General features: G+C 64.5%; 57 protein-coding genes (2 of these 57 cut by a window edge). 17 read left to right on the forward strand and 40 right to left on the reverse strand.

Annotated elements, in window-relative coordinates; genetic code table 11:
• The 16 genes from KUW62_RS02120 to KUW62_RS02195 all read right to left on the reverse strand — a co-directional run.
• Positions 1-1,271 carry the 5' portion of a ligase-associated DNA damage response DEXH box helicase gene (locus KUW62_RS02120; RefSeq protein WP_224813864.1) on the reverse strand. It extends 1,168 nt beyond the left edge of the window, so the window shows 1,271 of its 2,439 coding nt (coding positions 1-1,271); the start codon lies at positions 1,269-1,271; the stop codon falls past the left edge of the window.
• A 103-nt stretch (positions 1,272-1,374) separates the two neighbouring features.
• Complete coding sequence (locus KUW62_RS02125) at positions 1,375-1,803, reverse strand: hypothetical protein (RefSeq protein WP_224813865.1); 429 nt, start codon at positions 1,801-1,803, stop codon at positions 1,375-1,377.
• The gene (locus KUW62_RS02130; protein ID WP_224813866.1) at positions 1,803-3,119 is read right to left on the reverse strand and encodes an ATPase; all 1,317 of its coding nucleotides are present in this window, start codon (positions 3,117-3,119) and stop codon (positions 1,803-1,805) included. The genes KUW62_RS02125 and KUW62_RS02130 overlap by 1 nt, the downstream gene beginning before the upstream one ends.
• A gap of 74 nt (positions 3,120-3,193) precedes the next feature.
• Positions 3,194-3,703: a prepilin peptidase gene (locus tag KUW62_RS02135; RefSeq protein ID WP_224813867.1), complete on the reverse strand. Its 510-nt coding sequence runs from the start codon at positions 3,701-3,703 to the stop codon at positions 3,194-3,196.
• 11 nt (positions 3,704-3,714) lie between these two features.
• The gene (locus tag KUW62_RS02140; protein ID WP_224813868.1) at positions 3,715-4,560 is read right to left on the reverse strand and encodes a lipopolysaccharide assembly protein LapB; all 846 of its coding nucleotides are present in this window, start codon (positions 4,558-4,560) and stop codon (positions 3,715-3,717) included.
• A 63-nt stretch (positions 4,561-4,623) separates the two neighbouring features.
• Positions 4,624-5,190, reverse strand: coding sequence for a tetratricopeptide repeat protein (locus KUW62_RS02145; RefSeq protein ID WP_370632828.1), 567 nt, complete (start codon positions 5,188-5,190; stop codon positions 4,624-4,626).
• 96 nt (positions 5,191-5,286) lie between these two features.
• Positions 5,287-6,267, reverse strand: coding sequence for a type II secretion system F family protein (locus KUW62_RS02150; protein WP_224813870.1), 981 nt, complete (start codon positions 6,265-6,267; stop codon positions 5,287-5,289).
• 65 nt (positions 6,268-6,332) lie between these two features.
• Positions 6,333-7,301 carry a type II secretion system F family protein gene (locus tag KUW62_RS02155; RefSeq protein WP_224813871.1) on the reverse strand — a complete coding sequence of 323 codons (969 nt, stop codon included), beginning with the start codon at positions 7,299-7,301 and terminating at the stop codon, positions 6,333-6,335.
• Between the two features lie 12 nt (positions 7,302-7,313).
• Positions 7,314-8,780, reverse strand: coding sequence for a CpaF family protein (locus KUW62_RS02160; RefSeq protein WP_224813872.1), 1,467 nt, complete (start codon positions 8,778-8,780; stop codon positions 7,314-7,316).
• A gap of 4 nt (positions 8,781-8,784) precedes the next feature.
• Positions 8,785-10,047, reverse strand: coding sequence for an AAA family ATPase (locus tag KUW62_RS02165; protein WP_224813873.1), 1,263 nt, complete (start codon positions 10,045-10,047; stop codon positions 8,785-8,787).
• Between the two features lie 292 nt (positions 10,048-10,339).
• Complete coding sequence (locus tag KUW62_RS02170) at positions 10,340-10,987, reverse strand: OmpA family protein (protein ID WP_224813874.1); 648 nt, start codon at positions 10,985-10,987, stop codon at positions 10,340-10,342.
• 11 nt (positions 10,988-10,998) lie between these two features.
• Entirely contained in the window at positions 10,999-12,402 is a 1,404-nt protein-coding gene (locus KUW62_RS02175; protein WP_224813875.1) for a type II and III secretion system protein family protein, read from the reverse strand.
• A gap of 234 nt (positions 12,403-12,636) precedes the next feature.
• Positions 12,637-13,455, reverse strand: a complete 819-nt coding sequence (cpaB, locus tag KUW62_RS02180) for a Flp pilus assembly protein CpaB (protein WP_224813876.1) — start codon at positions 13,453-13,455, stop codon at positions 12,637-12,639.
• A gap of 204 nt (positions 13,456-13,659) precedes the next feature.
• Positions 13,660-13,896, reverse strand: coding sequence for a hypothetical protein (locus tag KUW62_RS02185; protein ID WP_224813877.1), 237 nt, complete (start codon positions 13,894-13,896; stop codon positions 13,660-13,662).
• A 281-nt stretch (positions 13,897-14,177) separates the two neighbouring features.
• Positions 14,178-14,405, reverse strand: coding sequence for a Flp family type IVb pilin (locus KUW62_RS02190; protein WP_224813878.1), 228 nt, complete (start codon positions 14,403-14,405; stop codon positions 14,178-14,180).
• Between the two features lie 435 nt (positions 14,406-14,840).
• Positions 14,841-15,068, reverse strand: coding sequence for a Flp family type IVb pilin (locus tag KUW62_RS02195; RefSeq protein WP_224813878.1), 228 nt, complete (start codon positions 15,066-15,068; stop codon positions 14,841-14,843).
• Between the two features lie 261 nt (positions 15,069-15,329).
• Between KUW62_RS02195 and KUW62_RS02200 the strand changes: the two genes are divergently transcribed.
• Positions 15,330-16,157 (forward strand): lytic transglycosylase domain-containing protein, encoded by an 828-nt coding sequence (locus KUW62_RS02200; RefSeq protein WP_224813879.1) that lies wholly within the window; start codon positions 15,330-15,332, stop codon positions 16,155-16,157.
• Between the two features lie 8 nt (positions 16,158-16,165).
• Here KUW62_RS02200 and KUW62_RS02205 read toward each other — a convergent pair whose 3' ends face one another.
• The 7 genes from KUW62_RS02205 to KUW62_RS02235 are packed head-to-tail and all read right to left on the reverse strand — an operon-like array spanning position 16,166 to position 20,651.
• Positions 16,166-16,450 carry a GNAT family N-acetyltransferase gene (locus tag KUW62_RS02205; RefSeq protein ID WP_224813880.1) on the reverse strand — a complete coding sequence of 95 codons (285 nt, stop codon included), beginning with the start codon at positions 16,448-16,450 and terminating at the stop codon, positions 16,166-16,168.
• Entirely contained in the window at positions 16,443-16,790 is a 348-nt protein-coding gene (locus KUW62_RS02210; RefSeq protein WP_224813881.1) for an acyl-CoA thioesterase, read from the reverse strand. Before KUW62_RS02210 ends, KUW62_RS02205 begins: the two co-directional genes overlap by 8 nt.
• Before the next feature lie 52 nt (positions 16,791-16,842).
• Positions 16,843-17,466 carry a 3-oxoacid CoA-transferase subunit B gene (locus KUW62_RS02215; RefSeq protein ID WP_224813882.1) on the reverse strand — a complete coding sequence of 208 codons (624 nt, stop codon included), beginning with the start codon at positions 17,464-17,466 and terminating at the stop codon, positions 16,843-16,845.
• Between the two features lie 11 nt (positions 17,467-17,477).
• Positions 17,478-18,248 carry a hypothetical protein gene (locus tag KUW62_RS02220; RefSeq protein WP_224813883.1) on the reverse strand — a complete coding sequence of 257 codons (771 nt, stop codon included), beginning with the start codon at positions 18,246-18,248 and terminating at the stop codon, positions 17,478-17,480.
• Positions 18,245-19,300, reverse strand: a complete 1,056-nt coding sequence (locus KUW62_RS02225) for a GSCFA domain-containing protein (protein ID WP_224813884.1) — start codon at positions 19,298-19,300, stop codon at positions 18,245-18,247. Before KUW62_RS02225 ends, KUW62_RS02220 begins: the two co-directional genes overlap by 4 nt.
• A gap of 10 nt (positions 19,301-19,310) precedes the next feature.
• Positions 19,311-20,006 (reverse strand): CoA transferase subunit A, encoded by a 696-nt coding sequence (locus KUW62_RS02230; RefSeq protein ID WP_224813885.1) that lies wholly within the window; start codon positions 20,004-20,006, stop codon positions 19,311-19,313.
• Positions 20,007-20,063: 57 nt separating this feature from the next.
• Entirely contained in the window at positions 20,064-20,651 is a 588-nt protein-coding gene (locus KUW62_RS02235) for an SRPBCC family protein (protein ID WP_224813886.1), read from the reverse strand.
• 102 nt (positions 20,652-20,753) lie between these two features.
• Here KUW62_RS02235 and KUW62_RS02240 point away from each other — a divergent pair, with 102 nt between their 5' ends.
• A complete protein-coding gene (locus KUW62_RS02240; RefSeq protein ID WP_224813887.1) occupies positions 20,754-21,203 on the forward strand; it encodes a MarR family winged helix-turn-helix transcriptional regulator in 450 nt (149 codons plus the stop codon).
• A gap of 4 nt (positions 21,204-21,207) precedes the next feature.
• Here KUW62_RS02240 and KUW62_RS02245 read toward each other — a convergent pair whose 3' ends face one another.
• Together KUW62_RS02245 and KUW62_RS02250 are read right to left on the reverse strand one after the other, a co-directional pair.
• Positions 21,208-22,308: a class II histone deacetylase gene (locus KUW62_RS02245; RefSeq protein ID WP_224813888.1), complete on the reverse strand. Its 1,101-nt coding sequence runs from the start codon at positions 22,306-22,308 to the stop codon at positions 21,208-21,210.
• Positions 22,309-22,372: 64 nt separating this feature from the next.
• Entirely contained in the window at positions 22,373-22,606 is a 234-nt protein-coding gene (locus tag KUW62_RS02250) for a hypothetical protein (protein ID WP_224813889.1), read from the reverse strand.
• 137 nt (positions 22,607-22,743) lie between these two features.
• Here KUW62_RS02250 and KUW62_RS02255 point away from each other — a divergent pair, with 137 nt between their 5' ends.
• Both KUW62_RS02255 and KUW62_RS02260 read left to right on the forward strand, forming a co-directional pair.
• Positions 22,744-23,442: a M48 family metalloprotease gene (locus tag KUW62_RS02255; protein WP_224813890.1), complete on the forward strand. Its 699-nt coding sequence runs from the start codon at positions 22,744-22,746 to the stop codon at positions 23,440-23,442.
• A 354-nt stretch (positions 23,443-23,796) separates the two neighbouring features.
• Positions 23,797-24,144 (forward strand): hypothetical protein, encoded by a 348-nt coding sequence (locus KUW62_RS02260; RefSeq protein WP_224813891.1) that lies wholly within the window; start codon positions 23,797-23,799, stop codon positions 24,142-24,144.
• On the opposite strand, the gene rimO is transcribed toward KUW62_RS02260, so the two are convergent.
• A complete protein-coding gene (gene rimO / locus KUW62_RS02265; RefSeq protein ID WP_224813892.1) occupies positions 24,141-25,508 on the reverse strand; it encodes a 30S ribosomal protein S12 methylthiotransferase RimO in 1,368 nt (455 codons plus the stop codon). The genes KUW62_RS02260 and rimO overlap by 4 nt on opposite strands.
• 52 nt (positions 25,509-25,560) lie before the next feature.
• Entirely contained in the window at positions 25,561-26,652 is a 1,092-nt protein-coding gene (locus KUW62_RS02270; protein WP_224813893.1) for a class I SAM-dependent methyltransferase, read from the reverse strand.
• A gap of 155 nt (positions 26,653-26,807) precedes the next feature.
• Between KUW62_RS02270 and KUW62_RS02275 the strand changes: the two genes are divergently transcribed.
• Positions 26,808-28,619: an AsmA-like C-terminal region-containing protein gene (locus KUW62_RS02275; RefSeq protein ID WP_224813894.1), complete on the forward strand. Its 1,812-nt coding sequence runs from the start codon at positions 26,808-26,810 to the stop codon at positions 28,617-28,619.
• The gene (locus KUW62_RS02280) at positions 28,619-29,143 is read left to right on the forward strand and encodes a transglycosylase SLT domain-containing protein (RefSeq protein WP_224813895.1); all 525 of its coding nucleotides are present in this window, start codon (positions 28,619-28,621) and stop codon (positions 29,141-29,143) included. The genes KUW62_RS02275 and KUW62_RS02280 overlap by 1 nt, the downstream gene beginning before the upstream one ends.
• 150 nt (positions 29,144-29,293) lie before the next feature.
• Here the strand turns inward: KUW62_RS02280 and KUW62_RS02285 are convergent, their stop codons facing one another.
• The 6 genes from KUW62_RS02285 to metF form a co-directional block, all read right to left on the reverse strand.
• A complete protein-coding gene (locus KUW62_RS02285; protein ID WP_224813896.1) occupies positions 29,294-29,890 on the reverse strand; it encodes a GcrA family cell cycle regulator in 597 nt (198 codons plus the stop codon).
• A 151-nt stretch (positions 29,891-30,041) separates the two neighbouring features.
• Complete coding sequence (locus KUW62_RS02290; RefSeq protein ID WP_224813897.1) at positions 30,042-30,935, reverse strand: DMT family transporter; 894 nt, start codon at positions 30,933-30,935, stop codon at positions 30,042-30,044.
• A 63-nt stretch (positions 30,936-30,998) separates the two neighbouring features.
• Positions 30,999-31,925, reverse strand: a complete 927-nt coding sequence (argF, locus tag KUW62_RS02295) for an ornithine carbamoyltransferase (protein WP_224813898.1) — start codon at positions 31,923-31,925, stop codon at positions 30,999-31,001.
• Positions 31,926-32,012: 87 nt separating this feature from the next.
• Entirely contained in the window at positions 32,013-33,203 is a 1,191-nt protein-coding gene (locus KUW62_RS02300; RefSeq protein WP_224813899.1) for an aspartate aminotransferase family protein, read from the reverse strand.
• A gap of 82 nt (positions 33,204-33,285) precedes the next feature.
• A complete protein-coding gene (locus KUW62_RS02305) occupies positions 33,286-33,774 on the reverse strand; it encodes a PaaI family thioesterase (protein ID WP_224813900.1) in 489 nt (162 codons plus the stop codon).
• A 361-nt stretch (positions 33,775-34,135) separates the two neighbouring features.
• Complete coding sequence (gene metF / locus KUW62_RS02310) at positions 34,136-35,002, reverse strand: methylenetetrahydrofolate reductase [NAD(P)H] (RefSeq protein ID WP_224813901.1); 867 nt, start codon at positions 35,000-35,002, stop codon at positions 34,136-34,138.
• A gap of 93 nt (positions 35,003-35,095) precedes the next feature.
• On the opposite strand from metF, the gene KUW62_RS02315 reads away from it, so the two are divergent.
• From KUW62_RS02315 to KUW62_RS02325, 3 genes are all read left to right on the forward strand, one after another.
• A complete protein-coding gene (locus KUW62_RS02315) occupies positions 35,096-36,004 on the forward strand; it encodes a LysR family transcriptional regulator (protein WP_224813902.1) in 909 nt (302 codons plus the stop codon).
• Complete coding sequence (locus KUW62_RS02320; RefSeq protein ID WP_224813903.1) at positions 36,001-36,771, forward strand: glycerophosphodiester phosphodiesterase; 771 nt, start codon at positions 36,001-36,003, stop codon at positions 36,769-36,771. Before KUW62_RS02315 ends, KUW62_RS02320 begins: the two co-directional genes overlap by 4 nt.
• 65 nt (positions 36,772-36,836) lie before the next feature.
• A complete protein-coding gene (locus tag KUW62_RS02325; RefSeq protein ID WP_224813904.1) occupies positions 36,837-37,631 on the forward strand; it encodes an inositol monophosphatase family protein in 795 nt (264 codons plus the stop codon).
• Between the two features lie 3 nt (positions 37,632-37,634).
• Here KUW62_RS02325 and KUW62_RS02330 read toward each other — a convergent pair whose 3' ends face one another.
• Complete coding sequence (locus tag KUW62_RS02330; RefSeq protein ID WP_224813905.1) at positions 37,635-38,330, reverse strand: phosphatidylcholine/phosphatidylserine synthase; 696 nt, start codon at positions 38,328-38,330, stop codon at positions 37,635-37,637.
• A gap of 181 nt (positions 38,331-38,511) precedes the next feature.
• Here KUW62_RS02330 and KUW62_RS02335 point away from each other — a divergent pair, with 181 nt between their 5' ends.
• Positions 38,512-39,033, forward strand: a complete 522-nt coding sequence (locus KUW62_RS02335) for a GNAT family N-acetyltransferase (RefSeq protein WP_224813906.1) — start codon at positions 38,512-38,514, stop codon at positions 39,031-39,033.
• A gap of 39 nt (positions 39,034-39,072) precedes the next feature.
• On the opposite strand, the gene KUW62_RS02340 is transcribed toward KUW62_RS02335, so the two are convergent.
• From KUW62_RS02340 to fsa, 3 genes are all read right to left on the reverse strand, one after another.
• Entirely contained in the window at positions 39,073-39,996 is a 924-nt protein-coding gene (locus KUW62_RS02340; protein WP_224813907.1) for a tyrosine recombinase XerC, read from the reverse strand.
• A gap of 4 nt (positions 39,997-40,000) precedes the next feature.
• Positions 40,001-40,729: a DUF484 family protein gene (locus tag KUW62_RS02345; RefSeq protein WP_224813908.1), complete on the reverse strand. Its 729-nt coding sequence runs from the start codon at positions 40,727-40,729 to the stop codon at positions 40,001-40,003.
• Positions 40,730-40,837: 108 nt separating this feature from the next.
• A complete protein-coding gene (fsa, locus tag KUW62_RS02350; RefSeq protein WP_224813909.1) occupies positions 40,838-41,491 on the reverse strand; it encodes a fructose-6-phosphate aldolase in 654 nt (217 codons plus the stop codon).
• A gap of 75 nt (positions 41,492-41,566) precedes the next feature.
• Between fsa and KUW62_RS02355 the strand changes: the two genes are divergently transcribed.
• From KUW62_RS02355 to KUW62_RS02370, 4 genes are all read left to right on the forward strand, one after another.
• On the forward strand, positions 41,567-43,756 hold the full coding sequence (locus tag KUW62_RS02355; protein ID WP_224813910.1) for a primosomal protein N': 2,190 nt from the start codon (positions 41,567-41,569) through the stop codon (positions 43,754-43,756).
• 65 nt (positions 43,757-43,821) lie between these two features.
• On the forward strand, positions 43,822-44,907 hold the full coding sequence (gene hisC / locus KUW62_RS02360) for a histidinol-phosphate transaminase (protein ID WP_224813911.1): 1,086 nt from the start codon (positions 43,822-43,824) through the stop codon (positions 44,905-44,907).
• On the forward strand, positions 44,904-45,836 hold the full coding sequence (locus tag KUW62_RS02365) for a prephenate/arogenate dehydrogenase family protein (RefSeq protein ID WP_224813912.1): 933 nt from the start codon (positions 44,904-44,906) through the stop codon (positions 45,834-45,836). The genes hisC and KUW62_RS02365 overlap by 4 nt, the downstream gene beginning before the upstream one ends.
• The gene (locus tag KUW62_RS02370) at positions 45,833-46,789 is read left to right on the forward strand and encodes an extensin family protein (RefSeq protein ID WP_224813913.1); all 957 of its coding nucleotides are present in this window, start codon (positions 45,833-45,835) and stop codon (positions 46,787-46,789) included. Before KUW62_RS02365 ends, KUW62_RS02370 begins: the two co-directional genes overlap by 4 nt.
• On the opposite strand, the gene KUW62_RS02375 is transcribed toward KUW62_RS02370, so the two are convergent.
• Entirely contained in the window at positions 46,786-47,787 is a 1,002-nt protein-coding gene (locus KUW62_RS02375; protein WP_224813914.1) for a DUF2125 domain-containing protein, read from the reverse strand. The genes KUW62_RS02370 and KUW62_RS02375 overlap by 4 nt on opposite strands.
• Positions 47,788-47,846: 59 nt before the next feature.
• Here KUW62_RS02375 and KUW62_RS02380 point away from each other — a divergent pair, with 59 nt between their 5' ends.
• From KUW62_RS02380 to KUW62_RS02390, 3 genes are all read left to right on the forward strand, one after another.
• Entirely contained in the window at positions 47,847-48,392 is a 546-nt protein-coding gene (locus KUW62_RS02380; RefSeq protein WP_224813915.1) for a gamma-glutamylcyclotransferase, read from the forward strand.
• Between the two features lie 75 nt (positions 48,393-48,467).
• Complete coding sequence (locus tag KUW62_RS02385) at positions 48,468-49,670, forward strand: biopolymer transporter ExbB (RefSeq protein ID WP_224813916.1); 1,203 nt, start codon at positions 48,468-48,470, stop codon at positions 49,668-49,670.
• Positions 49,671-49,672: 2 nt separating this feature from the next.
• Positions 49,673-52,021, forward strand: coding sequence for a peptidoglycan -binding protein (locus KUW62_RS02390; RefSeq protein WP_224813917.1), 2,349 nt, complete (start codon positions 49,673-49,675; stop codon positions 52,019-52,021).
• Here KUW62_RS02390 and KUW62_RS02395 read toward each other — a convergent pair.
• Both KUW62_RS02395 and clpA read right to left on the reverse strand, forming a co-directional pair.
• A complete protein-coding gene (locus KUW62_RS02395) occupies positions 52,018-52,986 on the reverse strand; it encodes a M23 family metallopeptidase (protein ID WP_224813918.1) in 969 nt (322 codons plus the stop codon). The two genes, KUW62_RS02390 and KUW62_RS02395, sit on opposite strands and share 4 nt — an antisense overlap.
• Positions 52,987-53,048: 62 nt before the next feature.
• Positions 53,049-55,074 carry the 3' portion of an ATP-dependent Clp protease ATP-binding subunit ClpA gene (gene clpA / locus KUW62_RS02400; RefSeq protein ID WP_224813919.1) on the reverse strand. It continues 311 nt past the right edge of the window, so only the last 2,026 of its 2,337 coding nucleotides appear in the window; the start codon falls outside the window, past its right edge — the gene reads right to left on this strand; the stop codon is at positions 53,049-53,051.

A 55,074-nucleotide genomic window follows, 5' to 3' on the forward strand; every position in this document is an offset into this window, starting at 1 on the left:
AGGTCGGCATAGGCGCCCGCCGTGATGACCTCGGCGTAGAGATCGTCGGCGGTGAAGGGCCCGGCACAGGCGCGGATCAGGATGTGCTGGCAGAGCACGTCAAGGGGGCCGGTATGGTCCGTGTCCCCGTCAAGCGTCTGCTCCCGCACCGCTTGCAGGGCCGCGACACATTCAATGACCTCGAACCGGTTTGCAGGCACGATCAGGGCCTTGGACGGCGCGTTGTAGCGGTGATTTGCGCGCCCAATCCGCTGTACCAGCCGCTTGACGTTCTTCGGCGCGCCCACCTGGATCACCAGATCCACATCCCCCCAGTCAATGCCGAGGTCGAGCGAACCGGTGCATACAATGGCCTTCAGATCGCCGTTCACCATGGCCTGTTCCACCTTTTCCCGCTGTTCGCGGGCGAGGGCGCCGTGGTGGATGCCGATGGGGATTTGATCCTCGTTGGCGAGCCAGAGGTGGTGGAAATACAGCTCCGCCTGGGCCCGGGTGTTGTGGAAGATCAGGGTCGTATTGTGGGCCTTCACCTGCTCCAGTACGGCCGGGATGGAATACTTGCCGCCGCCGCCAGACCACGGCGGCGGAGTGTCGATCCGCAGCATGGAGATGTCGGGATCGGGGCCGGGATCGGCCTGCAGGATCGTGCAGGGATCGGGGTTCTTGGCGAGGATGCGGGCAATCGCCTCCGGGTCTTCCACCGTGGCGCTCAACCCCACGCGTCGCAGGTCGGGGGCCAGGGTGCTGAGCCGGGAGAGTGCCAGCATCAACTGGTCGCCGCGCTTGCTTTCGCTGAGCGCATGAATCTCGTCGACGATCACCCGCTGCAGGCCTGCGAAGGTGCGATGCGCATCCTCGTAACTTGTTAATAATGCGAGGCTTTCCGGCGTGGTCAACAGGATGTGGGGCGGGTCGGCGCGCTGCCGTTTCTTGCGGCTCGATGGCGTGTCGCCGGTCCGATCCTCGACCCGGATCGGCAGCCCCATCTCCTCCAACGGGCCGGTGAGGTTGCGCTTGATGTCGGCGGCGAGCGCCTTGAGCGGACTGATATAAAGCGTGTGAATGCCCTCGTGATTTCCGTCCGCAAGCTCCGCCAATGTGGGTAGAAATCCGGCCATCGTCTTGCCGCCTCCGGTCGGTGCGATGAGGAGTTGGCAAGGCTGGTCCGCCAGCGCCAGCATCTCGCGCTGATGGGGGTGAATGGACCAGCCGCGGGCGGCAAACCAGCCTTCGATCTGAGGCGGGAGGGCAGGGGGGGCGAGCGTGTCCATGCCCGGAAGATAGGGCGAAAATCGGGATATAGAACCGGTATAGGTGCGGTATAGGTCTGGTATATATTCTCGATATGACCCTGATCGCACGTTTGGACCGGTGTCAAACGGGGATAGCGTTCGACTTAGTCATTATCTCTACCAGCGTGGATAGCATCCGGTTGGATTGCGAAAGCGTCTGCCGCTGATCTGGTGCGTACCGCACGACCAGATATTCGCGATTGTCCGACATCCACTTCAGGTGCTCCGACGTCTTCTTTCGCAAACGCAAGACGTCCGCGAAACCGGTGTGCCATAGCTCATGGTGTCGGCCACGAATTTTGGCGGCGGGTTCGCCGCGGAACCTGAGATAAGCGTTCAGGTAAAGTTCGATCGAGTGGATGGCGCAAAGCCGGGCTGGCAATTGCCATTCCCCGCCGACCATGTGCTGCGCTTGACCGAAAAGATGAGACGCCGCGTTGTAGTAAATGCCAGCGAGCTCGTAAATTTCGTACGGGGACGCATCCGCACCCGGATACGGTGCGCCGTCCATCAATGCACGATTTTCTCTTCCTTGACGTAGAGATTTTCCCATGCGCGGTCGATGAATTCGGGGCGCATCTGGTAGTCGATCCCCTCGAAATCGCAGATCGCTCGGATTTGATCGCACAGGAACACCGGGTGGTAGTTGGCGTAGATATTGTCGATCGTGGGGTATTTCGTCTTGAGCATGTGGATCAGCGATGCCTCGTCCAGCGGGATGCCCTTCTTCTTCGCGACCATGGCGAAGATTTTCAGGAACTGCTCCTGGTTCGGGCCGTCGATCTTCACCTTGAAGAAGATACGGCGCAGGGCGGCCTGGTCGAAGATCTCGTTGGGATGGAAGTTGGTCGAGAACACGACGAGCGTATCGAACGGCACCTCGAACTTCTCGCCCGATTGCAGGGCGAGGATGTCGTAATTGACCTCCATCGGGACAATCCAGCGGTTGATCAACGCCTGGGGCGGTTCTTCCTGTCGGCCAAGGTCATCCACGATGAAGACGCCGCCGGTGGATTTCAGTTGCAGTGACGCCTGATAGGTGCGGCTGACCGCGTTGTAGTTGAGGTCCAGCATCGCCAGGGACAATTCACCACCGGTCATCACCGTGGGGCGCGTACACAGCAGGTAGCGCGTGTCGAACCGCGCGGCGTTCTTGCGAAGCGGGCTTTGTTCGGCGCTGTCTTCCTGTTTGACCGGCGTGTGGACGATCGGGTCGAAGACGGTGATGACCTGACCGGCATAGGCCAACGCGTGGGGGACATAGATGTTGTCGCCCATCGCGGCACGGATGCCTTCGGCGATGGAGGATTTACCGTTGCCGGGGGGGCCGTACATCAGAACCGAGCGGCCCGACCCCACGGCTGGCCCAAGCTGGTCGATCAGACCGTCGGGCAGGATCAGGTGGCCCATGGAGGCTTCCAGCATGTCACGGGTCAGCTTGATGTCGCGGATCGACTGGCGCTTGACCTGGATCTTGTAATCCTCAAGCGGGATCGGCATCGGGCCGTAATATTCGGACTGAGACAGGGCATCGAGGGCGCGGGCCTTGCCGCCATCGGTCAGCTGAAAGCCCATCTCGCTTGACGAGGTCGCGTGAAGCGTGCCGGTGGCTTGTAACAGGTTCATTTCCCGCAGCATGTCGATCAACTGCGTGGTCAGCGGAATGGGCAGGCAGATCGCCTTGGCGATTTCGGAGGCCTGTTCGACATTCTTGCGGAAGATCGTCTTGAGCAGGATGTCCCGCATCATCACGATTGTCAGCCCGGTGTCTTCCAGTTTGCGCAGCGCGGGCGGGGCGAAACCGGGATCAGTGACCTGCATGTTCATGCGCGTAATCTCCGCTCAATAAAACCTGGCGCAGTCTGCCCCCGGAATGGGGCAGAGATTTGTCGGTTTCGGGCTTAAAGCCCGGTGCTCAGCCCCATTGCGAGATAAATCGCCAGCGCGCCACCCAGGGCCACGCCCATCGGGAACAATTTGCCCTGTTCCCACGATGTCCAGTGGGGCGTTGCCCGGCGCACGGCCGGCACGCGGCGCGCGCCTTGGTGCATCGCGTAGGTGCCGATGAGGACAAGGCTGAAGAGGGCGAGGAACAGCAGGTAATCGGCGGGCACGATAAAGGGTGCCATGGCGGCGGCGAATTTCGCGTCCCCCGCACCGATCAGGCCGAGCGACGTGATGATGAAGCCCGCAACAAGCACGATGGCCAACGCGGCCAACCGCCAGAGATAGGCGTCGAGCGGCAGCACGAAGAGGCCCGTCACGACGAAGACACCGGTCAGGGCCAGCACCGCGACGTTGGGGATGCGCATCTGCCGCAGGTCCGACAAGGCGACCCAAACGCAAATCGGGAACGCGAGGGGGAAGAACCAAAGCGCCTCCGTGAAAGTCAGGGACAGGGTCGAAAGCATCTCAAACCTCCTTACGCTTCAAGGGCGCGCAGGGCCGTGACCGCCGCTTCGAAATGCTGCGGATGGGTGTCGATCGCTTCATTGAGAAGGCCACGCCCGGTATCCACTTCGCCCTGCCGGATCGCGGCCAGTGCGGCGGTATGGAGCAATTGCGCGCGTTCGGTCTGGGTCATGTTGACGAGGGGAAGCTGGTAATTGCCCTGTGCCGCGCGGGCGAGGACAAGGTTGTTCTTGGCGGTAAACAACTCCGGATCGTAGGAGATCGCGCGCAGGAAAAGCTCCTCCGCGCCGGGGTAATCGCCGCGGGTCAGGTGCGAATAGCCCCAGTTGTTGTAGACGTTGGCGGGCCGTGTGGTGAGGCCGGCGGCGGTTTCATAGAAGCTGTCGGCGCGGTCCCATTCTTCTTCGCTGTCGGCGATCATCGCCTCCAGCCGGTAGCGTTCATAGGTCTCGAACGTGGGCGGGATCGCATTGAGCTGCGCCTGCGCCCCGTCCCAATCGCCGGTGCGGATCAAGGCATCGGCATAATCTACGCGGTCCTGTTCCATGGCGGCATCATGGGCCACAACCCCTTGCCAAACCGTCAACGATTCCGCAGCACGTCCGGCGCGCACGAGGCTGGTGGCCAACCCGCGTTGCAGGTCGATGCGCTCGCCATCTTCGGCGGCCGCCCGGCGGAAGTAATTCACCGCCTCGTCCGGGGCGGCGGCGTTCAGCATGATGTCCGAGAGGTTGGATTCGTCGATCACGTTAAGTGGATCGAGCGCGCGTTCGACATCGGCTTCCGTGGTGCTGTTGCACGCTGCAACGGCAAGGACGGCAACAGCCGCCGGGGCGAACCGGAGGGTACGTTTCATGCTCTGCCTCATTCATTTGGCACGATCTTGTCGCCGTGCCTTCATGTATTTTTGTCCCGGAGCCTATCCTGCGGTGGTCAGCGTGTAACGCCCTCCACCCCGACGGATCAGCCCGGGCCGATTTTGCTCATTACCTTCATCATATACCTGATTTTCCATTCGCGCTATCGCGAGGCGCAGGTTGTCGCGAATCGTTTCCGATCCGCCACTATCCAATGCGAAGGCCTGTTCCAGAATACGCCGTGCTTCGCCGTATTCCCCTTGTTCTATGAGGGTTGCGCCCAGATTGTTGAGGGCAGGGACAAAGCCGTCATCCTCGGCCAAGGCGGCGCGAAATTGGTCTTCGGCCTGTCCCAGGCGCCCCAGCGCGAGGTTCGCGGCCCCGATCGCGGTCAGAAGATCGACGTTCACGCCATCCTCCGCCCCGGCGCGGTAATAGGCCCTGAGCGCCAGCTCAAACTCGCCCGCATCCATCAGACGGTCGCCGACGACCATGCCGTCGATGCCTTCCTCCAACTCTCCCACACCCTCGGGCGCGTCCAGCCCTTCGAACCCGGTATCGAGACGCGGCGTGCCGTTACAGGCCGCAAGGGCCATCAGGAGTGGAAGAAGGACGTGCGGGCGCACCACCGGCCTCGTGTGGTTTGGAACTGCTCGGGCGCCAGCATAGTCGATGCGGGCGCCCGGTGTCGTTAACAATCTTCGAGGTCGGCGCGGTCGCCGCGATCAGCTGCCGCCCAGGTCGGTGGCGATGCCGTAGATCGAGGGTCCGATCAGGATGATCAGGAGCGGCGGCACACAGAAGAGCATCGTGAAGAGCGTCAGCTTCGTGGGCAGCTTGTTGGCCTTTTCCTCGGCCCGCAGAACCCGCTTGTCCCGCATTTCGGATGCGTAGACCCGCAACGCCTCGGCCACAGACGTGCCGAACGTGGCCGACTGGATCAGCGTGGTGATGAAGGAGTTCACGTCCTGGATGCCGACCCGTTCGCCCATGTCGCGCAGGACCTTGGTCTTGTCCTTGCCGGCTTTCATCTCGTAGCTCACGATCTCGAATTCCTCGGCCAGCGGGGGATAGGACGCCTTGATCTCGCGAGCCACCTTGATGATGGCCTGGTCAAGCGATTGGCCCGCTTCCACGCAGACCAACATCAGGTCAAGCGCGTCGGGAAAACCGGAATTGATCTGATCCTCGCGCGTCTGGATGCGCTTGGTGATCCAGTATTTCGGGGCGTAGTAGCCGACGAAGCCGGGGATAATGACCATGAGGACGGAATTCTGCGCCGATCCGCCGCCGCCCGACACCATGACGTAAAGCGTGCCGAGGATCAGGCCGCCGATGCCAAGGGCGAGCTTGGCGAAGTTGAACATCTGGATCGAGGATTTGGAGCGATAGCCCGCCCGGATCATCTGAAGCTGGGTTGCGGACAACTCCTCCTCATCCTGGGGTTCGAGGTACTGGGCGAAACGGTCCAGCTTCTCGTTCTTGCCGCCAAGGCGCAGGCGGTCGCGCTTGCCGTCTGTCGTGCCGTCGCCACGGGATTCGCGCAGTTTCTTGTAGGGGTCCTTGGATTTCTTCATCACCGTCGGGATGGCGATGAGAACCAGCAGAACGCCCAATCCGCCCACGGCGATCAGGGGGCCGAGTTCGCCCAACTGCTCCACCAGGAAGGCGTTGAGCTTCTCAATCATACCGCGAATGAATTCCATCGGACTGCTCTTTCTACTTGGGGGCCTTCGCTGCCCCCTTTCATTTCGGCGCGCGGACCCGCGCGTTACACTTTGATGTTCACCAGCATCCGCATGATGACCATGTTGAGGCCAAGCATGACGGCCACCACGGCACAGGCGGGGATGAAGGCGGGGGTGTCGATCACCTCGGCGTAGTAATCGGGCTGCATGACATTGATGCCGATGAGCGCGAGGATCGGGAAAACCGACAGGAAGTTGCCGGACCACTTCGCCTCGGCCGTGATGGCCTTGACCTTGCGGAACAACTTGAAGCGGGCGCGGATCACGTCGGCGAGGCCTTGCAGGATCTCGGCCAGGTTGCCGCCCGATGTCTGCTGAATGCCCACGGCCACAGCGAGAAAGCGCATGTCCTGGAGGTCCAGTCGTTCAGCCATGGAACGGATTGATTCCGAGACGTCGCGGCCATAGGCGGCCTCATCGGCGATGATCCCCAGCTCCGACGCGATCGGGTCCGACATCTCGCGGCTGACCGTGTTGATCGCCGAAACGAAGGGATGACCCACGCGCAGCGAGCGCACCATCAATTCGACGGCGTCGGGCAATTGCTCCTCGATCAGGGCGATGCGCTTCTTGGCCTTGTTGTTGACCCAGACGAACACGCCGCCGACGCCGAAGACGATCGCGCACAGGATGCGCAGCGGCATGGATGCGCCTGTCAGGATGGTCAGCAAGAGAAACGCGAAGACCGCCACGCCCACCATCACAAGCATCAGCTGCTGCGGGGTAAACGCGATGTTCGCCTTCTGCGCCTTGTCAGCGATCAGCGTGTAGAAGGGCAGGGATATGGAGCCCTTGTGCTGGTCCATTTCCTTGCGGAGCTTGGCCAGGACGTCTTCGCGGGTCGATCCCTTCTCCAGCATGTTCAGGCGGCGGTTCACCCGCGCATTGAGGCTGATGGATTTTCCGAAGATCGCCAGATAGACCCCTTCGACCAGCATGATGATGCCGACGAAGATGCCGATATAGATCAATGGTTCAATGGACAGTTCCATGGGCGCGCGTCCTTATTGAGCGGCAATCGGTTCGTAGATCGCGTTGGGCAGATCGTAGCCCCACTGGCGGAACCGTTCGGAGTAATGGGAGCGGACGCCACAGGCCGTGAAGTGGCCTTGGATCGTACCATCGGGCATCAGGCCGGTGCGCTGAAAGCGGAACACCTCCTGCATCGAGATCACTTCCCCCTCCATCCCCGTCACTTCCGTGATGGAGACCATCCGGCGCGAGCCGTCTTGCAGGCGGGAGGCCTGCACGATCAGGTGCACGGCGGAGGAGATCTGGGCACGCACGGCCTTCAGCGGCATCTCGATACCGGCCATGGCGACCATGTTTTCAAGGCGCGAACAGGCGTCGCGCGCGTTGTTGGCGTGGATCGTGGTCATGGATCCGTCGTGGCCGGTGTTCATGGCCTGGAGCATGTCGATCACTTCCTCGCCACGCGTTTCCCCCACGATGATACGGTCGGGACGCATACGCAGGGCGTTCCTCAGACAGTCGCGCTGGGTCACGGCGCCCTTGCCTTCCACGTTGGGCGGGCGGGATTCCATGCGGCCCACATGGACCTGTTGCAGTTGGAGTTCGGCCGTATCCTCGATCGTCAGGATGCGTTCGGAATTGTCGATGAACGAGCTGAGCGCGTTGAGCGTCGTCGTTTTACCCGAACCCGTACCGCCGGAGACGATGACGTTCAGGCGGCAGGCCACGGCAGCCTGGATATACGCCGCCATCTCTTCCGAGAAAGCGCCGAATTTCACCAGGTCATCAATGCCCAGTTTCTCTTTCTTGAACTTACGAATGGAGACCAGCGAGCCGTCCACGGCCACCGGCGGCACCATCGCGTTGAAACGAGAGCCGTCTTTGAGGCGGGCGTCGACGTAGGGGTTCGATTCGTCGACGCGGCGACCCACGGCGGACACGATCTTGTCGATGATCCGCAGAAGGTGGCGTTCATCCTTGAAGCGCACGTCGCTGAGCGTGAGTTTACCGGCGCGCTCCACGAACACCCGGTTGGGACCGTTGACGAGGATATCGTTGACGCCATCGTCCTTGAGAAGCGGTTCCAGCGGGCCGAGGCCCGTGACTTCGTCGAACAATTCCACGTTGAGGGTCTGACGATCCTCGCGGTTGAGCACGACGCCCATCTCGGACAGCTGTTCGCTCGTGATGGCCGTGATCTCCGAGCGCAGCTCGGATTCCTTGGCGCCTTCGAGGGCGGACAGGTTGAGGTTGTCCAGAAGACGGTGATGCATCTCCGTCTTGATTTCATCGAGGCGCAGGCGGCGCTTCTTGTCCTTGTCGACCGCCGTTTCTTCCGCAGGCGTTGCCACGGGGGTGGCGGCGGTTGGTTTGCGGGCAACCTTCGGCGCGTGCGCATCGGGGCCGGGGGCGGCTTCAGGCTCGGGCGCGGCGGTCTTCTTGACCTCCGCGAGCGGTGCGACACCTGCCGCGGCGGACTTTTTATACTTTGAAAACATCTACTTACCCTTTTGCCTGGGTGTCAGACACCATGGCCTTGTACAAACCGTCGGACAGTTTCATGATCTCTTTGCGCAGGGGGTTTTTCTTGGCGGCTTCTGCCAAGGGCTCCCCGTTGTCGCCGGCCTGCATGACCAGCTTGCCGCCGTCGGGCAGCATGTTGGAGAAGGTGACGCCAAGGCTTTCGGCCATCTTTTTCATCCGGTTCTTGCCGTTGAGATCGGTCATGCCGGGCGCGCGGTTCAGGACGAACTGCACCTTTTCGAGGGGCAATTCCTCGGACCGGCAGGCCTTGATGAACCGCATCGCGTTCTGGGCCGAGCGCAGGTCAAGCTCCAGCGTAGTGAAGAACATGTCGGCGCGGTTGAGCACCGTTTCCGTCCACATCACGACGCTGCGCGGCATGTCGATGATGACGATGTCGAAGCATTCCGACGCGAGGTCCATGATCGCCGTGACCTCATCGGGGCCGATGATGTCGAGCGGGACGATTTCCGCCGGGGTCGTGAAGACCGACAGGCGATCTTCGAACCCGACCAGGGCCTGCTTGAACGCATCGACATCCATGTTCGTGGCGTCCTGGAGCAGCTCCAGCATGATTTCGCGTCGGGGCAGGTCCAGATATGTCGCGACCGAGCCGTGTTGCAGATCGAAGTCGATCAGGCAGACCGACGGCGGATTCTTCTTGTCGATATTGGCCAATTCCCACGCCATGTTCACGGCCAGGGTGGAGGCACCGGTGCCGCCGGCGAGGTTCTGGGTCGCGAAGATCGCGGCCTTCCCACCCAAACGCTGCCCGGTCACGGGGGCCGACGCCTCCGTCTGCTTGGCGGTCTGGAGCGGGGGCGGAGCCTCCGCCTCCTGCCGGATCTTCTCGATGGCGTCGTGGAGCGCGCCATCGGCAAGCGGGTAGGGGACGAAATCGTCCGCGCCCAAACGCAACAACTCTCTCAAGCCAGCCGTCGTGAGGTTCTCGGGGATCAGGATAACCTTGATGTCCTTGGCGCGGGCGGCGTTGATCACCTCTCCCACGCGGCCAAGGTCGGCTTCATCCTGTTCGCGCACCGCAAGGGCCACGAATTCAAGGCCGCCCGGTTCGAGCGCACCCATGAAATCGCGCGCTTCCTCGAAGCCCAGATCGCCCCAGGCTTCGCCCAGTTCCGTTTCCATGTCTTCGATCAGCAGACCGAAGTGATGAACGTTGCTAGATACCGTGCATGCCACGATTGGCGCAGGTTCGGATCGTAATGCCAGTCCGCTACTCATTCCTCAAATTCCCAATCTGCCCGGATTACCCGGATCCATTCATTTGACCCACGGTTGGCCTTGTTTGCTCGATCGGCCGATCCGTGGACCCACAAGTCGCGGCATGACGCCTGCCATACCGGTCCTTCCCGAAGATGAACGTGCCGGGGAAAAACGGCGAGAATGGGACCTAAAAAAGGGATTACGTTTACAATTCGCGGGCTATCGCTTGGTTATGGCCGGATCGCGAAACAAAGAAAAACCGCGCCAGGTGGGCCTGACGCGGTTGATTTTGTTGAGTTTTCGGGGCCTGTCAGCCGCCGGCAGGGGCCGCACCACCCGCACCGCCGCCGCGATAGGTGCGGTAGATGATTTCGGCGTAGCGCCCATCAAGCACCATGGGGTTATTGGCGACGAAGCCGGTCACTTCCGTGACGGTACGGCGATTCCTGACCTCCTGCCCCTCGGTTGGGACGATGGGCTGGGTTTCTCCGAGTGAGACGAGCGCCTCCAACCGATGGCGACTGATGCCCTGGCTCACCAGGTAGTTCACCGCCGCGCGCGCCCGGCGCAGGCCGAGGCGATGGTTGTAGGCCCGGCTGCCGACCGCATCGGTGTGCCCGTAGACCGAGAACCGAACCTCCGGGAAGTGGCGGATGAACTGCGCCTGCTGGCGAAGGATCGCCCGGGCGGTTTCATCCAACGCGGCCGAGTTGAAGGCGAAGTTGATGGTTGTCGGCACCTCCTCGGCGAAGCGCAGGCCCAGGGCTTCTGCATAATGCAGCTCCCCGTTGTGGAAGGCGATATTGCGCGCCGTGGGCTCGCCGAAGCTGCCTTCATCCAGGTGGCTGCCGAGGGGGCGGCCGGTTTCAACCGGGTTCCAGCTGCCGCAACCCGTCAAGATGAGCATGGCGCTGAGACCGAGGCCGAGGATGGCGGGGGAGCGAAGGGGTTTGGTCATCTGTCGTCTCCTCAATCCAGGACATAGCCGTAAGAGCCGGAGAAGTCCTGTTGGGCCACGTCGCCCGCGGGGGTTCCGGCGGCCGGTGCGGCACCGACCACGCTGCCCATGAAGAACAATTCCTGCTCGGTCGGGATGCGAACCCGGTCGGTCGGAAGGGCCAGCGCCTCCCCCCGGACGGGGCTCACGAGATGTGCCGTGACGATCAGGACCAGTTCCGATTGCGACCGCTGGTAGGAGGCCGAGCGGAACAGCGCGCCGAGGACCGGAAGATCGCCGAGCCATGGAACTTCGCCCACGGAATTGCGGAAATCATCCTGCAAGAGGCCCGCGATCGCGAAACTTTCGCCGTCCCGCATTTCCACCGTGGTGGAGGCGGAGCGGGTATTGACCGCAGGCGCGCCCGTGGCGGCAATGATCTCACCGATCGAGGAGATCTCGGCGCTCAGGCTGAGGTTGATGATGTCGTCGTCCACAACCGTGGGTGTGAAGGAGAGCTGGACACCGAAGGGCTTGAATTCGACGGTCGTGCCGCCGGATTCCGATTCCGTGGGGATCGGGAATTCGCCACCCGCCAGGAAATTCGCCGTCTGCCCGCTGAGTGCGGTCAGGTTCGGTTCGGCCAGCGTGCGGACCATGCCGTTGCTTTCAAGGGCTTCCAGCAGGATCGAAAGCTGAAGGCCACCGGCGGAGAAGCTGACGCCGAGCCCGCCGTTGCGACCCTGCAAACCGCCCGGCACGTCGAAACCGTTGCCCAATTGCGTTGCGCCGTTGAGGCTGCCGGTCCCGGTGCTTTGGCCGAAATTGCCGGCCGTGGCGCCGATCCCCAGGGACGTGGAGAGTTCCTGGCGGACGGTGCGCTGCATTTCGGCGAAACGCACCTGCAACATCACCTGCTGCGTGCCACCGACCATCATCAGGTTGGACACGCCGCCCGGTGCATAGCGTTCGGCCAGCGCCATGGCGCGGTCGACAACCTGGCTGGACCCGACGGTCCCCGAAAGGACGATGCCGTCATTGGCGGTGCGAACCTCGACCGGTTCACCGGGAAGGATTTCGCGCAGACGTTCGCGCAGTTCCGCGACATCGGGGACCACCTGGACCTCGACATTCGCGATCAGGGAGCCGTCGGCGCCAAGCAATGTCATCGTGGTGCGGCCCGGCGCGCGGCCCAAAACGTAGATCGACCGTTCCGAGAGTGTTGCGATGTCCGCGATCATCGGGTTCGCCACCGAAAGTTCGGCGAACAACATTTCACTTTCCACCACGACGGCGCGGTTCATCGGAACGCGCAAGGTGCCGGTGCTTTCGCCTTCGACGACGCGAAGCGCCTGGGCCTCAGCCGGGGCGGTGGGTTGAAAAAGAAGTGTGGCGCAGCCCAGAAGGCAAGCGCGCAAAAAACCTGTCATGCTCATGTTGTGACCTGCCTCTATGTCACGGAATGGGCGTTGTCCTTATGGCCGCCCTTGGCCGCAATGTGCCTCAAATTACTTTTTCGGGCAAGAATCATTGTGTTGTGGGCCAAAGCTCATGTGCCATATCGAACACGGTCGGTGATTTATCCACATGAAAAACGCGCCCCGAAATCGTCAGGGCGCGTTTGAAATCATGTGGATAAGTGCTGTGGATAACTTGGGCCGGTCGGGCCTTCAGTTGACGCAAGGCACCTGCGTGATGATCACGTCAGCGCCACGGCGATTGCGCACGGTGCACACTTCGGGGCCCTCAGCGATGATTTCGACATCGCCCAGAAGTTCGCTGGTGGACACCTCGACCGTCTCGCTTTCCGTGATGTCCCCGACGCCCACAAGGGCAAGGGTGAGGGAGCCGGTCGACTGCGCCTGGGTCAGGGCCGCCACGTCCTCGGGGCGGGCGGTGACGGTGATGGTGCGTGCGATGGTGGGGTTGTTGCGCTGCTCATCCGCGATCTGGTCGACGGCGATGAGTTGGACGTTGGCGCGGATCAGGCGCGTCACGCCTTCGCCGCTGCGGCCGGTTCCGGTCCAGTAGATGTCGACGCGGTCGCCGGGGCGCAGGAAGCCCGACACGCCCGAGCTGACGTCGACACGCAGGGCGAGGGCGCGCATGCCCTCTTCCAGGCGGGAAGCGACGCCCGCATCCTCACCCGGCGCGGTGACCTTGGCCAGGAGAACGGGCTCGTCCTGTTCCATGATCCGCACCACGGTGCGCAATTCGTCATTCTCGGGGAACAATTCCTCGATGGATGTGAAGGCGCCGAACGGCACGTGTTCGGCGGGCCAACGGATCAGGCTCACATCATCTTCGGTCAGGGTCTCGCCATACCGGACCTGACGATTGACGACGACCACCTGGGTCGTGGGCAGAATTGCGTTGCGCTGCTCGGCCAGGGCCGTCTGATATTGGTCGAAGCGATCCTTGGCGATCGACACGGCAAAGCCTGCCAGACCGACGCCAACGGCCAGAACCAAGATAAATACGATACGCATGTCACCCACCTCTTAAAAATCCCTTCGTGCCGAGACGATCTCGGCAACAAAGCTGGTTACACTCGATCTTTGTGTCCTGGAAATCGGGCAAAAACATGGTCATCCGGCGGAAAGTCAGCGGCGGCGGAGACCAAAATGGACGCCGCCGCACCCGGTTTCGGAGCGCGGCGGCGAGATCCGGAGAGCCCGTGCGGGCCGACAGGATCAGGGGGTCGGCGCGACCGTGTCGGTGAACACCGTGTTGTTGGCGAACGGATCGTTCAGCGGATCGGTGTCGGCGAGCGACTGGCCGATATCGTTGGACAGGTTCTCGACCCCGCCGGAGACGACGGAAATCACCGCCAGACCCAGGCCGACAAGTGCTGCGGTCAGGACGACCCAGTCGACGGTAACGGCGCCGGATTCGTCCGACAGGAAGTTTTTGAAGTGAGACAGAGCCATGATTGGACCCCCTTGTATTTGTTTGAATGGGACAATCCGCCGATCCGCGACGGGATCAGGCGGGGCGCTTTCTGCACCGGCGTTCTTTGGACGCGTGACGCTGTTTTCACGACTTGGCGGGGCAGGAATGTGGCAATGCGGGGTCTGCCACCGCCCGTTTCGATCAAGGTTGAATCGATTTGGCGGGGAAGTGTTCGGGCATTGCGCCGCCTCAAACGAAAACCGCCGCGCCCGTTGCGGGGCGCGACGGCTCGATCCTTGGCCAATGAAGGCCGGGAGGATTAGGGGGTCGGCGTGACCGTGTCGGTGAAGACCGTGTTGTTGGCGAACGGATCCGTCAGCGGATCGGTGTCGGCCAGCGACTGACCGATGTCGGTGGACAGGTTCTCAACACCGCCGGACACGACCGACATAACGGCCAGGCCCAGGCCCACGAGGGCGGCGGTCAGAACAACCCAGTCAACCGTGACGGCGCCGGATTCGGATTTGATGAAGTTTGCGAGGTTCATGTCAGTATCTCCAGTTTAACATGTCGTGTTCAAGTTCGTTTCCAGGTGTCCGGGGCGAGGTCGTTCCTGACCCCGTGTCCCTGTGACAAGGAGAGGTATGGCGGCCAATCGGGGCGCGATTGGGGCGGTCCAAAGAACTTTGTGCGAATTCTAGCGGGTTGTTTTGTGGCCATTGCGATCGCGGGTTTCTCGGGCCCGTCACGAACGGCAGACGTCGTAACGCCGTTCCAGCAAGACGTTTCGCCGAGGAACGCGCGCGGCGCGATGGGTGCCGAAGTCGGGTCCGGTATCGGTCGCGTTTGCTGCTGGGCGAGGCCTGTCCGAATTTCCGGCCCGACACGCTCCCGACCGAACGGAGCGCCGCCTCAAACGAAAACCGCCGCGCCCGTTGCGGGGCGCGGCGGCTCGATCCTTGGCCAATGAAGGCCGGGAGGATTAGGGGGTCGGCGTGACCGTGTCGGTGAAGACCGTGTTGTTGGCGAACGGATCCGTCAGCGGATCGGTGTCGGCCAGCGACTGACCGATGTCGGTGGACAGGTTCTCAACACCGCCGGACACGACCGACATAACGGCCAGGCCCAGGCCCACGAGGGCGGCGGTCAGAACAACCCAGTCAACCGTGACGGCGCCGGATTCGGATTTGATGAAGTTTGCGAGGTTCATGTCAGTATCTCCAGTTTAACATGTCGTGTTCAGGTTCGTTTCCAGGTGTCCGGGGCGAGGTCGTTCCTGACCCCGTGTCCCTGTGACAAGGAAAGGTATGGCGGCCAATCGGGGCGCGATTGGGGCGGTCCAAAGAACTTTGTGCGAATTCTAGCGGGTTGTTTTGTGGCCGCCGGGCGGGCATTCTTCCGCAAGGTTCAACAAAACAAGGCGGCATAGACCGCGGATGCTGAACCAAGGCGCAGTAATGACAGGTGATCCATGGACCATGTGATCTATAGGGCGGTGCTTTTGGCCGCTTTGACGGCGTGGCCACTGGCCGCGCAGGAGACGGGTATCCGGTTCGTCGGCGTCCCCCGTGCGGGTGATGACGGGCCGCGCATCAACATTCAGGTCACCGCCGATGACATGGAACGCCAGGCGGGCCGCGACCGGGCCGGGTCGGACCCGGCCGTGCCAGCAGACGTCGCGGCCGTCGTGGCAGACGTCTTGGATAATGACAGCGCGTCGGGGTGGTTCTGGTCCACCGTCTCCGCGCAGATGCCCGCGGACCCCGCGCGCTTCTGGGCCGCGCAAGAGCATATCAGCGCGGCGCCGGAGGCCGCCGGCCTGGGTGCGCCGAGGCTCGATACCGTGACACGCATCGCCGCCGCCCACGGGCGCGACATCCTGGCCGCGACCATCGGCACCGATATCTCCCCCGCATTCGCGCTGGCGGTCATTGCCGCGGAAAGCGCGGGCCGGGCCGATGCCATCAGCGGTGCCGGGGCGCAGGGCCTGATGCAGTTGATCCCCGCGACCGCGGAACGCTTCGGTGTGGAGGACGCGATGGACCCGGTCCAGAATATCGAAGGCGGCGTGGCCTACCTTGATTGGTTGATGGACGAATTCGACCGCGACCCGATCCTTGTCCTCGCGGCCTACAATGCGGGGGAGGGGGCCGTGACGCGCGCGGGCGGTGTTCCGAATTACGATGAGACGCGGACCTATGTGCCGCGGGTGCTTGCGGCCTGGGCGCTTGCGCGCGGCTTGTGCCTGACCCCGCCGGACCTTGTGTCGGACGGGTGCGTCTTCGGAGTCATGGAATAGGCGGGACCCTATTTCTGGATCACGTCCGACCAGTCCGGGTGTTTCGCGGCCTGCGCCTTCACGAAGGGGCAAAGTGGTACGATCTTCACGCCCTCCTCGCGGGCATCGGCCACCAGCCGTTCGGCCAGCTTCACGCCCGCGCCCGTGCCGCGCAGCGCGTCCGGGACGTATGTGTGATCCGCGATGATCGTGCGCGGCGATAGGATGGAATACGTCAACTCCGCCTCCGCCCCATCAATGGTGAGCGTGTAGCGGCCCTTGGTCTCTCCGACCTCTCGCGTGATCTCAGACATTTTCCATCCCTTCCGGAAGCGGGCGCGACACACCGGATCTGGAGATCGCGACAAACGTGAAATCGCCCTCGGTCACGAGGATACGCTGTCCGGTCCGTTGGCGGCGGACCCAGGCTTCCACATGCATGGTGACAGAGGTGCGCCCGGTGCGGGTTATGTCCGTGAACACGGAAAACAGATCCCCGACCAGAACCGGCGCGTGAAAGCGCAATGCCTCGATCGCGATGGTGGCGCAGCGGCCCTGGGCGCGGTCGGTGGCGGTCGTGCCCGCGGCGATGTCCATCTGGCTGACGACCCAGCCACCGAATACGTCCCCGCCCGAATTCGTGTCGCCGGGCATGGGGACCGTTTGAAGTGTCAGCGTGCCCGTCGGCGCGCGGTCTGGCTGCGCTTCAGACAAGTGTGGCTTGCGTGGCGGCGCGCAGGTCATCCTCCGACACGCCGTCCGCCGTCTCTACGATCTTGAGGCCGCCATCGACCACGTCCAGCACGCCGAGATTGGTGATGATCCGGTCAACAACGCCCTTGCCGGTCAGGGGCAGGGTGCATTCCTTGAGCACCTTGCTGTCGCCATGCTTGTTGGTGTGGTCCATCACGACGACCACACGGCCCACGCCCGCGACGAGGTCCATCGCGCCGCCCATGCCCTTCACGAGCTTGCCGGGGATCATCCAGTTCGCCAGATCCCCGTTTTCCGCCACTTCCATAGCGCCGAGGATCGCCATGGCGATCTTGCCGCCGCGGATCATGCCAAAGGATTGCGCGGAATCGAAATAGGACGTGTGGGGCAGTTCAGTGATCGTCTGCTTGCCCGCGTTGATCAGGTCCGCATCCTCTTCGCCTTCCACCGGGAAGGGGCCCATCCCGAGCATGCCGTTTTCGGATTGCAGCGTCACTTCGATCCCCTCGGGGATGTGGTTGGAGACAAGGGTCGGGATGCCGATGCCAAGGTTCACGTACCAACCGTCTTCCAGTTCCTGGGCGGCGCGGGCGGCCATTTGGTTGCGGTCCCACATGGGAGGTCTCCTTAGATCTGCGGTGCTTGGCCGATTGCTATCGCAAAGGCCGTGAAAAGCGAAGTGCCGAAATCGGCGTTCATATGGCGGTGGTCGTTGAGCACGACACCTTCGGTGCGGAAGTCCTGTGATCCGATGCCGAAGGGCTCCTTCGTCAGGAAGGGTTGCGCGACGGTTTCGGGCGGTTGCGGCACGAAGCTGATGTCGCGGGCGTGGAGCGCGGCACGCAGGCGGTTGTGGAACATCTCCTCGATCCGTGCGGCGTCGGGATGGGTGGCCATAGCGGCATAGGGTTGCTGGTGGTGCGGGCCTTCGGGCACCACGCCGGTGGTGGGATAGGGGGCAAGGGCCGCATGCAGCCGCAGCGCGCCGAATTGCGCGCGCAGATGGTCGGTGCGAAGGGCGATCGCCTCGTCCATGGCGGACAAAAATGCAGGCTCCGACATCAGGGGTTTACCGTTGCGCGCGGGCCAGTCGGCGATGTCGTAGTGGATCGCGGTGAAGAGGCAGGCGGGCAGTCCAAAGGTGTCCCCGATCACGAGGATATGGTCGAACGGCGCCAGGTCGATCTGCGGCGCGCCATTCACGCGGCGGGACAGGCGATAGAGTTGCAGATCGGACCTGTCTGGGCCGAAGATCGTGCCATCCACCCGGGTCTTGTCGAATTTCCCCCCGGGCAGGCCGAAAAACGTGACCTCGATATCGGGAAATGTCTGGGCGATCCGGGGGGCTGCGTATTTCAGCGCACCGATATTGGAGGTGCCGACAATCGCAACCTTCATCCCTCACGCTCCGGGCGGAAGGCATCGAGCAGAATATCCTCGCAGATCGCGTCATCCTGTGGGTCGGCATTATCCGTCGATGCTTCCTCTGCGACTGCATCGGCAAGGCCGTGGGCGGACAGGAAGGTTTGCATGATGCGCCCCACGATCTCAGGCCGGACGGAGCGGAGGTCGTCGGCAAACGGGCTTTGGCGATGCGCCGGGGACGTCACCAATTCGTAGGACGGGAAATAGTCGATATCCCCGGACCCGTCCGACAGCATATCGCAAACCGTGCGCAGGACGGATTTGGAACGCATCGTGGCGGGCAGGACGTGCTGATCGCTCGCCGTGGCGGCCAGCGGGACGGGGGAGACGGTCAAGAGCCACTTGGCGTTTGGGTTCAGGGGTGCAATCGCGTCCTGCAGGGCGGTGAAATCCTCGACGATGTCGATGACGCCGTAATTCGCGAAACGGAAGGTGTCGGGATCGTAGGTGCCCGCGATGGTGCCGGGCGCGGTGGGGTAAACGGTGCCCGTTGCCCTGTGCTCCCACGCCTCTGTTAGACCCAAGGTGAAGACAATCACATCAGCCTGTCGTAACGCATCGGCGACCGCGCCCAGATGCTGTTCGCGCATTTCGGTGGCAAGCGCGGCGGAGGCGAGGCCGTCAGGTTCCACCCCCGGACGTTGGGCATCCCAGAACCGGCCGTCCTTTTCCCAAACCGGCAAGGCGGGTTGCGCGCCGTGGATTTCCTCCACCAGCTGGTGGAATTGCCTGACCGTGTAGATATTGCCGAACCGCGCCGAGTAGACGCCGTAGCCGAAGCGTTTCGCCGTCTCGGGCGGCAGGCCACGGGCGGCGGGTTCGGTGTCGATCACGCTTATCCCAGCCGCCTTCATCGCCGCGCCCACATGTTGCGCAAAACACGATCCGGCGGTGAAGACGTTTGTTGCCTTGGTGACGGGGAACTTGGGGCGATAGATGTCGGGCGGGAAGGCCGGCGCCCCCGCCACGCCGCCGCGCCAGAACGCGCGCCCCGGCAGGCCGGAATAGGGGGAGCGGGGGCTCAAGCGGCCCGCCCTAGGCCGCCCGCGTGGTCCGCTGCTCGATCCGCTTCTCGTGCTCACCCTGGATCAGGCGGTGGACATAGATGCCGGGCAGGTGGATGGCGTCACCGTCGAGGGAGCCGGTTTCCACGATTTCCTCGACCTCGAGGATACAGACCTTGCCGCACATAGCCGCGGGCGGGTTGAAGTTGCGCGCGGTCTTGCGGAAGACCGCGTTGCCCGTGGCATCGGCCTTCCAAGCCTTCACGATGGACAGGTCGGCAAAGATGCCGCGTTCGAGGATATATTCCTCTCCATCGAATTCCTTCACTTCCTTGCCCTCGGCAATGACGGTGCCGACGCCGGTCTTGGTGTAGAAGCCGGGGATACCCGCACCGCCCGCGCGCATGCGTTCGGCCAGCGTGCCTTGCGGGTTGAATTCCAGCTCCAACTCGCCACCGAGATACTGGCGCATGAATTCCTTGTTCTCACCGACATAGGAGGACATCATTTTCCGGATCTGCCGGGTCTCAAGCAATTTGCCGAGGCCGAAGCCGTCGACGCCCGCATTGTTGGAAGCGACAGTGATGTCTTTCGTGCCTGCCGCGACGATGCCGTCGATCAGAAGCTCGGGAATGCCGCAAAGACCAAAGCCGCCCGCCGCGATCAGCATACCGTCGAAAAGGACGCCATCGAGGGCTTCCTGAGCCGAGCCATAGACCTTTTTCATCCGTCGTTTCCCCGCAATTGAAATCCGCGCGCAACGTGGCGCGCGCAGGCCGGGAAGTCAACGCGGGGCGGCGTTGAATGCGGCGGCCGCTCCGGTCAGGCCGGCGGCCATGAAAGGTGCAAAATCATTGTCGAGGAACGCCTGCACGAACGGCCTGGCCCAGAAGACGCGCGGTGCGACGGCGTAATCCCACCGGACTTCCGTCCGGCCGTCGCCAAGATCCGAATACGTGAATTGCCCGCGAATGTGATCTATGGGCCGGGCATTGGCGGCAGTGAAGCCCCAGATTTGATACGCAAATGCACGCGCATTGTTCGTCAATACCCGTTCCGTGACCTGGTCGCCGGTCGCAAGCTCAACCCGCCGAACCGCGCCTTCGTTCGGAAACGCGCCCTCCAGGGGCACGAGCGCGGCAATGGCCGGAATGCGGTCGGTTGGCGTAACGAAGGCGAGCACGCCGGTTTCCGGGGATTGGAGCGCCTCGATCACCGCGGCGGGTGGGCCGTTGAAGATCTCGGTTTGTGTGGTCGTGAGGTAGGATGAAGCATCGCGCAGCGGCGGCGGCCCGTCGCCGCGCGGCAACAGAACGGGCAATGCCAGCGCCGCGATAAGGATCAGCGGAACGAGGATGAGGGCAAGGCGCATGGCGATCTCCATTTATGACGACTGTCGCAGTAAGTAATGCGAGTATCGTACTAAATGGGTGCAGGTCTTGCCCGGTCAAGTGGCATGGGTCAGATAGTGGGCATGGACGACGCCGATGCCTTGCTTCTGGCCGTGGGCACCTTGTTGAGGGAATTCCACGTCAATGAACGCGCTTTCCCGATCGCGGAGGGCCGGATCTCCTATTCCCCGCACGTATTCGCGGCGATGGGCTATGTGGCGCAGCATCCCGGGGCCAAGGCGTCGGATCTTGCGACGTTCCTGGGGCTCCGTCCGACAACAGCGTCGAGCTTGATCGCGCGCCTCGCTTCGCGGGGCCTTATCGAGAAGACCGCGCATCCCGAGGATGGCCGGGCCGTCGCATTGTCGTTGTCCGCAGAGGGCGAAGACCTGTTCCGCGCAATTCGGAGGCAAGACCTGCGCAACATGGAGTTGATGCTGTCGGCCCTGTCGAAGGGAGAGCGTGCCGCCTTCGTCGATATGATGAGCCGCGTCGCGCATAAGGTGGCCGAGGCGGCGAAGGACGGGTCGTGAAGGCTCAGTAGCCCAACGCCTCCTCCATTTCGGCGATCAACTGGCTGACATAGCGGTTGAAGCGGTCGGAGGGTTGCTGCCCCTCGAATTTCAACTGAAACGGGTCGGGCGCGTGGATGTCGCTTCCCGACATCGCCTCCAGCACGGCATGGGCGAGGAAGGGGACGTGTTCGGCCGCATAGCCGCCTTCATGGGCCATCATCAGCCGCCCGCCGCACAGATCGTCCGCGGCCTCCATCACCATCTCCGTCATCGCGCGGAACGTGTCGGCAGAGGCGATCATCCGGCTAAGCGGATCGACAAGGCCCGCGTCGAACCCGCAGGCGATGACGATGGCATCGGGTTGGAAGCCTTGCAGGGCGGGCATAACCAGCCGTTCGAACGCTTCCAGGTATCCCACATGGCCCGTGCCGGGGGGCAGGGGAATATTGAGGTTGAAGCCCGCACCAGCGCCCGATCCGCGATCCTCGAAATCGCCGGTGTCGAGGGGATAGTTCCGCTCCTGATGGACGGAGATCGTCAGCGTATCGGCGCGGTCGAAGAAAATCGCCTCCGTCCCGTTGCCGTGATGCACGTCCCAGTCGATGATCGCGACCCGCTCCGTCAGATTATCGGCGCGGGCGGCCTCCACCGCGATGGCAAGGTTGGCGAGCAGGCAGAAGCCGTTGGGAAAATCCGGCAGGCAATGGTGGCCCGGCGGACGCGACAGGGCGTAGGCATTCTGGCAGGTGCCGTTGAGCGTGGCAGCGAGCGCCGCCTTGGCCAACCCGGCGGAGATCGCGGCGATCTCGTATCCTCCGGGACCAAACGGCGTGCGCAGGCCCAATTCGCCGCCCCCGTTTTCCGACATCTCCTGAAACTGCCGGACGTAGCTTTCGGGATGGACGCGCAGGATATCGTCTTGCGTGGCGGCGGGCGCCGATGTGGTGGCCAATTCCGACCAGAGGCCGGTGACATGCAGAAGGTTCACGATGCGACGCTTGGTTTCGGGGTTGTCGGGCAGGCTCCCGCCCGGTTGGACCAGTCCCCCCACCTGCAAGAGCCCCGAGTAATTGCCTCCGCTGTGCCACAGGCAACGCTCGTCCCAGAAAAAGCCCGTTGTCATGGCGCGATCCTCCCCTTGTCCGGGGAGTATTCAGAGGAGCGGTTGCAAGCGCAAGGCGCGCGACCTACCCGTCGCGCAACTGATAGGCCCCTTCCGGCAGGTCGAGGGCGGCGGCCAGGTCGCGCACCTGCGCCATGGACAACGTGATCGTACGCATCTGGTCCGTGCGTGGATCGGCCTGTTGCAAGGTCACACACTCGTCGAAGGCGGACAGGATCACATCCTCCACCAACGGGCGCGCACCCTCGTCCACCAGGGTTACGATGGTGGCGTCGAATTCATGCTCGATGGTAAACATGGGGCCACGCTAGGCCCGTGTCGCGGGCTTGCCAAGAGCCTGCCGACCTGCGGCGCGTCCCCACAAGCGCGTGATCGGACTGGACCCCGTTGCCACCTGCATTACGGTGCAAGGCTGACGGACGACCGGAGGGCCAGATGCGCATCCCACTCGCTTTGATTACCGCTTTCTCGTTGGGGGCCTGCGTCGCGCCCCAACCGACCGCGGCACCGGCCCCCGATAATGCCGCACCCACGGCGGTTCCGGTCTCGGTTGCACGCGCCATTGAAGTCACGCGCCGGATCGAGCCGGTGGCCGAGGCCGTCTGCCGGGCCGAGACACCGCAGCAGAACTGCGATTTCAACATATTCGTCAATCGCGACCCGCGCCTGGGCGTCAATGCGTTTCAGACAATCGACCCCGAAAGCGGGCGGCCCGTCATCATCCTGACCGTCGGGTTGATCCGGGCCGTGCGCAACGATGATGAGCTGGCCTTCGTCATTGGCCACGAGGCCGCGCATCACATCGCGCAGCATATCGCGGCGCAGCAGGCCGCGGCGCAGGCCGGCGCGCAGATCTTCGGGGCCAATGCACAACAACAAGGCTTCAGTCGCGCCCAGGTCATCGAGGCTGCGAATCTCGGCGCGCTTGTCGGGGCACGGCGCTTCGGACAGGCGGCGGAATTGGAGGCCGACGCGCTTGGCACCCTGATCGGATGCGCGGCCGGATACGACGCGATTGTCGGCGCACGGTTCTTCACGCAACTCCCCGACCCGGAGGCGGATATCCTCAGCACTCACCCTCCCAACGCCCGAAGGGTGGAGATCGTGCGGCGCGCGGCGGCAGAATTCTGTTGATGCGGGACCAGCGCGGCCCGTCGCCTTGAGGCAGATCGAAGGCGTCGTCTGCGATCGCCGCTCCGAATGCGTGGGTGAGCGGGCGGAGGGCGCTGACCGCTCCGACACGTGGAGGACGGGGCCGGGACACTCGACTCTTAGATGCTGGAGCGGGCGGGAAGACGCGATCATCTGGTGATCGTGACGCGCGTGCAAGGGGGCAAACGTCCGGGCGACGAGCGGCTTCGCGATGCCACAACCTGCGTGCGTACCTATCTGGAGAAATAACCGAAACTGGAGGATTGCCGGAATTGACGCCCCCGCGCCCGCCGCGCAGGGTGGCGCAGATTATTTGCATTCAGAATTGGAAACCCGATGTTCCCCACGCTCTTCCGCACGTCTATCGCTGCCGGTGTCATTCTTGCCAGTACCGTTGCCGCCTTCGCCGATATCATGGGCGATTTCTATGCCTACGGACGCAACCCCGACGGCTCCGCCTATTCCGGGACGGTGGAAATTATCGACAATGGTAATGGCACGGTCACCGTCGAATGGTCTGTCGGAAGCGAATATTCCGGCGTCGGCATCCTGAGCGGGGATGTCCTGACCGTGGAGTGGGGAGCCGATGATCGGGCGTTCTACATCGTCATGCCGGACGGGGAGTTGCATGGAACCTGGGCCGATGGCACGGGCCTGGAACTGCTTAGCCGGACGGAGCGTTAGGGCACGATCCGTCCCCACAGGTCGTAATCGCTGGCCTCGTCCACCTCGACACTCACCATGTCGCCTGGGGCAAGCCCCTCGAACCCCTCGTCAATAAAGAGGTTTCCGTCGATTTCCGGCGCGTCGGCGATTGTGCGGCATGTGGCGCCGTCCGCATCGACCGCATCGACCAACACCTGCTGGCGCGTGCCGACCTTCGCAGCCAGCTTGGCCTCCGAGATCGCTTGCGCCTTTTCCATGAAACGGGTCCAGCGGTCCTGTTTGACCTCATCCGGCACGTGATCCGGCAACCCGTTGGACCGCGCGCCGTCGACGTTTTCATATTGGAAGCACCCGACACGGTCCAATTGTGCCTCGTCCATCCAATCCAGAAGCGTCTGGAATTCCGCTTCCGTCTCTCCCGGATAGCCGACGATGAAGGTGGAGCGCAGCACGATCTCCGGGCAGTCGCGCCGCCAGGCCGCGATTTCATCCAATGTCCGGGACGCGGCGGCGGGCCTCGCCATCCGGCGCAGCGTGTCGGGATGGGCGTGCTGAAAGGGAATATCGAGGTAGGGGAGCAGTCCATTCGCCGGGTCGGCCATGATCGGGATCAGATCGCGCACATGGGGATAGGGGTAGACATAATGCAGCCGCACCCAGGCGCCCATTGTGGATAAATCCCGGGATAGGTTGAGGATCGGAAACTTGTCCTCCCGCCCCTTCCAATCGGTGCCATAGGCGGACGTGTCTTGAGAGATCACGAGGATCTCTTTTACGCCCGCTTCGACCAGCTTTTCGGCCTCGCGCAGCACGGCGGCTTGCGGGCGGCTTGCCAGCTTTCCGCGCATGTCGGGGATGATGCAGAATTTGCACTTGTGATCGCAGCCCTCGGCAATCTTGAGATACGCGTAATGCCGAGGCGTCAGTTTCACGCCCGCGGGCGGCAAAAGGTCGATGAACGGATCGGGCGCAGGCGGGACGGCGGCGTGAACCGCGTCAAGCACCTGTTCATATTGTTGGGGGCCGGTCACAGCCAGCACCTTGGGATGGGCGCCGGTGATGTAATCCGGCTCCGCGCCCAAGCAGCCGGTGACGATGACCCGGCTATTGGCATCCAGCGCCTCGCCGATCGCTTCAAGGCTCTCGGCCTTGGCGCTGTCGAGGAACCCGCACGTGTTCACGATCACCGCTTCGGCCCCCTCGTAATCGGGACTGATCGCGTATCCCTCCGCCCGCAGCCGGGTCAGAATGCGCTCCGAATCCACCAGCGCCTTTGGACATCCAAGCGACACCATGCCGATCTTCGGCTGGCCGGGGCGGGCGGCATCGGGGACCTGGGCGCGGGCCAGATCGGGGCGAAGGTTCGGGGGATTGTCTGCCATGGCGCTTGCTACCCGCGCAGGCCCGCTTGGGAAAGGGGCAATCTCGGGTCGCTCAGGCCTTGCGGCAGATCATGTAGCAATGGACGTAATCCATCGCGTGCCCGTCCGGGTGTTCGGCCACGCGCGCCACGTATCTGTCGTAGAAAGCGTCGACGATGGCCGCCCGCTCCTCCGTCGGGCGCGTGCTGTCCAATCCTTTGAGAAACACAGGCTCTGACCAGCTGCGCAAGGTGGGGACGTAGTCCCGCGCGAACCGCGCCGCATCGCCGTGATCCGCGAAGGCGGCGGCAAAGGGGCAGGGAACCACGCGGGTCTCCAGATGCTCAAGGCGCAGGCCGGCATCGGCCACCGGCCCGCCGTCCAACGGTGCGCGGAATTCCTCTACGGTGCGATAGACCTGCGGGAAGTTCGTCGCCTCGAATTCGGCTTGGGTGATCGTGCCGTCCTTGACCATCTCGGCCCACAATTCCGCGAATGTGTCGTGCATGGACACGCCGCCGGTATCGCCAAGCCAATACCCGTTCTCGTCGATCCCGAAATTGAACAGCGCAAGCACCCCGCCGGAGCGTAATTCACGCGCGCGCATCATCAGGAAGTTCTCCCAATCCCGCGCGCCCTGGGCCTGAAACGCCGCCCGCACGTCGCCTTCGGCGCGGACCATGTGCAGGTGATCGGGGATGTCGCAGGGGACGTCGGCGATGTAATGGCTGGCGGTTGCGGAGAACCCGAGATCGAGGGTGCCCGCCGGAACGATCTGCTTGTGAAAGGACGTGGCCGACGCGTGGATATGCAGGTCGCTGAAGCGGCCCGCGTAGCTTTCCATTTCCGTCATGCCATGGACGATCTGAAAGAGGGTCGAAAAGTCCGTTCGGGGCAGATCGGCATAGACCATGCGCAGCAGTATGTCGGGTTCATGGTCGCGCACCCGTCCCAATACGTCCCCCACAAGCCCGAGGGATGTGCCGCCATCGGCGCAGCCCATATCGGTCATGGTGAAGATGTCGTTATGGCGCGGCGGCTGGCGGTCCAGCGCATCGAGGATGAGGCCCACCGCACCGTCCATCACATGCCGTGCGCCGATCGTGGCCCGACTGTAATAGCCCGCACGTTTCATCGCCATGTAATCGTCAGTCTTCGCGGCCATCACCATTCCCCCATTTCGGTTCAGGGTGTGCGGATGCGGGCGGCGGATCAAGGGAAACCATCGGCGAAACCTCGCACGGGCGCGCACGGAAGGGATGGGCGCGGCGCGGAGGGGCGGATAGGTTGGGGCCGAACGTGACGCGAATGGGCCGTTTCATGCGATGGATCTTGCGACTGACCGGGGCACTGATCGTGCTGGTCGCCCTCGTGGCGGGGGTGTTCCTGTTCCTGCCGACCGAGCGCGTGGCCCAAAGCGTCACGGAGCGCCTGTCGGAGATCACCGGGCGCGACGTGCGCATTGACGGCCCCGTGCGCGTGACGTTGTGGCCGACCTTGAGCGTTCTGGCGCGGGATTTGCGCGTCGCGAATCCCGACTGGGCCGGGCCCGCGCCGATGATCGCAGCCGACGAGGCGCGGATCGACCTGACGTGGGGGGCGCTATTTTCCGGCGATGTCCATGTGCAAAGTCTTGAGCTTGCCGGCGCGAACCTTCGCTTTGTGCGCGGCGCGGACGGGCGTGTGTCGTGGAACGGGAACGGCCTGACGCCCACGGCCCTGTGGCTCGCCTTCGACCGGGCGGAGATTTCCCGAAGCCGGTTGCTTTTCGTGGATCAACAGCGCGATCAGCGGTGGAGGGGCGCGCTCGACACCGCCATCATCGCGTTGCCGGAGGCTGGTGGCGCGGCAAGCATCGTGGCCAGGGGCCGCTTGGGCAACGTGCCGCTTGAGGTGACGGCGACCCTGGCCGGGATCGCGGAGCTGATGGACGGGGAAAGCCAGCCTTTGCGCGCGGACCTTGTCTGGCCCGGCGGTGACGTGACATTCGACGGTCGCGCGGCCCTTGAGGGGCTGGTGGAGGGGCAGGTCGATCTGGACGCGCCGGATCTTGGCCAGCTCATCACCGCCCTCGGTCTCGTGATGCCGGACCTGCCCGACCGGTTGGGGCGCGACCATATCGGTGTGACGGGGGAGATGACGTTCACCCCCGACGGAACAATCCACCTGCGCGACGGGGTGTTGCGGCTTGACGAGACGGAGTTGAACATCGCCCTCGATCGCGAGGCCGGAGAAGATCGCCCGATGCTGCGCGGTACGGTGACGGGTGGTGTGGTCGCGCTGCCGGGTCTGGCGCTTCTGGACGACGGCGCATGGTCGGATCGGATGCTGGACGTGTCGGGCTTGTTCGCCACGGATGCCGACCTGACCATCCGGGCCGATACGCTTGATCTTGGTGGCACGACCCTGTCGGAGGTCGATCTGCGCGCAACGCTCGATCGTGGTCGGTTGGTTTTCGATATTGCTGGTTTGCGCGCCTATGGCGGGCTGGTGGCGGGGGAATTCGTGGTCAACGGGCGCGGCGGTCTGTCGGTGGGGGGCGACCTGATCTTCGCCAATGCAGATATGGGCGCGGCCCTGTTGGACCTTGCGGGGGTCGAGGGGGTCGAGGGCGCCGGATCGGTCAGCGTCGAATTCCTGGGCGTTGGCGACGACATGCGCACCATCGTGGACGGGCTGGAGGCAGAGGGTGATCTGACCCTTGGTGCCGGCAACCTGCCGATCGCCGCCCTGGCGGAGGTTGGGGACGGCGCGCAGATCTTTGATCGCATCATGGCGGATTTCCGCGTGCGGGAGGGTGTGGTGTTGAGCGATGAAGTGGTGATCTTCGCGCCGTGGGGCAATGTGGACGGTGCGGGGCGTGCGGACCTGTTGACGCGCACGCTCACGTTCCGCATGACGCCCGGCGAAAGCGCCATACCACTCCTGATCGAAGGGCCGTGGGCAAATCCGGAGGTCGGGCCGGACCCGGCCGCCCTGGCACGCATGGAAGAGACCGCGACGGCGGCACGCGAAAACCGCCCATGGCAGGCGCTTGAAGCATTGGCGGAGGAACCGGCGCCATTCGAGCTTACCCTGCCGGAGGCGGAAGACACGGGGGCGGACGGCCCTGAGACTGAGGATGTGAATTGATGACAATCGGAATGCGCAATCTTTTGGCCCTTGCCCTGTGTGGCGTGCTGGCGGGATGTGGCGGCGGGGGCGGCGGTATCCTTGGCTTCGGAAGCCAGGGGGAGCGCGGTATCCCCGCGGGCCAGCCCGCCCTTTATCCCGGAGAAACGGCGCAGATGCGCGTGCTCGTCAACGAATACGCCACCCGGCACGACATCCCCACGGCCCTTCTGCACCGCGTGATCCAGCGCGAAAGCGATTATCGCGCCGATGCGCGCAATGGCCCCTATTACGGTCTGATGCAGATCCTGCCGGAAACCGCGCGGGGGATGGGGTTCGAGGGTACACCGAACGACCTGCTGGATGCCCGCACGAACCTTGAATATGCGGGGCGATACCTGCGGGGGGCGTGGCTGGTCAGCGACGGGGATATCGACGCGGCCGTGATGTGGTACGCGCGCGGCTATTATTACGAAGCGCGGAACCGCTGCATGTTGGTTGAAACCGGATTGCGCCAGCGCGAGGTCGCCCGCCATTGCCGGTAGGCGGTTGGTGCTGGTCTAAGGGGGCTGGCTAGGGCCGATTGCGCCAGGAAGCCGATCCCATGGGAACATGAATACCATGGGATTCAGCTGGTTACGGGCCAGTATTGCATGCTCACCCGTGATCGGTCGGCAACTGCAACGCCCAAGACGTCAGCGGCGTCGGTCCCGGCGCGAGGACATCGGCTGGAACGCCACGCCCACATGGGCCTCGCAATAGGGTTTGCCCTGTTGCACAGGCAGGCCGCAGAAATAGAAATCCTCGGTCGCCGGATCGCCGATGGGCCATTTACACACCCGTTCGGTCAGCTCCATCAGGCTGATCTTCTTGGCGTGCTTCTCCACCTCGTTGACCTTGGCGAGCGCCTCGGGGCTGATCTCGTTGGCCGACGGCTGCGGCGGCAGGGGCTGGCCCGCAGGTGCGATGGGTTTGCGCAGGGGGGTCACGTTCGAGGGACGTGCGGCGGGCACGGCGGCGGGCGCCTCTGCGGCCTTTTTCGCGGTCGCCGGTTTCGCGGCAGGCGCGTCGGCCTTGTTGGTGGCCGGGGCTTCGGCCTTGGTTGCTGCCGCTGGTTTCGACGGGGCCGATGTGCCCCCGCCGCCTGAGCGGTTGGACAGGCCCAGGCGATGCACCTTGCCGATCACGGCGTTGCGCGTCACGCCGCCCAATTCCTTGGCGATCTGGCTGGCGGATTGACCCTCCCCCCACATCTTCTTCAACAACTCGACCCGTTCGTCGGTCCAGGACATGGATGGCACCCTTCCGATTGTCGTCACTCCGCGCGCGGGGCGCGCTTGGTCTCAGCCCGGCTATATGGGGGGCGGAGCGCGTAATTGAAAGCCCTATTCTAGGGGCCGCGCGCGCGGGCGCAAGGCCGGGCTTGGAAAGGCGAGGCCTGCCTCAGGTGAGAGGTCCGCGCGCCCGTGCCTCTCGCCAGGCCAGAAGGGCCGCGCCCGCGATGATGATGGCGGCCCCCAGAAGCGACAAGCCGGTCGGTGTGACCCCGAAGACGGCGAAATCGAAACCCGCGGCGAAGACCAGCGTGAGGTAGGAAAACGGCGTGACGAAGCTCGCATCCGCCCGCGCCATCGCGTTCACGAAGCAGCCCTGCGCTGCGGCCATCGTGACCCCCAAAGCGATCAGCCCCATCCATTGCGCCTGTGTCGGTGCCTGCCACACGGCGATCACCGCAACGCTTGCAATCACAAGGCCAAGGCTGTTGTTCACGAGCAGGATCTGGATCGGTCGTTCGCGTCCCGACAGCCGCTTGATGAAGGTCAGCTCCAATCCCAGCGCCAGTGCTGCTCCCAGCGCGAGCAGTGCGCCCACTTGCGCCGCGCCCGCGCCTGGTCGGATCAGGATTAGCGCCCCGGCGAATGCGATTGCGGTGGCCAGCCAACGCCACTTTCCCACCCGCTCCCCCAGAAGCGGGATGGCGAGGATCATGCCGAAGACGGGGTTCAGGAAGCTGATCGCCGTGGCATCGGCCAGCGGGATCGCGGCGGCGGCGGCGAACATCAGTGTCACGCCCGTGAAGCCGCAAAGCGTGCGCCCGACATGCAAACCGATATGGGGCCGCGTCAGGCGCGGACACAGGGCGGCGACAATCGCGACAATGGTGAGCCACGCGAACAGGAAGCGCCCGAAGCTGACCTGAAGCGGATGCAGCGCCGGGCCCAACGCTTCCGTCCCCAGGGCCTTTGCCAGAAGGGTCGTGGCCGCGATGAAGGCGGTGGCGATCACCATGAAGGCAATCGCCGTGCGGGCATTCGGCGGGATCAGCTTGGCGGTCATGGGGAAGCTATGATCCGGCGCGCGGCCCGGCGCAATGGAGCGCGCGCCGATGGCGGCGCGGTGTCAGACGCCGAGGCACCACCGCAAGACCGCCTTTTGCGCGTGCAGGCGGTTTTCGGCTTCATCGAAAATGACCGAGCTTGGGCCGTCCATCACCGCATCCGTCACCTCTTCGTTCCGGTGCGCAGGCAGGCAATGCATGAACAACGCGCCGTCATTGGCGTGGGACATCAGGTCCTCATTCACCTGGTAGGGGCGGAGCTGGTTATGGCGCCGCTCCCGCGTGGTTTGGCTGTCGTGCATGGAGACCCACGTATCCGCGACGACAAGGTCGGCCCCCGCGACCGCCTTGTACGGATCACGTTCGATCCGCATGTCGGAGCCCTTGGCGCGCGCCTCGTCCAGGAACACCGCTTCGGGGTCGAGCGTGGGGGGGCCGGAAAAGGTCAGGTCGAACCCGAATTGCCCCGCCGCATGGGCGAAGGACGCGAAGACGTTGTTGCCGTCCCCGCACCAGGTCACCTTCTTGCCCTTGATCGGGCCGCGATGTTCCTCGAACGTCATGACGTCGGCCATGATCTGGCACGGATGGGTGCGGTTCGTCAGCCCGTTGATGACCGGCACGCTGGCATGGTCGGCCATTTCCAGCAAGACATCCTCCTCGAACGTGCGGATCATGATCAGATCGACGTAACGGCTGAGCACGCGGGCGGTGTCGGCGATGGTTTCGCCGTGGCCCAACTGCATTTCAGAGCCGCTGAGCACCATGGTCTGCCCGCCCATCTGCCGCACACCCAGATCGAAGGACACGCGTGTGCGGGTGGAGGGTTTTTCGAAGATCAGCGCAACCATGTGGCCGGCAAGCGGCGTGTCGTCGTCTTCCATCCCCTTTGGGCGGCCCGCACGTGCCGCCTTCATGCTGCCCGCATGATCGATCATGTGGCGCAGGTCGGCGGGATCTGTCTTGTTGATATCGAGGAAGTGGTTCATGTCGTGTCGCTTATGGCTTGCCGCGGGAGCGAGGGGCCAGCCCCTCGCGCTCCCCGAGGTATTTTCGAAGCAAAGAGGGCGCGCGGGCTATTCCGCAGCGATGCGCCCGGACAGGGCACTTGCGGTGGCATCCAGGCGCGACACCCCTTCGGAGAGCTCGTCTTCGGTGATGGTCAGGGCGGGCAGCACACGCAGGGCGTTGTCGGCGGCGGGTACGGTCAGGATGCCCTGGGCGTAGCCCTCCGCCACGATGTCGGCGGGCGCGATCTTGCATTTCAGGCCGAGCATCAGGCCCTCGCCCCGCACGCTCTCGAAGATATCGGGATGCGCGGCGACAAGGCCTTCGAGTTTCTGGCGCAGGAAGCCGGCCTTGGCAGCGACGGAATCGAGAAACCCGTCTTCCGTCATCACGTCCATCACGGCACATCCGACGGCGCAGCCAAGGGGATTGCCGCCATAGGTGGAGCCGTGGGTGCCTGCGGTCATGCCCTTCGCCGCCTCTTCGGTCGCAAGTAGCGCGCCGAGGGGGAAGCCGCTGCCGATGCCCTTGGCCACCAGCATGATGTCCGGCGTGATCCCCGCCCATTCGTGGGCGAAGAGCCGCCCCGTCCGGCCCATGCCGCACTGGATCTCGTCCAGGATCAGGAGGAGCCCGTGTTCGTCGCAGATATCGCGCAGGCCTTTCAGGCATTGATCGGGCAGGGGGCGGATGCCGCCTTCGCCCTGTATCGGCTCCACCATGATGGCGCCCACATCGGGTTCTGCGGCGGCTTCGCGCAGGGCGTCATGGTCGCCGAAGGGCAGCGTTTTGAAGCCGGGTAGAAGGGGGCCGAACCCCTTGGTCAGCTTCTCCGACCCTGCCGCAGAGATCGCACCGGTGGAGCGTCCGTGGAACGACCCTTCGAAGGTCAGGATGGTCATGCGGTCCGGCGCGCCGGTTTCCGTGCGGTATTTCCGCGCCATCTTGATCGCCAGTTCCGCGGCTTCCGTGCCGGAATTGCAGAAGAAGACCGTGTCGGCGAAGGTATGTTCGACCAGCCGTTCGGCCAGCGCCTTTTGCTGCGGCACCTCGTAGAGGTTGGAGGTGTGCCAAAGCGCCCCCGCCTGCTCCGTCAACGCGCCCACGACTTTCGGGTGCCCGTGGCCGAGCGACATCACGGCGATGCCGCTCGCGAAATCAAGGAACCGTCGCCCGTCTGCTTCCACCAACCACGAGCCTTCGCCTTTGACGAAGGAGAGGTTTGCGCGGCTGTAGCTTGGCAAAACGGGCGAGATCATCGGACGCATCTCCGTGGGGTGAAAAGAAGGCACCGCTTTGCACCGGGCCTGCGGCCAAGTCAATTCAACGATGCTGATGGGGTCAAGTGAGCGCCATGATGAGACAGGTGGTGGAGCCGGTTGCGTAAAGCGTTCCGGTTTCCGCGTCGCGGATCGTTCCTTCGGCCACTCCAGTGGTGCGCCCGGCATGGCGGACCGCGCCTTCGGCAAGAATGTCTCGACCCACGGGGATCGCGCGGGTGATGTTCACCTTGTATTCAAGCGTCGTGTAGGCGGAGCCTTTGGGGACCTTCGTCATCACCGCGCAGGCCATGCAACTGTCCAGGAGTGTGCCGTACCAGCCGCCATGGACGCTTCCGATCGGGTTCATCGTCTTGAATTCGGGCCGCCCACGGAAGATGACGCGGCCGTCTTCGACCGTGTCGAGGTGGTAGCCCAAGGTCTTGCTGATCGGCGGGGCGGCGAGCGTGCCGTCAAGCATGCCGCGCATGAAATCGAGGCCGGACATCGACAGCATCTGGTCGCGCGTGGGCAGGCCCTCGATGTCATTGGCGTAGTGGGGATCGGGCATCAGGCGCCTCCGCGTGTCGTCCATCGGGGCGCAGGAGGCCATGGCGGCGCGCAAGGTGCAAGCGGGCGGTGCTTATCACGCGTGATAAGGGGGATTATGGTATTGATTTGGTTGTGGAAATGGCATGCAGTTAACCGGATCTTAATGCCTTGGGACCGGCTGCGCCGGAGGAATTGCGCCTGCTTCGCGGTCGCCGGGGGCAATTTTCCAAGGGAAAATTGAGCGCGATTGGCGGGTTGCGGATCTGATTGTCGGCGTAGCATGGGGGGGCGCTGCCCCCGTCGCCCGAGGGCGACTCCCCCGGGATATTTCTGGCACATGGAAGGAAGGGCGCGCGGCAGTTGGATGCGCGTGGTGGCGTTCAGGCGACTTCGGCGAGGGCGACCTTCGGTGTCACGCCGAGGGCGGCGCACACATCGCGGGTCAGCTCCGGCTTGTTGAGCGTGTAGAAATGCAGGTTTTCTACGCCGCCTTCGATCAGGTTGGCGCACATCTCCGTGCAGATCGCGGTGGAGAGCAGGTCTTCGCGCCCGTCGCGGGTTGCGGCGGCGTAGGCATCGTCAAGCCATTGCGGGATCACGGCGCCGCAGGATGTGGCGAAGCGCCGGGCGCGGGTCCAATCCTCGATCGGGAGAATGCCGGGGATGATGGGGGCGTCGATCCCCGCAGCGGCGCAGGCATCGCGGAAGCGGAAGAACGTGTCGGCCTCGAAAAAGAATTGTGTGATGGCCGAGGTCGCGCCCGCGTCGAGCTTGCGTTTGAGGAAGGTGACGCAGTCCTGCATCGACGCGGCCTCAGGATGGGGGTCGGGATAGGCACCCACGCGGATGTCGAAACTTCCGGTTTCGGCCAGAGCCTCGATCAATTCGATGGACGATGCGAAGCCATCGGGATGGGGCGTGAACGCGTCCGCCCCCTTGGGCGCGTCACCACGCAGCGCGACGATTTGGCTGATCCCGGCATCGGCATATTGCGCGGCAATCTCAAGCGTTTCGGTCTTGGTCGCGTCCACGCAGGTCAGGTGCGCCGCGACCGGGACGCCGAAATTCGCGTCGATGGCCGTGACCGCCTCATGGGTCAGCTTGCGGGTCGTGCCGCCCGCGCCGTAGGTCACGGAGACGAAATCCGGCCCGAGCGGGGCGAGGACGCCAAGCGTATCCCAGAGGCGGAACGACCCTTCCAGGGATTTGGGCGGGAAGAATTCGAAGGAAACGGCGGGCGTGCGCATGGCGGATTTGATCCTTGATGTGTCGCGATTGGATGTCGCATAGATGCGGGCAACAGCCAAATTCATAACTCTCATCATGAATATGAGTTCCGTATGCATATCGAGTTCCGCCACCTGCGCACGATCAAGGCCATCCATGAGGAGGGCGGGCTGGCCAAGGCAGCCGATAGCCTGCACATCACGCAAAGCGCGCTGAGCCACCAGATCAAGGGATTGGAGGATCAGGCGGGCGTGGAATTGTTCGTCCGCCGCTCCAAGCCTATGCGCCTGTCGGCGGCGGGGATGAAGATGCTGCGCCTGGCCGAGGAGGTGTTGCCGCGCATCGCCGCGTTGCAGGAGGATTTTGAGGGGCTGCGCGCGGGCAAGGCGGGGCGGTTACATATCGCCATCGAATGCCATGCATGCTTCGACTGGCTACTGCCGGTGCTGGAGGCGTTTCGCAAGACCTGGGCGGATGTGGATGTGGACATCCGCCCCGGCCTGCAATTCGAGGCGCTGCCCGCGTTGATCCGGCAAGACGTGGACCTTGTCGTTTCGAGCGATCCCGAAGATCTGGACGGTGTCGATTTCACGCCGCTTTTCGATTACGAGCCGGTTTTCGTCTGCGCCGCCGATCATCCGTTGGCCGCCAAGCCCTTCGTGGAGGCGGCGGATTTCGCGGACCAGACGCTGATCACCTATCCCGTGGATCGTCCAAGGCTCGACGTGTTCAGCCAGTTGCTGTTCCCGGCAGGGGTGGAGCCGAAGGCGGTGCGTCAGGTGGAATTGTCGGCGGTGATCTTGCTTCTGGTCGCGTCGGGACGCGGGGTGTCGGTTCTGCCGGATTGGGTTGTGCGGGACGTGGGCAGCAGCCAGTCGATCGTGACCAAATCCCTGACCGAGGCGGGGATCACGCGGCGCCTTTACGGGGCGAGCCGGGCGGAGGACACGGCCAAGCCCTTCATGTCCCACGTCCTGAAGCTCTGCCGGACGGAGCCGCTGAAATTGCAGAGACGCGCATGAGCGCGCGCCACCCGTTTCTGGACTTCGAGCATCCGATTGCGTTTGCCCATAGGGGCGGGTCGCTGGAGGCCGAGGAAAACACCATGGAGGCCTTTGCCCGCGCCGTGGAGATGGGGTTCACCCATGTCGAGACGGATGTTCATGCCACGCGGGACGGGGTCGTCGTCGTTCACCACGATGACACGCTAGAGCGGATTTGCGGCGACGGGCGCGCGATTGCGGAGATGGATTGGGAGGAGGTCAGCCAAGTCCGGACCCGTGGCGGCGCGAAGATCCCGCGGATCGAGGAGGTCTTTGACGCCTTCCCGAAGCTCTGCGTCAATATCGAGCTGAAAGATGCGCGATCGGCGGAGCCATTGGCGGAGATCCTGCGCCAGGGAGACCTTCTGGATCGGGTCTGTGTCGGTGCGTTCAATCCCCGCCACACGGCGGCGATCCGCGAGCGGCTTGGCCCGAACCTTTGCTGGTCGCCCGCGCATCTTGGGGTGGCGGGGCTGTGGCTCAAGGGATGGGGCGTGCCGACGCGGCGACCGGATTACCCGGTGATCCAGGTTCCAACGACGTTCAACGGCATCCCTGTCGTCACACCCCGCCTGATCCGCGCGGCGGCGCGGTGGGGGATCGACGTGCAGGTCTGGACGGTGGACGACCGCGCCGAGATGGAGGCGCTTCTGGATATGGGTGTACGCGGGATCATGACCGATCGGCCAAGTGTCCTGCGCGATGTTCTGCGGGCGCGGGGGCAGTGGAACACGCACCCGGCCTGAGCCCCCCTTGGCACGCCTGCGAGTGGGGTCTATAGGGTCGCGCCTGACCTAGAGGGACGAAGTGCATGCAGGGCTCTGCCAATCTCAACGTGATGATCAAGGCCGCGCGCAAGGCGGCCCGCAGCCTGGTGAAGGATTTCCGGGAGGTGGAGCAGCTTCAGGTCTCCTCCAAGGGGCCGGGCGATTTCGTGAGTCGGGCGGACCACGCGGCGCAGCAGATCATCAAGGACGAGTTGATGGAGGCGCGCCCGAATTACGGGTTCCTGGGTGAGGAAGAGGCCGAGATCATCGGCAAGGATCCGACGCGGCGCTGGATCGTGGACCCGCTCGACGGGACCACGAATTTCCTGCACGCGATGCCCCATTGGGCCGTATCGATTGCCCTGGAGCATAAGGGAGAGATCGTGGCGGGCGTGGTTTATGACCCCGCCAAGGACGAGATGTTCTTTGCCGAAAAGGGCGCAGGCGCGTGGTTGAATGACAGTCAGCGTCTGCGGGTCTCGGCGCGCAAGAAGATGTCGGAGGCCGTGTTCTCTGCCGGGTTCCCGCCGGATGGGGGCAAGTACCTGCCTGCGGTGTTGCGGGACCTGGCGCGGCTGTTGCCGGTCTGTGCCGGGATGCGCCGCAACGGGGCGGCGTCGCTGGACCTGGCCTGGGTCGCGGCGGGGCGGTTCGAGGGGTATTGGGAATACAACCTCAAGCCCTGGGACATCGCCGCCGGCATCCTCATCGCGCGGGAGGCGGGGGCGTTTGTGGAACCGATCCGCGAGGATCAGGATTTGTTGCAAGACGGGCATCTGATCTGCGGCACGGAGGCGATTTTCGATCAATTCGCCAAGGTTATCCGCACCCGCGACTAGCGCTTAGCGGGCGTAGCCCCGGTCATAGATGACTTGCTGCGCGATCCCCGCCACGGCGAGGTAGATCGACGTGACCATGACCACGGTTGTCAGCGCGGGGTTGGGTGCGAAACCGGTCCACGCGGCATAGGCGATGGCCGCGACCCAGACGATCGCGATGGGCAACGACAGGAAGCGCCAGCGGGCCGTGCGCACGGGATGGACGAATTTCAGGTTCAAAAACTGCGCCGCAGACAAGATGATGACGAGCGCGAGGATCACCCACCACGGCGGCTCGATCACCAGCATCGCAAGCGCCACCATGTTCCAGCAACCGGGAAAGCCGCGAAAGCTTTTGTCGGCCGTTTTCATGCGCGTATCCGCGAAATAGAGCGACGAGGCGAAGGGGATCAGCAACACCACGATCCAGCCGGACCAGCCCGGCATCAGCCCCGAGCCGTAAAGCGCGTAGGCCGGGATCATCACGTAGGTGAGAAAGTCGATGATCAAATCAAGGAGCGCGCCGTCGATGATCGGTGCATTTTCGGTCACGTCGTAGCGGCGGGCCAGGGGCCCGTCGACACCGTCCACGATGAAGGCGACGGTCAGCCAGATCGTCATCATCGCCCAATCCTGCTGCGCTGCCTCCAGAAGGGCCAGCATGGCCAGGGAGGCTCCGACGGCAGTGAAAAGATGAACGGAATAGGCTCTGAAACGCATGGCGCGGGGATGCCCGTTAAATCAATGAAACGCAACACTTGTGTGACGCTCGGGTCTGGAGGAATGGTGTGGGAACAGCGGGTTCGTTGTCGCTCTGCCACGGGCCGATTGAACTGACGCGCGTGTCCGTCGACCAGCTGACGCGCCCGTGGCGGAGCGTCCGCCATTGGAAGGGGATAGGATGGAAGATCTCACACGCGCGCCGCATTTGACGACGGATCGGTTGCTCCTGCGCGGACCCGAACGCGGCGATCTGCCGGAATTCACCCGCTTCATGACGTCCGCCCCCTCCCTGCAAGCGCAGGAAGAGACCGTATCGGCAGACCAGGCCTGGTTCGGTTTCTTGGTCGGCATCGGCCATTGGCACTGGCATGGCTTCGGCTTTTTCATGCTGGTGGAGCAGCAATCGGGGCGGCCCGTTGGCCGCGTTGGCCTGCTCAAGCATTCCGAATGGCCGGATATCGAGCTGGCGTGGCACCTTTTCGAGGGCGCGGAAGGCAAGGGCTATGCCACCGAAGCGGGGCAGGCCGTCCGGGCATGGGCGCGTGATGATCTGGGGCTTGAACGGCTTCACAGCTACATCGACGTGGGCAACACGCGGTCACAGGCGGTGGCCCGGCGGCTTGGTGCGACCACGGATGGGACGCGCGCGCCCCATGAACCGGACGCGGAAATCTGGGTTCACACGATGGATGGCAATTGATCCACGCCGGCAGGGGACGGGCTTCGCAGGGCCGCGTCCTCAGGCTTTGGGATGCGCGGCATTGTAGACCTCCATCAACCGTGCGGTATCGACGGCCGTGTAGGCCTGCGTCGTGCTGAGGGAGGCATGGCCAAGCAATTCCTGGATCGCGCGCAGATCACCGCCCGCATCCAGCAGGTGCGTAGCAAAGGAATGGCGCATCGCGTGGGGCGTGGCCGTTGCGGGCAGGCCCAGTTGCATCCGCGTCGCTTCCATCACGCGTGCTACCGCGCGGGAGCCGAGCGGCCCGCCCCGGATCGCGCGGAAAAGCGGCGTGCCGGGGGCAAGATCGTGGGGGCAGAGGCGTGCATATCTTGCAGTGGCCGATTGCGCGGCGGGCAGGACCGGCACCTCCCGCTCCTTGCCGCCCTTGCCGGTGATCCGCAAGACGCCGGGCAGGGGGAGGAGGTCGGATTTCAGCCCGAGCGCCTCGGAAATGCGCAAGCCGCAGCCGTAAAGCAATGTCACGACAGCGATGTCGCGGGCTTGCACCCAATCGCGTTCATCTTGCATGGCGACGCCGTCGATCATCTCGCGCGCACCGGATTCCGTGAGCGGACGCGGCAGGCGGCGGGTGTGTTTGGGCGCGCGCATGGACAGGACGGTCGTGGCATCGAAATGGTCACGCTCCGCCCACCATTTGAAAAAGGCCTTCACGGCGGACAGGCGCCGCGCCAAGGATCGCGCGCCGACCCCGCGCGCCCGTTGGTCCGCCATCCATGCGCGCAGGTCGCGGGTCTCCAGGCTGCGCAGGGCGGACGGGCCGGGAGCATGGCCCAGATGCGCCGCCTGAAAAGCGAGGAAATCGGACACATCCGCCCCGTAAGCGTGCAATGTCGCCTCCGCCCGCCCGCGCACGCCGCGCAGATGGGTCAGCCAATCCTCCAACAGGTCGCGGACCGCCGGGGTGAGGGCCGTGGACATAGGCCTAGTCCAGCCACCCGCGCATCAGACGCTCGAAGACGCTGGCAAAGAAGGTGAGAAGATCGGTGCCTTGGCTGGGACGGAATTGGTGCGGGTCTTCGGCCCCCATCACAAGCAGGCCCGGCAGGCGGCCTTCACCCAGATCAAGGGTCAGGCAGGCTTCGGACTGGATCCAGCGCGCCGCTTCCCCGTAGATCTTGTCGGCCGAACCGCCGACCTGGCGCAGGGTGACTTGGCGATGTGGCACGTCGCGCCCGCCGGTGACGTATTCCTGGACGAAACCGGGCGCAACGACGGTCAGCACATCTTCCAGCTTCTGGACCTGGGGCGCCTCCGTCTCCGTCGCCTCGGCGCTTTCGAGGACGAGGCGCACGCGGTCAACGCGCAAGATACCGGCGACATCGGTGCCGAGCGTGGTCAGGAATTCGGTGAATTCGCGTGCGTCTAGCATCCGGGTGATGGAGCGGTGGATCTGATTGGTGCCCGCCAGGTTTTCGTAGGCCGCGGCGATGACGGAGCGGTGGGTGTCTTCCAGCCGGTCAAGGCGATTTTGCAGACGCTCCATCGCGATGCCGCGCATGTCCACGATATTGCCGCCCATCTGTCGGTCATTGGCAGCGATCAGGGCGCGCATCAGGTCGCGGTCTTCCAGGATCAGCTCCGGGTCCGCCAGCGCGCGATCGCGCCAATCTTCATTGGGAAAGAGCGGGGCTTCCGCCTCGGTATTGCTCATCACGACTGCCTCAAGTGTTCTTGTTTGTTGGCAGCGGCATAGCATGGGTGGGGTTGGCCGGGCCAGAATTTTTCGCCCCGGCCCGGGAATTGGCGGCGTGTGTGACCGTTATACGATGCTCTGCCCGGTCTTGGCCCAGTCCGCCATGAACGCATCGAGGCCCTTGTCGGTCAGCACGTGATTGGCCATGGATTTGATGACATTCGGCGGGGCGGTCGCCACGTCCGCGCCGATCAATGCGGCCTCTTTCATGTGGTTGGCGGAGCGGATGGAGGCTGTGAGGATTTCTGTGGAGAAATCATAGTTATCGTAAACCTGGCGGATCTCAGCGATCAGATCCATGCCGTCAATGTTGATATCGTCCAAGCGTCCCACGAAGGGCGAGATGAAGGTGGCACCCGCTTTTGCGGCGAGCAAAGCCTGGTTAGCGGAGAAGCAAAGCGTGACGTTCACCATGCGGCCCTCGCCCGTCAGCGCCTTGCAGGCCTGAAGCCCGGCCCAGGTCAGCGGCACCTTGATCGCGATGTTGTCGGCGATCTTGGCCAGCTCGCGGCCTTCGGCAATCATCCCCTCGGCATCCAGGGCGACGGTCTCGGCCGAGACGGGGCCGGGGATCATGTCGCAAATCTCCTTCGTGACTTCCTTGATGTCGCGGCCCGATTTCATGATCAGCGAGGGGTTTGTCGTGACGCCGTCGACCATCCCCAACTCGTGCAACTCACGGATCGCATCGACATCGGCGGTATCCACAAAGAATTTCATTTGGCCGGTTCCTTTCGGGGGCAGGGTGTGATGGTTTAGCGGTCTTCTAGCGCATGGGGCCACGGGCCGGAAGGCATGGACGAGCATTTCGACGAAGGCGATCTGGTGGGGGTTCTGACAGCGGAGCCCATCGACCGCGTGCTGGACTACAAGGCACCGGCGGGGGGCTGCTGGCTGGGTGCATTCGTGGAGGTGCCGTTGGGGCCGCGCAAGGTTCTGGGCGTGGTCTGGGGCAAGGGCCGCGGCGATTGGGACATTGCGAAGGTGCGGTCCGTCGCCCGCGTGCTGGATGTCGCCCCGATGCGGGCCGAGATGCGGGCCTTCCTGGAGAAGGCCGGGGCCTACACGCTGACCCCGATGAGCATCATGCTGCGGCTCGCCACCCGTGCACCGGGGCTGAGCGATCCGCCGTCGATGCGAAAGGTCTACCGTTTGGGGCAGGGTGCGCCGGACCGCGCGACGCCTGCGCGCACCCGCGTGATCGAGGTTCTGGAGGAATATGGAGGGCTTGGCTTCACGCTGAAGGAACTCAGCGAATTGGCCGGAGTGACCTCCTCTGTGGTCAAGGGCCTGGCGAAACAGGGTGTGGTGGAGGAGGCCGATACGCCCCGCGACGCGCCGTATCTTCGGCTGGACCCCGACCTGCCGGGCAAGGATCTGACCGAGGATCAGGCGGCGGCAGCCGCGCGGTTGACGGCGGGTTTGTCCGCGCGGACCTACGGGACGGTGCTTCTGAAGGGCGTGACCGGATCGGGCAAGACGGAAGTGTACCTGGAGGCGGTGGCGGAATGCCTGCGGCGCGGGCGCCAGGCGCTCGTCCTGCTGCCGGAGATTGCGCTGACGAGCGAATTCCTGACCCGTGTGAAAGCACGGTTCGGGGCGGAGCCCGCGGAATGGCATTCGGGCGTGACGATGACGGAACGCCGCCGCTGCTGGCGCATGGTGGGCCAGGGCGAGGCGCAGCTGGTCGTCGGCGCTCGGTCTGCGCTGTTCCTGCCCTACCGCGACCTGGGCCTGATCGTCGTGGATGAGGAACACGACACCTCCTACAAGCAAGACGAGGGGGCGAGTTATAACGCGCGCGACATGACGGTTCTGCGCGCGTCCCTCAACGATGCGCAGGTGGTCCTGGCCTCTGCCACGCCGTCGCTTGAGACGTGGTCGAACGCCGCGGCGGGCAAATACACCCGCCTCGACCTGACCAGCCGGTTCGGGCCGCAGGACTTGCCGGATATGGCTGCGATCGACATGCGGCTGGAGGATCTGCCGGGAAGCCAGTGGGTTTCGCCCACCCTTCAGGCCGCCGTCGCCGACCGGCTGGACCGCGGCGAGCAATCGCTTCTGTTTCTCAACCGCCGCGGCTTTGCGCCCGTGACACTCTGCCGGGCCTGCGGAGAGATGGTGGGATGCGACCATTGCGATGCGCGAATGGTGGAGCATCGGTTCCAGAAACGCCTGATCTGCCATCAATGCGGCGAGACGAAGCCGGTGCCGCTGGCCTGTCCCTCCTGCGGGGTGGAGGGCAAGATGGCGGCGGTCGGGCCCGGCGTGGAGCGGATCGCGGAGGAGGCGGCGCAGCTGTTCCCCGATGCGAAGATGGCGATCCTGTCGTCAGACCTGTTCGGATCGGCGCGGGCGCTGAAACAGCAGATTGAGGAACTGGCTAATGGTGACACGGACCTCATCATCGGCACGCAGTTGGTTGCGAAGGGACATAACTTTCCGCGCCTGACGCTGGTGGGGGTCGTGGATGCGGATTTGGGCCTGCAAGGCTCCGACCTGCGCGCGGCGGAGCGGACGTTCCAATTGATGCGGCAAGTGGCGGGCCGGGCCGGGCGGGCAGAGCGGCCGGGCCAGGCTTTGTTGCAGACGTTCCAGCCGGACCATCCGGTGATCCGCGCTATCCTAAGTGGGGACGAGGAAGGGTTCTGGCGCACCGAAGCCGCCGAGAGGGAAGCCGCCGGGATGCCACCCTACGGGCGTTTGGCGGGGATCATCATTTCGTCGACCGAGGCGGCGGCGGCCTTCGATCTGGGCACGCATCTGGCGCGCAATGACGGGCCGATCCGGGACGCGGGCGGGATCGTCTATGGCCCCGCGCCCGCCCCGATCGCTCGGGTCCGCGGACGCCACCGCGTGCGGCTGTTGGTGAAGGCCCCCAAGGGCGTTGCCCTGCAACCGGCGATAAGCCGCTGGATTTCCGGCCTGAAATTGCCGGGGCACCTACGGCTGGCCGTCGATATCGACCCGCAGAACTTCTTCTGAAAACGTGTTCCCACGCGCGCGCCTGCGCGCTAGAACCCTGCGAAACCCGATCTGGACATAACCCAATGACCGCTCCTATCCGCCCGCAGCCCGGCATCCTCGACATCGCCCTCTACCAAGGCGGCGCCTCGGAGATCGAAGGCCATGCCGAACCGCTGAAGCTGTCGTCCAACGAGAACCCGTTCGGCGCATCGCCCGCAGCGGTGGCGGCGATGGCCGGCGCGGCGGCCCAGGCGCATCGCTATCCGCCGACCGACCACGGCGCATTGCGCGGCGCGATCGCGGAGGTCCACGGGCTTGACGCCGCGCGGATCATCTGCGGCGTGGGATCGGACGAAATCATCCACCTTCTGTGCCAGGCCTATGCCGGACCGGGGGACGAGGTGCTTTATACCGAGCATGGCTTTGGCATGTATCCCATCGCGGCCAAGGCCGCAGGTGCCACGCCGGTGCAGGTGGCCGAGGTGGAGCGGCACGTGGATGTCGACACGCTGATCGGCGGGATCACGGAGCGGACGCGGCTGATCTTCATCGCCAACCCCGCCAACCCGTGCGCCACGATGATCGACAGCGAAGAGATGACGCGCCTTGCCGACGCCCTGCCTGAGCAATGCCTGCTGATCCTTGACGGGGCCTACGTGGAATTCGCGGACGGCTATGACGGTGGCAAGTCTTTGGTGGAGGCCCGCGAGAACGTGGTGATGACCCGCACATTTTCAAAGGCTTACGGGCTTGGGGGGCTGCGCGTTGGTTATGGGTACGGGCCCGCTCACGTGATCGACACGCTCAACCGCATTCGCGGGCCGTTCAACCTGTCCGGGCTTGCCTTGGTCGGGGCGGAGGCGGCGATCCGTGACGTCGATTGGGTTGCCCGCTGCATCGCGATCAACGCGCAGGAACGGGCGCGGTTGAGCGGTGGGTTGCGCCAGCTTGGCATTGCCTGCGACGAGAGTTTCGCCAATTTCGTCCTCGCGCGGTTCGCGGACGAGGCGACGGCGGATGCGGCGGATGCCCATCTGAAACGGGACGGGATCATCGTGCGCGCGCCCAAATCCTATGGTCTGCCCCAATGCCTGCGCATCACGGTGGGCAGGCCCGAGGACAATGACCGCGTGCTGGCCGCCCTTGGGTCCTTCGTGGGGGCGGCATGAGCGTGATCTACAAGCGCGTGGCGTTGATCGGCCTTGGCCTGATCGCCGGGTCGATGGCCCACGCAATGCGGCGCAACGGGCTGGCGGGGGAGATTGTGGGAACCGCACGGTCCGCCGAGACGCGCGCCATCGCGCTCGATATCGGGCTGTGTGACCGCGTGGTCGACACTCCGGCGGCGGCTGTGGAAGGTGCGGACCTCGTGGTCCTTGCCGTGCCGGTCGGGGCGATGGCCGACCTTGCCGCCCAGATCGCGCCGCATCTGGCCCGCGGCGCAACGATCACCGATGTCGGATCGGTCAAGCGCGACGTGGTGGAACAGGTCGGCCCGCATCTGCCCGATCACGTGCATTTCGTGCCGGGTCATCCCCTTGCCGGGACGGAACATTCCGGACCCCGCTCGGGCTTTGCGGAGCTTTTCGATAATCGCTACACGATCCTGACGCCGGTTGATAGCACCGATCCTGCGGCAACGGCGCGCCTGCGGGATCTTTGGACAGGGTGCGGCGCGCTGGTGGAGGAGATGGAGGCCGATCATCACGATCTGGTTCTTGCCGTCACCTCTCACACCCCGCACCTGATCGCCTATACGATGGTGGGTGTGGCCGACGACCTGCGCCGCGTGACAGATAGCGAAGTCATCAAGTATTCCGCGGCGGGCTTCCGGGATTTTACCCGGATCGCGGCCAGTGACCCGACCATGTGGCGCGATGTGTTCCTGTCCAACAAGGACGCGACGCTGGAGATCCTTGGCCGGTTCACGGAGGAATTGTTCGCCCTCCAGCGCGCGATCCGCACGGGCGACGGCGACCATCTGCACGAATACTTCACCCGTACCCGTGCGATCCGGCGCGGGATCATCGAGGCCGGTCAGGATACCGATGCGCCCAATTTCGGACGTGAGGTGGCCCGGAAGGAGAACAAGGGATGACGCGCCTGGTGCCCATTTCATTGCTTGCCCTGGCATTGGCATGGCCGCTGGGGGCAATCGCCCAGACCGCGGAAGTGCGGGTGATCGAGGCGACAGATCTTGCCCCCGCGGCGTCCTTGCGTCCTTGGGCCCGCCCGGGGGGAACGCCGGTTCCCACAAGCTCCGCCCCCGGCGCGCTTGCCGCTGCACCTGACACCGGGGATGTTGCGGGACAACCGGCCGCCGAGGGCGCCGCGCCAAGGCGGCCGGGCGCGCTGGCAGGCCTGTTCCGACCACGGAGTGAGGCACCGACAACGATCATCTCGGGCGGGGGATCGGCTCTTGCGATCACGCGGTCCCTGCGGCCCACCTTGCGGCCCGACGGGCTGGAGTCACGGGTTCGGGAAATCGCGACCCGCAATACGCCCGGACGCGTCACGCAACCGGGGCGCAACACGGGCACATTGTGCGGCGTCGTCGGCCTTCAGGGGGAAGAGATCGAGCCGGTGACCGGGCGCATCAGCGGCTGCGGTATCTCCAACGCCGTGCGCCTGCGCGTGGTCCATGGCCTGACGCTGACCTCTCCGGCCACGATCAACTGCACCACGGCCCAGGCCTTCAGCCAATGGGTTCTGGATGCAGAGGATATCGTGGGCAATACCGGGGGGGGCATGGTGAGCTTGCGGGTCGTTGCGTCCTATGCCTGCCGTACCCGCAATTCCCGCGCCGGTGCGCGCCTGTCGGAACACGCGGTCGGCAACGCCGTCGACATCGCGGGGATCGGTCTTCAGAACGGGACCGAACTGACGGTGCTGGACGATTGGCGCAGCGGCAATTCGGGGATCATGCGGGGCCTGCACGAGGCCGCCTGCGGCACGTTCGGCACGGTGCTTGGCCCCAATTCGGACCGCTTCCACCAGGACCATTTCCATTTCGACGTGGCGTCCTACCGCTCCGGCGCCTATTGCCGCTAGCGCAAGCGCAGGCTTGGCGCGGGGCCAAGCGGCAGCGGCCCCAGGAAGATGCGCCCGTTGGAAAACGACAGGGTCGCGTCGATATTCTCCTCGCTGCCGTTCATGCCCGCCAGCACCTGCAACATCGCCTCCGTCGTGGTGCGGAACCGTTCGGGCAGGACGCCGGCATTGGCCGCCAGCTCCACCATCGCGCGCCAGTTTTCCGCGCGCACCGCAAGTTCGCCCTCCGGCACGCCGCCGGGCGTGACATCAAGCGTGCCGGTGGTCCGGAACAGCATGTCGCCCCAAGTGGCCGTCACGTCCTCGATCTCCAGTCGGGTGGGTTGGGGTCGGGCGACCTCGACCGCCGAAAAATCCCAGGGCGCATCGAAATCGACGCGGGTTCCGGCGCTGAACCGGGCAATCCGGTCGGGCAGGACCCCTGCCGGATCAAGGCGCTGGCGGATTGCGTCGGGCGGCTTCATCTCGAACGCGATGAGGTTGATTTCGTACCGGCTTTCCTCCCCCTCCATCCGGGTGATGGTCAGATCGGCGTCGGCAAGGCCCATATCCCAACCGGCATTGGAGGACACGTCAAGTTCCGACAGGACGGCGTACGCGCCGTCGAGGGCGAAGTTGTTGGTCGGCTGGACATCGAGCCGGGCGAACATCGCCTCGCTTGTCAAGGTCAACCGCTCGGTGGGGGAGGCGATTGTCTGCGCCTCCGGCCAATAGGCGGCGATACGGTCGAGCCGGAACACCTCTTGCTCCAACCGAAAGCGCGATGTGGACCACGCAAGCCCGGTTTCGGGATCGGCCAGTTCCAGGCCGCTGAATTCCGTCTCGAAATCCAGGGGAAAGCCGCTGACCGAAACGTCGTTTGCATGGGCGACCCAGCCATCGGCGCGGCGATCGTCCAGCCAGCGGGTCGCGGCGGTTTCCGTGACCATCGCGCCGACGCCCCAGGCGATGCCGCCAAGCACGCCAAGTCCGACGATCAAGATCAAAAGCCGTTTCATGCCACTCCCCTTCCGGCGTTCTATCGCCTATAGCGACGGGGCAGGACAAGGACCAACAGATGACGCAACCGCTTTGGGTTTTCGGCTATGGCTCGCTTCTCTGGAATCCGGGCTTTCCGGTGGCCGAGACGCGTATCGCGCGCCTGTACGACTGGCACCGGTCGTTCTGTATGTCCTCCATCCACCATCGCGGGACGGAGGCCGATCCCGGCCTTGTCCTTGCACTGGACGAGGCGGCGGGGGCCTATTGCGACGGGCTTGGCCTGCGGGTCGAGCCGGGACACGAGGACGCCACGATCGCGTATCTGAGGGAGCGTGAGCTGATTTCATCGGCCTATTACGAGACCCGGCAAGTGATCGAATTCCGGGACGGCACGCGCCAAGACGATGTCCTGACCTACGTAATCAACCGCGATCACTGGCAATATTGTGCGAACATGCCGCTGGAAGATCAGGCCCAAATCATCGCGCGATCCGTCGGCGGGCGCGGGCCGAACGATGAATACCTCAACAACACCGCCGCGCATCTGGTGGAACTGGGCATCGAGGATGCGGATCTTGCCTTCCTCGTGACGCGGGTGAGGGCGCTGAAATCCGCCGCCTGAAGGCTTTTGTTGTCGCAGGGGGGGCGACCGGTGTAAGGTCGCGCCAGACAAGTCCAAAGAGCGGTCAAACACGCCATGGCGAGCAGCAGAGAGGGCGCGGGCGCGCTCCGCTTTACACGACCCACGCAGCAGATCGTGCTGATGGTGATCATCCTCGCCCTCGTCATCGCGGGCGGGGTTTTGGTGTGGCCGCGTGTCGAAGACGTTTTCCTGACCTCCCCCTACCTCAACGGCACGATCGGCGTGGTCTTCGTGGTCGGTGTCTGCGCCACATTCTTCCAGGTTATCCAGCTTTTCTCCTCGGTCGCGTGGATCGAGGAGGTCGCGGGCGCGGGTCAGGCCGACAACCTTGATACGCCGCCGCGCTTGCTGGCCGCCATGACCGGGGTGGCGCGGATGCGCGGCAGCCGGATGCAGATCACGCCTGCCTCCGCCAAGTCGGTTCTGGATTCCGTGGGCACCCGGATGGAGGAAAGCCGCGATATCACGCGGTATATTGCCAACCTTCTGATTTTCCTTGGCCTTCTGGGCACCTTCTTTGGCCTCGCCACAACGGTTCCCGCGGTGGTGGAGACGATCCGTTCCCTGCAACCCACCGAAGGGGAGGAGGGGCTGGCCGTATTCGGGCGGCTGATGGATGGGTTGGACGACCAGTTGGGCGGCATGGGGACGGCCTTCGCCTCCTCCCTGCTGGGGCTTGCCGGATCGCTGATCGTGGGGCTGTTGGAGCTTTACGCGGGCCACGGCCAGAACCGGTTCTACCGGGAACTGGAGGAGTGGCTGGCCTCGATCACCCGTGTCTCGTTCTCGGGCGACGGGGACGGGGCCATCGACAAGGCGGCGATTGCCACAGTGCTCGACCACATGGTCGACCAGATGGACACGTTGCAAAGCCTGTTCGCACAATCCGAGACCCGCCGCGCGGCCACGGAACAGCGCATGCTGTCGCTCTCGCAATCGGTGGAGGCGCTGACCGAGCGGCTGGGACCGGGACAGGCGGAGGTCACGGAACGCTTGGCCCGCGCGCAGGATCGCCTGGCTTCCGCGCTTGACGGGATGGCGGCCGAACAGGGGCTGGACGACGAAAGCCGCAACAGGCTCCGGTCGATCGACGTGCAATTGTTCAAACTGGCCGAGGAATTGGGCACCACCCGCGATGCGGAGGTCATGGGTTTGCGCGGGGACATGGCGCAACTGACCGAAGCGTTGCAGGCCCTGACCCAGGCCGCCCGCGCGCCCGCCGCGGCCCGCGCCAGTCGGCGCCCGACGGACAGCTAGAGATGGCCTTTCACCGCGGCGCATCCAATCGCATGTCCGGGGCCATCTGGCCCGGCTTCGTGGACGCGATCACGGCGCTCTTGATGGTGATGATCTTCGTGCTGACCATTTTCATGGTCATGCAATACGTCCTGTCGGAGGAGATCAGTACCCAGGACGATGAACTCAATTCCCTGACCGCGCAGGTCAATCAACTGGCTGAGGCCCTTGGCCTTGAGGAGGCGCGCGCCGGACAATTGGAGAACCGCGTGGCGACGCTGACCGGGTCGCTTGCGGATGCGGAAAACCGGGCGCAGGCGCAGGCCGCCCTTGTCGCGTCCCTGACCGCGGAGGCGGAGGCGCAATCGGCGCGCATCGTCGCGTTCGAGGAGCAGGTGGCGGGCCTTCTGGCGCAGAACGCGGAATTGGAGACGGGACGCGCGGCGACCGAGGCGGAATTGGCCGAGGCGATGACGGAAGCGGAAGCCCTGAACCTCGCTTTGGCCACCGCGCGGGAAGAGATTGACGAGACCGCCGAAGCCGCACGTCTGGCCGCCGCAAGGCGCGAAGCGTTGGAGGCATTGATCGCTGATTTGCAGGCGCAGGCCGAAGAGCGCGACGGGTCCCTGTCGGAGGCGCTGGCCGCCCTTGCCGGGGCCGAGACGCGCAACGCGCAACTGGCCGGAACGCTCGTGGATCGGGACCGCTCCCTTTCAGCGGCGCTCGCGGCCCTGGCCAGTGGGGACGAGCGGGCGGAAGAGCTTTTGGCCCAATTGCAATCGGTCGAAAGCGAACTGGGCGAGGCGGAGGCCGCGCGCCTGGCGGAACTGGCCGCCGCGGAGGCCCTGCGCGAACGCCTTGCCGGACTGGAAAACCAACTGACCGAGGAGGAGGCCGCGCGCCTGGCGCAGGCCGCCACGGCAGAGGCCCTCCGCGCCCGGATCGGCGAATTGCAGACCGATCTGGATGCAGAGGAGGCGGCGCGCCTGGCCGAGGCGGCAGCGGCTGCGGCCTTGCGCGCGCAACTGGATGCGTCCGCCGCGGCGCTGTCCGAGGAAGAGGCCGCGCGCCTGGCCGAGGCGGCAGCGGCGGAAGCCCTGCGCGCCCGCCTGGAAAATGCACATGCGGAACTGACCGCCATGTCCCTCGCGCTCGAAGAACAGCGCGCACGGGCGGAGGAGACGTTAACCCTATTGGCCGCGGCGGAGGCGGCGCGTGACGATCTGGCGACGCGACTTGCCGGCGCGTTGGCCCGTGCCGAAGACGGTCAGGGGGAGGCCGCGACGCTGGCCGATGCGGTCGCCGCGGCGGAGCTGGAATTGGCGCGCGCCGAGGCAGCCCTGACGGCCCAAAGTGCCGACATGACAGACTTGGAGCGGCAATTGGCCCTTGCCCTGTCGCGCCTGGAAAGTGCGGAGGCCGGCGCCGCGGCGCGGTTGGCGGAGCTCGAAGCGCGGATCGCGGCGGCGGAGGCGCAGGCCAGCGAAGCCGAGGCGGAAGCAGCGGAAACGGCCGGGGACCTCACCACGCTCGAAGCGCAACTGGCCGAGGCGTTGGCCGCACGGCAGAGCACCGATGCAGAACTCGCCGACGCGCTCAGCGCCGCAGAAATCCGCGAAACGCTGCTGGCGCAAGCCAACCGCGAGTTGGAAGCCGCACAGGCTGCATCCGCCGAAGGGGCGCAGCAGGTCGCGCTTCTCAACCAACAGGTCGCCGCCCTGCGCGCACAATTGGGATCGCTTCAGGCGCTTCTGGATGTGTCGGAGAACCGGGACGAGGAAGCCCAGGTGCAGATCGAGGCGCTGGGATCGCGGCTGAACACGGCACTGGCGCAACTGGCCGCAGAGGAACGCGCGCGGGCGCAGCTGGAAGCGGCGGAGGCGGAACGGCTGGCCGCCGAGGCGCAGGAACTGGAACGCTACCGGTCCGAATTCTTCGGGCGTTTGCGGGAGCTCCTGGAAGGGCGCGAGGGGGTACGGATCGAAGGGGATCGCTTCGTCTTCTCATCCGAGGTGTTGTTTGAGGTCGGCTCCGCCGATCTGGCGCCGGAAGGGCTGGAGCAGATCGAGAACGTGGCGAACCTGCTTCTGGACATCGCCGATGACATTCCCGAGGCGATCGACTGGATCATCCGGGTCGACGGCCACACCGACGACCAGCAACTGCGCGAAGGGGCGCAATTCGCCAACAATTGGGAGCTGAGCCAGGCCCGCGCCTTATCGGTGGTGCTTTACATGTCTGAGCAATTGGGCATTCCGCCGTCGCGGCTGGCGGCGACGGGGTTCGGGGAACATCGGCCTATCGCGTCCAACGCGACCGCCGAAGGGCAGGCGGCGAACCGGCGGATCGAGCTGAAGCTGACAGAACGCTAGCGCAGGTCCACCGCTATCTCGGCGCTGTCGATTGGCGTATCCTCTCGGATCAGCGTGACCGTTCCGTGATACGTGCCGGGCGCGACGGGTCCGTTCAGGCGTCGCCCCGATGCGCGGAAAAGCTCGGCCTGCGTCCGCTCAAGCACGGCCTCCGCCGCATGGAACTCGGACCCGTCGGGTCCCGCGATGTGGAATTCGATCCGGTCGACCACCCGCCCGCCATGGACGAACCCCCACAGGACAAGTGCATCGGCGTCGGTCGGAAGCGTGTCGGCACCTGCGGTGCCTGCGCGGATCGCGTCGAAACCTGGCACGGCATCGGCGAACCCGATACTGAGAATGCCGCCGGGGGGCATCCCGTCGATCCCGTCGGCCCAAAGGCTTGGCGCATCCTGACCACATGTGTGGGTTTCGGACGGGTCGAAGGGGTCGATATGGGCACCATCCCGGCGCACCGACAGGTGCAGGTGTGGGAACTCGGTATTGCCGGAAAACCCAATCGTTCCGATTGGTTGCCCCGCCGTGACCCGATCGCCTGCCGCCACGGTGACGGAGCCCTGGGCGAGGTGGCAGTACTGGGTCTGCCACCCGTCCCCGTGGTCGAGGACGACGCCATTGCCACAATCCTGCCCCTCGGGAAATCCGCCCTGACCGGTGTCGGGCACGCCGTTGCGAATGCCCAGAACCATGCCGTCCGCGGCGGCAAGTACGCGGATGTCGAGGTCCAGCGCTGCCATGTCGGGCAGGCGAATATCGGTGCCTTGGTGGCCGTCATAGGTCTGCGGGCCGCATCTGTAATCCTGCGCACCCTCGCCTGGATCCCGGTCCATGGCCTGCTGCAACATGCAGGTCTCCCCCAACATGCAATCAACGGGAAAGATGAGGGACAGCGCATCCTGCGCGGTGGCCTGTGTCGTGAAAAGTGCGGCGACGGGAAGCGCAAGGGGCCGCCGGAAATGTGGCATCCGCCACGGAAAAGGGCCGGCAGCTTTCGCCACCGGCCCTGTCCCATTCTGGTGCGCGCGGATCAATCCGCCGTCAGAAGCGGCGGCTTCTTCTTCGACGAAAGCCGGGGGCTGCCCGGTTCTTCCATGCGCAAGTCGATCTCGCCATCCTTGACGCCGACCTTGACGTTGCCGCCCTTGGCGAGCTTGCCGAAGAGGAGCTCTTCCGCCAGGGGCTTCTTGATGTGCTCCTGGATCACGCGGCCGAGCGGGCGTGCGCCCATCCGGTCGTCATAGCCCTTGTCGGCCAGCCACTCGGCGGCGGGCTTGGTCAGCTCGATCGTGACGTTGCGATCCATCAGCTGTGCTTCCAACTGGAGGACGAACTTCTCGACCACTTGCAGGATCACATCCTTGGGCAGCGCGCCGAAGGAGATGACCGCATCCAGACGGTTGCGGAATTCCGGCGTGAACGTGCGTTCGATGGCGGCGGTATCTTCGCCCTCGCGCCGGTCACGGCCAAAGCCGATGGCCGCCTTGGCTTGTTCCGCCGCACCCGCATTCGAGGTCATGATGAGGACCACGTTGCGGAAATCGACGGAGCGCCCGTTATGGTCGGTCAGCGTGCCGTGATCCATGACCTGCAACAGGATATTGAACACATCCGGATGCGCCTTCTCGATCTCGTCGAGCAGCAGCACGCAATGTGGATGCTGGTCGACGCCATCGGTCAGAAGGCCGCCCTGGTCAAAACCGACATAGCCCGGAGGCGCACCGATCAAGCGGGATACGGCGTGTTTCTCCATGTATTCGGACATGTCGAAGCGCAGCATTTCCACACCCAGAACATCGGCCAATTGCTTGGCCACCTCGGTCTTGCCAACGCCGGTGGGACCCGCGAACAGGTAGTTCCCGATGGGCTTTTCCGGCTCCCGCAGGCCCGCACGGGCGAGCTTGATGGCCGATGACAGCGCCTCGATCGCTTTGTCCTGACCGAAGACGACCCGCTTGAGAGAGACTTCGAGGTCTTTGAGAACCTCCGCATCGTCCTTGGAGACGTTCTTGGGCGGGATGCGGGCGATCTTGGCCACGACATCTTCGATTTCCTTGGCACCGATGGTCTTGCGGCGCTTGGATTCCGCAACAAGGTGCTGCGCCGCCCCGGCCTCGTCGATGACGTCGATGGCCTTGTCGGGAAGCTTGCGGTCATTGATGTAGCGGCTGGACAATTCCACGGCCGTCTTGATCGCATCGGCGGTGTATTTGACGGAGTGATGCTCCTCGAAATAGGGCTTGAGGCCCTTGAGGATCTTCACGGCGTCTTCCACCGAAGGCTCCGTCACGTCGATCTTCTGGAACCGGCGGGACAGCGCGCGGTCCTTCTCGAAGTGCTGACGGTATTCCTTGTAGGTGGTCGACCCCATGCAGCGCAGACCGCCGCCCTGAAGCGCGGGCTTCAGGAGATTGGAGGCATCCATCGCCCCGCCGGAGGTCGCACCGGCCCCGATGACGGTGTGGATTTCGTCGATGAACAGAACCGCATCGGGGTGGTCTTCAAGCTCCTTCACCACGGCCTTCAACCGCTCCTCGAAATCGCCGCGATAGCGGGTCCCGGCAAGCAGCGCGCCCATGTCGAGCGAATAGATCGTGGCGCCCTGCAACACTTCGGGCGTCTCACCCTCGACGATCTTCTTGGCGAGGCCTTCGGCGATGGCGGTCTTGCCCACGCCCGGATCGCCCACCAGAAGCGGGTTGTTCTTGCGGCGACGGCAGAGCACCTGGATGCAGCGCTCAACCTCGTGGTTACGACCGATCAGGGGGTCAACATCGCCTTTGGTGGCCTTGGCATTGAGATCGACGCAATATTTGGCGAGGGTGGATTCCTTCTCTTCCTCCCCGGTATCGGCGCTTTGCATGGCGGCGGCTTCCGCCTCTTCCTCGTCGGCACCGGACACGGAACGCGCCTCGCCATAGGACGGATCCTTGGCGACGCCATGGGCGATGAAGTTGACGGCATCATACCGCGTCATGTCCTGCTCTTGCAGGAAATAGGCGGCGTTGGATTCCCGTTCGGCAAAGATCGCGACAAGCACGTTCGCACCGGTCACT

It is taken from the genome of Hasllibacter sp. MH4015 (assembly GCF_020177575.1).
GTDB lineage: Bacteria > Pseudomonadota > Alphaproteobacteria > Rhodobacterales > Rhodobacteraceae > Gymnodinialimonas.

Excerpts from the sequence above, each read along its gene's own strand:
- rimO (WP_224813892.1), bottom strand. The coding sequence starts at position 25,508 with ATGGCAGACAATCCCCCGAACCTTCGCCCCGATCTGGCCCGCGCCCAG.
- KUW62_RS02130 (WP_224813866.1), bottom strand. The coding sequence starts at position 3,119 with ATGAACATGCAGGTCACTGATCCCGGTTTCGCCCCGCCCGCGCTGCGC.
- hisC (WP_224813911.1), top strand. The coding sequence starts at position 43,822 with ATGACCGCTCCTATCCGCCCGCAGCCCGGCATCCTCGACATCGCCCTC.
- KUW62_RS02370 (WP_224813913.1), top strand. The coding sequence starts at position 45,833 with ATGACGCGCCTGGTGCCCATTTCATTGCTTGCCCTGGCATTGGCATGG.
- KUW62_RS02200 (WP_224813879.1), top strand. The coding sequence starts at position 15,330 with ATGGACCATGTGATCTATAGGGCGGTGCTTTTGGCCGCTTTGACGGCG.
- KUW62_RS02185 (WP_224813877.1), bottom strand. The coding sequence starts at position 13,896 with ATGGCTCTGTCTCACTTCAAAAACTTCCTGTCGGACGAATCCGGCGCC.
- argF (WP_224813898.1), bottom strand. The coding sequence starts at position 31,925 with ATGAACCACTTCCTCGATATCAACAAGACAGATCCCGCCGACCTGCGC.
- KUW62_RS02285 (WP_224813896.1), bottom strand. The coding sequence starts at position 29,890 with ATGTCCTGGACCGACGAACGGGTCGAGTTGTTGAAGAAGATGTGGGGG.
- KUW62_RS02395 (WP_224813918.1), bottom strand. The coding sequence starts at position 52,986 with ATGCCACATTTCCGGCGGCCCCTTGCGCTTCCCGTCGCCGCACTTTTC.
- KUW62_RS02135 (WP_224813867.1), bottom strand. The coding sequence starts at position 3,703 with ATGCTTTCGACCCTGTCCCTGACTTTCACGGAGGCGCTTTGGTTCTTC.
- KUW62_RS02165 (WP_224813873.1), bottom strand. The coding sequence starts at position 10,047 with ATGAGTAGCGGACTGGCATTACGATCCGAACCTGCGCCAATCGTGGCA.
- KUW62_RS02330 (WP_224813905.1), bottom strand. The coding sequence starts at position 38,330 with ATGCGTTTCAGAGCCTATTCCGTTCATCTTTTCACTGCCGTCGGAGCC.
- metF (WP_224813901.1), bottom strand. The coding sequence starts at position 35,002 with ATGCGCACGCCCGCCGTTTCCTTCGAATTCTTCCCGCCCAAATCCCTG.
- KUW62_RS02220 (WP_224813883.1), bottom strand. The coding sequence starts at position 18,248 with ATGAAGGTTGCGATTGTCGGCACCTCCAATATCGGTGCGCTGAAATAC.
- KUW62_RS02385 (WP_224813916.1), top strand. The coding sequence starts at position 48,468 with ATGGCGAGCAGCAGAGAGGGCGCGGGCGCGCTCCGCTTTACACGACCC.
- KUW62_RS02365 (WP_224813912.1), top strand. The coding sequence starts at position 44,904 with ATGAGCGTGATCTACAAGCGCGTGGCGTTGATCGGCCTTGGCCTGATC.
- fsa (WP_224813909.1), bottom strand. The coding sequence starts at position 41,491 with ATGAAATTCTTTGTGGATACCGCCGATGTCGATGCGATCCGTGAGTTG.
- KUW62_RS02160 (WP_224813872.1), bottom strand. The coding sequence starts at position 8,780 with ATGTTTTCAAAGTATAAAAAGTCCGCCGCGGCAGGTGTCGCACCGCTC.
- KUW62_RS02375 (WP_224813914.1), bottom strand. The coding sequence starts at position 47,787 with ATGAAACGGCTTTTGATCTTGATCGTCGGACTTGGCGTGCTTGGCGGC.
- KUW62_RS02345 (WP_224813908.1), bottom strand. The coding sequence starts at position 40,729 with ATGAGCAATACCGAGGCGGAAGCCCCGCTCTTTCCCAATGAAGATTGG.
- KUW62_RS02190 (WP_224813878.1), bottom strand. The coding sequence starts at position 14,405 with ATGAACCTCGCAAACTTCATCAAATCCGAATCCGGCGCCGTCACGGTT.
- KUW62_RS02140 (WP_224813868.1), bottom strand. The coding sequence starts at position 4,560 with ATGAAACGTACCCTCCGGTTCGCCCCGGCGGCTGTTGCCGTCCTTGCC.
- KUW62_RS02270 (WP_224813893.1), bottom strand. The coding sequence starts at position 26,652 with ATGGCCGCGAAGACTGACGATTACATGGCGATGAAACGTGCGGGCTAT.
- KUW62_RS02230 (WP_224813885.1), bottom strand. The coding sequence starts at position 20,006 with ATGAAAAAGGTCTATGGCTCGGCTCAGGAAGCCCTCGATGGCGTCCTT.
- KUW62_RS02300 (WP_224813899.1), bottom strand. The coding sequence starts at position 33,203 with ATGATCTCGCCCGTTTTGCCAAGCTACAGCCGCGCAAACCTCTCCTTC.
- KUW62_RS02125 (WP_224813865.1), bottom strand. The coding sequence starts at position 1,803 with ATGGACGGCGCACCGTATCCGGGTGCGGATGCGTCCCCGTACGAAATT.
- KUW62_RS02335 (WP_224813906.1), top strand. The coding sequence starts at position 38,512 with ATGGAAGATCTCACACGCGCGCCGCATTTGACGACGGATCGGTTGCTC.
- KUW62_RS02380 (WP_224813915.1), top strand. The coding sequence starts at position 47,847 with ATGACGCAACCGCTTTGGGTTTTCGGCTATGGCTCGCTTCTCTGGAAT.
- KUW62_RS02355 (WP_224813910.1), top strand. The coding sequence starts at position 41,567 with ATGGACGAGCATTTCGACGAAGGCGATCTGGTGGGGGTTCTGACAGCG.
- KUW62_RS02175 (WP_224813875.1), bottom strand. The coding sequence starts at position 12,402 with ATGAGCATGACAGGTTTTTTGCGCGCTTGCCTTCTGGGCTGCGCCACA.
- KUW62_RS02150 (WP_224813870.1), bottom strand. The coding sequence starts at position 6,267 with ATGGAATTCATTCGCGGTATGATTGAGAAGCTCAACGCCTTCCTGGTG.
- KUW62_RS02305 (WP_224813900.1), bottom strand. The coding sequence starts at position 33,774 with ATGCCCGATCCCCACTACGCCAATGACATCGAGGGCCTGCCCACGCGC.
- KUW62_RS02260 (WP_224813891.1), top strand. The coding sequence starts at position 23,797 with ATGTTCCCCACGCTCTTCCGCACGTCTATCGCTGCCGGTGTCATTCTT.
- KUW62_RS02315 (WP_224813902.1), top strand. The coding sequence starts at position 35,096 with ATGCATATCGAGTTCCGCCACCTGCGCACGATCAAGGCCATCCATGAG.
- KUW62_RS02215 (WP_224813882.1), bottom strand. The coding sequence starts at position 17,466 with ATGTGGGACCGCAACCAAATGGCCGCCCGCGCCGCCCAGGAACTGGAA.
- KUW62_RS02275 (WP_224813894.1), top strand. The coding sequence starts at position 26,808 with ATGCGATGGATCTTGCGACTGACCGGGGCACTGATCGTGCTGGTCGCC.
- KUW62_RS02210 (WP_224813881.1), bottom strand. The coding sequence starts at position 16,790 with ATGCCCGGCGACACGAATTCGGGCGGGGACGTATTCGGTGGCTGGGTC.
- KUW62_RS02205 (WP_224813880.1), bottom strand. The coding sequence starts at position 16,450 with ATGTCTGAGATCACGCGAGAGGTCGGAGAGACCAAGGGCCGCTACACG.
- KUW62_RS02320 (WP_224813903.1), top strand. The coding sequence starts at position 36,001 with ATGAGCGCGCGCCACCCGTTTCTGGACTTCGAGCATCCGATTGCGTTT.
- KUW62_RS02390 (WP_224813917.1), top strand. The coding sequence starts at position 49,673 with ATGGCCTTTCACCGCGGCGCATCCAATCGCATGTCCGGGGCCATCTGG.
- KUW62_RS02325 (WP_224813904.1), top strand. The coding sequence starts at position 36,837 with ATGCAGGGCTCTGCCAATCTCAACGTGATGATCAAGGCCGCGCGCAAG.
- KUW62_RS02240 (WP_224813887.1), top strand. The coding sequence starts at position 20,754 with ATGGACGACGCCGATGCCTTGCTTCTGGCCGTGGGCACCTTGTTGAGG.
- KUW62_RS02290 (WP_224813897.1), bottom strand. The coding sequence starts at position 30,935 with ATGACCGCCAAGCTGATCCCGCCGAATGCCCGCACGGCGATTGCCTTC.
- KUW62_RS02155 (WP_224813871.1), bottom strand. The coding sequence starts at position 7,301 with ATGGAACTGTCCATTGAACCATTGATCTATATCGGCATCTTCGTCGGC.
- KUW62_RS02245 (WP_224813888.1), bottom strand. The coding sequence starts at position 22,308 with ATGACAACGGGCTTTTTCTGGGACGAGCGTTGCCTGTGGCACAGCGGA.
- KUW62_RS02255 (WP_224813890.1), top strand. The coding sequence starts at position 22,744 with ATGCGCATCCCACTCGCTTTGATTACCGCTTTCTCGTTGGGGGCCTGC.
- cpaB (WP_224813876.1), bottom strand. The coding sequence starts at position 13,455 with ATGCGTATCGTATTTATCTTGGTTCTGGCCGTTGGCGTCGGTCTGGCA.
- KUW62_RS02280 (WP_224813895.1), top strand. The coding sequence starts at position 28,619 with ATGACAATCGGAATGCGCAATCTTTTGGCCCTTGCCCTGTGTGGCGTG.
- KUW62_RS02340 (WP_224813907.1), bottom strand. The coding sequence starts at position 39,996 with ATGTCCACGGCCCTCACCCCGGCGGTCCGCGACCTGTTGGAGGATTGG.
- KUW62_RS02170 (WP_224813874.1), bottom strand. The coding sequence starts at position 10,987 with ATGACCAAACCCCTTCGCTCCCCCGCCATCCTCGGCCTCGGTCTCAGC.
- KUW62_RS02235 (WP_224813886.1), bottom strand. The coding sequence starts at position 20,651 with ATGCGCCTTGCCCTCATCCTCGTTCCGCTGATCCTTATCGCGGCGCTG.
- KUW62_RS02250 (WP_224813889.1), bottom strand. The coding sequence starts at position 22,606 with ATGTTTACCATCGAGCATGAATTCGACGCCACCATCGTAACCCTGGTG.
- KUW62_RS02195 (WP_224813878.1), bottom strand. The coding sequence starts at position 15,068 with ATGAACCTCGCAAACTTCATCAAATCCGAATCCGGCGCCGTCACGGTT.